The sequence below is a fragment of the Rhodococcus sp. P4_B6 genome (genome assembly GCF_056402215.1).
The window spans coordinates 1-57026 of the sequence record NZ_JBFUHV010000050.1 but is presented as its reverse complement, the minus strand read 5'-3'; the positions used below and the strand labels follow the sequence as shown (position 1 = coordinate 57026).

At 68.6% G+C, this 57026-nt stretch carries 54 protein-coding genes and 6 tRNA genes; 25 read left to right on the top strand and 35 right to left on the bottom strand.

What is annotated here, in order from left to right:
• Positions 1 to 60: 60 nt before the first annotated feature.
• Positions 61 to 1869 carry an aspartate--tRNA ligase gene (aspS, locus tag AC1DWT_RS23420; RefSeq protein WP_477922402.1) on the bottom strand — a complete coding sequence of 603 codons (1809 nt, stop codon included), beginning with the start codon at positions 1867 to 1869 and terminating at the stop codon, positions 61 to 63.
• 143 nt (positions 1870 to 2012) lie between these two features.
• Here aspS and ypfJ point away from each other — a divergent pair, with 143 nt between their 5' ends.
• From ypfJ to AC1DWT_RS23405, 3 genes are all read left to right on the top strand, one after another.
• Positions 2013 to 2936 (top strand): KPN_02809 family neutral zinc metallopeptidase, encoded by a 924-nt coding sequence (ypfJ, locus tag AC1DWT_RS23415; protein WP_072942179.1) that lies wholly within the window; start codon positions 2013 to 2015, stop codon positions 2934 to 2936.
• Positions 2937 to 3000: 64 nt separating this feature from the next.
• Complete coding sequence (locus tag AC1DWT_RS23410; protein ID WP_206015412.1) at positions 3001 to 3627, top strand: ArsR/SmtB family transcription factor; 627 nt, start codon at positions 3001 to 3003, stop codon at positions 3625 to 3627.
• Between the two features lie 2 nt (positions 3628 to 3629).
• Entirely contained in the window at positions 3630 to 4346 is a 717-nt protein-coding gene (locus AC1DWT_RS23405) for an SRPBCC family protein (protein ID WP_072942183.1), read from the top strand.
• Positions 4347 to 4365: 19 nt separating this feature from the next.
• On the opposite strand, the gene AC1DWT_RS23400 is transcribed toward AC1DWT_RS23405, so the two are convergent.
• Together AC1DWT_RS23400 and AC1DWT_RS23395 are read right to left on the bottom strand one after the other, a co-directional pair.
• Positions 4366 to 4821, bottom strand: a complete 456-nt coding sequence (locus AC1DWT_RS23400; RefSeq protein WP_206015411.1) for a hypothetical protein — start codon at positions 4819 to 4821, stop codon at positions 4366 to 4368.
• A gap of 157 nt (positions 4822 to 4978) precedes the next feature.
• Positions 4979 to 6013, bottom strand: a complete 1035-nt coding sequence (locus tag AC1DWT_RS23395; RefSeq protein WP_095860637.1) for an Rv2578c family radical SAM protein — start codon at positions 6011 to 6013, stop codon at positions 4979 to 4981.
• Positions 6014 to 6121: 108 nt separating this feature from the next.
• Between AC1DWT_RS23395 and AC1DWT_RS23390 the strand changes: the two genes are divergently transcribed.
• The 3 genes from AC1DWT_RS23390 (at position 6122) to AC1DWT_RS23380 (ending at position 10104) form a co-directional block, all read left to right on the top strand.
• Positions 6122 to 6520, top strand: a complete 399-nt coding sequence (locus tag AC1DWT_RS23390) for a RidA family protein (protein ID WP_072942187.1) — start codon at positions 6122 to 6124, stop codon at positions 6518 to 6520.
• A 110-nt stretch (positions 6521 to 6630) separates the two neighbouring features.
• Complete coding sequence (locus AC1DWT_RS23385; protein WP_206015410.1) at positions 6631 to 7614, top strand: potassium channel family protein; 984 nt, start codon at positions 6631 to 6633, stop codon at positions 7612 to 7614.
• A 426-nt stretch (positions 7615 to 8040) separates the two neighbouring features.
• Positions 8041 to 10104, top strand: coding sequence for a transglycosylase domain-containing protein (locus AC1DWT_RS23380; RefSeq protein ID WP_072942191.1), 2064 nt, complete (start codon positions 8041 to 8043; stop codon positions 10102 to 10104).
• Positions 10105 to 10189: 85 nt separating this feature from the next.
• On the opposite strand, the gene AC1DWT_RS23375 is transcribed toward AC1DWT_RS23380, so the two are convergent.
• Positions 10190 to 11482, bottom strand: coding sequence for an SAM-dependent methyltransferase (locus tag AC1DWT_RS23375; RefSeq protein WP_095860639.1), 1293 nt, complete (start codon positions 11480 to 11482; stop codon positions 10190 to 10192).
• Positions 11483 to 11847: 365 nt separating this feature from the next.
• Between AC1DWT_RS23375 and AC1DWT_RS23370 the strand changes: the two genes are divergently transcribed.
• Both AC1DWT_RS23370 and AC1DWT_RS23365 read left to right on the top strand, forming a co-directional pair.
• The gene (locus AC1DWT_RS23370) at positions 11848 to 12246 is read left to right on the top strand and encodes a WhiB family transcriptional regulator (protein WP_206016260.1); all 399 of its coding nucleotides are present in this window, start codon (positions 11848 to 11850) and stop codon (positions 12244 to 12246) included.
• Positions 12243 to 14021 carry an ABC transporter ATP-binding protein/permease gene (locus tag AC1DWT_RS23365; protein ID WP_241031564.1) on the top strand — a complete coding sequence of 593 codons (1779 nt, stop codon included), beginning with the start codon at positions 12243 to 12245 and terminating at the stop codon, positions 14019 to 14021. The genes AC1DWT_RS23370 and AC1DWT_RS23365 overlap by 4 nt, the downstream gene beginning before the upstream one ends.
• Positions 14022 to 14059: 38 nt before the next feature.
• Here the strand turns inward: AC1DWT_RS23365 and AC1DWT_RS23360 are convergent, their stop codons facing one another.
• On the bottom strand, positions 14060 to 15652 hold the full coding sequence (locus tag AC1DWT_RS23360; protein WP_206015408.1) for an HD domain-containing phosphohydrolase: 1593 nt from the start codon (positions 15650 to 15652) through the stop codon (positions 14060 to 14062).
• A 160-nt stretch (positions 15653 to 15812) separates the two neighbouring features.
• Between AC1DWT_RS23360 and AC1DWT_RS23355 the strand changes: the two genes are divergently transcribed.
• The 4 genes from AC1DWT_RS23355 to AC1DWT_RS23340 are packed head-to-tail and all read left to right on the top strand — an operon-like array spanning position 15813 to position 18424.
• Positions 15813 to 16898 (top strand): NAD(P)H-dependent amine dehydrogenase family protein, encoded by a 1086-nt coding sequence (locus AC1DWT_RS23355; protein ID WP_477922396.1) that lies wholly within the window; start codon positions 15813 to 15815, stop codon positions 16896 to 16898.
• A gap of 57 nt (positions 16899 to 16955) precedes the next feature.
• Positions 16956 to 17312, top strand: a complete 357-nt coding sequence (locus AC1DWT_RS23350; protein ID WP_095860643.1) for an ArsR/SmtB family transcription factor — start codon at positions 16956 to 16958, stop codon at positions 17310 to 17312.
• Positions 17309 to 17785: an SRPBCC family protein gene (locus tag AC1DWT_RS23345; protein ID WP_095860644.1), complete on the top strand. Its 477-nt coding sequence runs from the start codon at positions 17309 to 17311 to the stop codon at positions 17783 to 17785. The genes AC1DWT_RS23350 and AC1DWT_RS23345 overlap by 4 nt, the downstream gene beginning before the upstream one ends.
• Positions 17786 to 17800: 15 nt before the next feature.
• A complete protein-coding gene (locus AC1DWT_RS23340) occupies positions 17801 to 18424 on the top strand; it encodes a dihydrofolate reductase family protein (RefSeq protein WP_477922393.1) in 624 nt (207 codons plus the stop codon).
• A 7-nt stretch (positions 18425 to 18431) separates the two neighbouring features.
• On the opposite strand, the gene AC1DWT_RS23335 is transcribed toward AC1DWT_RS23340, so the two are convergent.
• The 4 genes from AC1DWT_RS23335 to AC1DWT_RS23320 are packed head-to-tail and all read right to left on the bottom strand — an operon-like array spanning position 18432 to position 23452.
• Entirely contained in the window at positions 18432 to 20417 is a 1986-nt protein-coding gene (locus tag AC1DWT_RS23335; protein WP_206015405.1) for a 5-oxoprolinase/urea amidolyase family protein, read from the bottom strand.
• A complete protein-coding gene (locus AC1DWT_RS23330; RefSeq protein ID WP_072942210.1) occupies positions 20414 to 21070 on the bottom strand; it encodes an urea amidolyase associated protein UAAP2 in 657 nt (218 codons plus the stop codon). The genes AC1DWT_RS23335 and AC1DWT_RS23330 overlap by 4 nt, the downstream gene beginning before the upstream one ends.
• Positions 21067 to 21912, bottom strand: a complete 846-nt coding sequence (locus tag AC1DWT_RS23325) for an urea amidolyase associated protein UAAP1 (RefSeq protein WP_072942213.1) — start codon at positions 21910 to 21912, stop codon at positions 21067 to 21069. The genes AC1DWT_RS23330 and AC1DWT_RS23325 overlap by 4 nt, the downstream gene beginning before the upstream one ends.
• A 1-nt stretch (position 21913) precedes the next feature.
• A complete protein-coding gene (locus AC1DWT_RS23320; protein ID WP_477922404.1) occupies positions 21914 to 23452 on the bottom strand; it encodes an amino acid permease in 1539 nt (512 codons plus the stop codon).
• Positions 23453 to 23674: 222 nt separating this feature from the next.
• On the opposite strand from AC1DWT_RS23320, the gene AC1DWT_RS23315 reads away from it, so the two are divergent.
• The 3 genes from AC1DWT_RS23315 to AC1DWT_RS23305 are packed head-to-tail and all read left to right on the top strand — an operon-like array spanning position 23675 to position 26165.
• Positions 23675 to 24382 carry a TetR/AcrR family transcriptional regulator gene (locus AC1DWT_RS23315; RefSeq protein WP_477922389.1) on the top strand — a complete coding sequence of 236 codons (708 nt, stop codon included), beginning with the start codon at positions 23675 to 23677 and terminating at the stop codon, positions 24380 to 24382.
• A gap of 59 nt (positions 24383 to 24441) precedes the next feature.
• Entirely contained in the window at positions 24442 to 24771 is a 330-nt protein-coding gene (locus AC1DWT_RS23310; protein WP_477922388.1) for a type VII secretion target, read from the top strand.
• A complete protein-coding gene (locus tag AC1DWT_RS23305; protein ID WP_477922386.1) occupies positions 24768 to 26165 on the top strand; it encodes a hypothetical protein in 1398 nt (465 codons plus the stop codon). Before AC1DWT_RS23310 ends, AC1DWT_RS23305 begins: the two co-directional genes overlap by 4 nt.
• Positions 26166 to 26169: 4 nt before the next feature.
• Here the strand turns inward: AC1DWT_RS23305 and AC1DWT_RS23300 are convergent, their stop codons facing one another.
• From AC1DWT_RS23300 to AC1DWT_RS23290, 3 genes are read right to left on the bottom strand one after another with little or no spacing between them, the layout of a single operon-like run.
• A complete protein-coding gene (locus AC1DWT_RS23300; RefSeq protein WP_206015403.1) occupies positions 26170 to 26829 on the bottom strand; it encodes a hypothetical protein in 660 nt (219 codons plus the stop codon).
• Complete coding sequence (gene hisS / locus AC1DWT_RS23295; RefSeq protein WP_206015402.1) at positions 26792 to 28063, bottom strand: histidine--tRNA ligase; 1272 nt, start codon at positions 28061 to 28063, stop codon at positions 26792 to 26794. The genes AC1DWT_RS23300 and hisS overlap by 38 nt, the downstream gene beginning before the upstream one ends.
• Positions 28064 to 28078: 15 nt before the next feature.
• Positions 28079 to 28759, bottom strand: a complete 681-nt coding sequence (locus AC1DWT_RS23290) for an MBL fold metallo-hydrolase (protein ID WP_174705493.1) — start codon at positions 28757 to 28759, stop codon at positions 28079 to 28081.
• 177 nt (positions 28760 to 28936) lie between these two features.
• Between AC1DWT_RS23290 and AC1DWT_RS23285 the strand changes: the two genes are divergently transcribed.
• Together AC1DWT_RS23285 and AC1DWT_RS23280 are read left to right on the top strand one after the other, a co-directional pair.
• Positions 28937 to 29815, top strand: a complete 879-nt coding sequence (locus AC1DWT_RS23285; RefSeq protein WP_387488771.1) for a peptidylprolyl isomerase — start codon at positions 28937 to 28939, stop codon at positions 29813 to 29815.
• 22 nt (positions 29816 to 29837) lie between these two features.
• A complete protein-coding gene (locus tag AC1DWT_RS23280) occupies positions 29838 to 30632 on the top strand; it encodes a peptidylprolyl isomerase (RefSeq protein ID WP_072942230.1) in 795 nt (264 codons plus the stop codon).
• Positions 30633 to 30710: 78 nt separating this feature from the next.
• On the opposite strand, the gene AC1DWT_RS23275 is transcribed toward AC1DWT_RS23280, so the two are convergent.
• The 10 genes from AC1DWT_RS23275 to AC1DWT_RS23230 form a co-directional block, all read right to left on the bottom strand.
• Positions 30711 to 33086, bottom strand: a complete 2376-nt coding sequence (locus AC1DWT_RS23275) for a RelA/SpoT family protein (RefSeq protein WP_072942231.1) — start codon at positions 33084 to 33086, stop codon at positions 30711 to 30713.
• A gap of 103 nt (positions 33087 to 33189) precedes the next feature.
• Positions 33190 to 33723: an adenine phosphoribosyltransferase gene (locus tag AC1DWT_RS23270; RefSeq protein ID WP_072942453.1), complete on the bottom strand. Its 534-nt coding sequence runs from the start codon at positions 33721 to 33723 to the stop codon at positions 33190 to 33192.
• Positions 33720 to 35486, bottom strand: a complete 1767-nt coding sequence (locus tag AC1DWT_RS23265) for an ABC transporter substrate-binding protein (protein ID WP_477922382.1) — start codon at positions 35484 to 35486, stop codon at positions 33720 to 33722. Before AC1DWT_RS23265 ends, AC1DWT_RS23270 begins: the two co-directional genes overlap by 4 nt.
• A gap of 1 nt (position 35487) precedes the next feature.
• Entirely contained in the window at positions 35488 to 36714 is a 1227-nt protein-coding gene (gene secF, locus AC1DWT_RS23260; RefSeq protein WP_072942236.1) for a protein translocase subunit SecF, read from the bottom strand.
• Positions 36711 to 38381, bottom strand: coding sequence for a protein translocase subunit SecD (gene secD, locus AC1DWT_RS23255; RefSeq protein WP_206015400.1), 1671 nt, complete (start codon positions 38379 to 38381; stop codon positions 36711 to 36713). The genes secF and secD overlap by 4 nt, the downstream gene beginning before the upstream one ends.
• 140 nt (positions 38382 to 38521) lie before the next feature.
• Complete coding sequence (gene yajC, locus AC1DWT_RS23250; RefSeq protein WP_095860657.1) at positions 38522 to 38899, bottom strand: preprotein translocase subunit YajC; 378 nt, start codon at positions 38897 to 38899, stop codon at positions 38522 to 38524.
• 136 nt (positions 38900 to 39035) lie between these two features.
• Positions 39036 to 40133 carry a Holliday junction branch migration DNA helicase RuvB gene (gene ruvB / locus AC1DWT_RS23245; RefSeq protein ID WP_072942242.1) on the bottom strand — a complete coding sequence of 366 codons (1098 nt, stop codon included), beginning with the start codon at positions 40131 to 40133 and terminating at the stop codon, positions 39036 to 39038.
• Positions 40130 to 40732, bottom strand: coding sequence for a Holliday junction branch migration protein RuvA (ruvA, locus tag AC1DWT_RS23240; RefSeq protein ID WP_072942244.1), 603 nt, complete (start codon positions 40730 to 40732; stop codon positions 40130 to 40132). The genes ruvB and ruvA overlap by 4 nt, the downstream gene beginning before the upstream one ends.
• Positions 40729 to 41298: a crossover junction endodeoxyribonuclease RuvC gene (gene ruvC, locus AC1DWT_RS23235; RefSeq protein WP_072942246.1), complete on the bottom strand. Its 570-nt coding sequence runs from the start codon at positions 41296 to 41298 to the stop codon at positions 40729 to 40731. The genes ruvA and ruvC overlap by 4 nt, the downstream gene beginning before the upstream one ends.
• Before the next feature lie 136 nt (positions 41299 to 41434).
• Complete coding sequence (locus AC1DWT_RS23230) at positions 41435 to 42187, bottom strand: YebC/PmpR family DNA-binding transcriptional regulator (protein ID WP_072942248.1); 753 nt, start codon at positions 42185 to 42187, stop codon at positions 41435 to 41437.
• Positions 42188 to 42331: 144 nt separating this feature from the next.
• Between AC1DWT_RS23230 and AC1DWT_RS23225 the strand changes: the two genes are divergently transcribed.
• Together AC1DWT_RS23225 and AC1DWT_RS23220 are read left to right on the top strand one after the other, a co-directional pair.
• On the top strand, positions 42332 to 42688 hold the full coding sequence (locus AC1DWT_RS23225) for a GntR family transcriptional regulator (RefSeq protein ID WP_206015399.1): 357 nt from the start codon (positions 42332 to 42334) through the stop codon (positions 42686 to 42688).
• Positions 42685 to 43605: a hypothetical protein gene (locus tag AC1DWT_RS23220; RefSeq protein ID WP_206015398.1), complete on the top strand. Its 921-nt coding sequence runs from the start codon at positions 42685 to 42687 to the stop codon at positions 43603 to 43605. Before AC1DWT_RS23225 ends, AC1DWT_RS23220 begins: the two co-directional genes overlap by 4 nt.
• Positions 43606 to 43660: 55 nt before the next feature.
• Here AC1DWT_RS23220 and pdxT read toward each other — a convergent pair whose 3' ends face one another.
• Positions 43661 to 44269 (bottom strand): pyridoxal 5'-phosphate synthase glutaminase subunit PdxT, encoded by a 609-nt coding sequence (pdxT, locus tag AC1DWT_RS23215; RefSeq protein WP_087555886.1) that lies wholly within the window; start codon positions 44267 to 44269, stop codon positions 43661 to 43663.
• Positions 44266 to 45120, bottom strand: coding sequence for an acyl-CoA thioesterase (locus AC1DWT_RS23210; protein ID WP_206015397.1), 855 nt, complete (start codon positions 45118 to 45120; stop codon positions 44266 to 44268). The genes pdxT and AC1DWT_RS23210 overlap by 4 nt, the downstream gene beginning before the upstream one ends.
• A gap of 56 nt (positions 45121 to 45176) precedes the next feature.
• Between AC1DWT_RS23210 and AC1DWT_RS23205 the strand changes: the two genes are divergently transcribed.
• The gene (locus tag AC1DWT_RS23205) at positions 45177 to 45800 is read left to right on the top strand and encodes a nucleoside/nucleotide kinase family protein (RefSeq protein ID WP_095860660.1); all 624 of its coding nucleotides are present in this window, start codon (positions 45177 to 45179) and stop codon (positions 45798 to 45800) included.
• 5 nt (positions 45801 to 45805) lie between these two features.
• Here AC1DWT_RS23205 and AC1DWT_RS23200 read toward each other — a convergent pair whose 3' ends face one another.
• The 11 genes from AC1DWT_RS23200 to AC1DWT_RS23150 all read right to left on the bottom strand — a co-directional run bounded on the left by AC1DWT_RS23200 (position 45806) and on the right by AC1DWT_RS23150 (position 56290).
• The gene (locus AC1DWT_RS23200) at positions 45806 to 46627 is read right to left on the bottom strand and encodes an acyl-CoA thioesterase (RefSeq protein ID WP_206015396.1); all 822 of its coding nucleotides are present in this window, start codon (positions 46625 to 46627) and stop codon (positions 45806 to 45808) included.
• 152 nt (positions 46628 to 46779) lie between these two features.
• Complete coding sequence (pdxS, locus tag AC1DWT_RS23195) at positions 46780 to 47682, bottom strand: pyridoxal 5'-phosphate synthase lyase subunit PdxS (RefSeq protein WP_015890540.1); 903 nt, start codon at positions 47680 to 47682, stop codon at positions 46780 to 46782.
• A 151-nt stretch (positions 47683 to 47833) separates the two neighbouring features.
• Complete coding sequence (locus AC1DWT_RS23190; protein ID WP_206015395.1) at positions 47834 to 48856, bottom strand: NUDIX hydrolase; 1023 nt, start codon at positions 48854 to 48856, stop codon at positions 47834 to 47836.
• Complete coding sequence (locus tag AC1DWT_RS23185) at positions 48853 to 49980, bottom strand: glycosyltransferase family 4 protein (protein ID WP_095860662.1); 1128 nt, start codon at positions 49978 to 49980, stop codon at positions 48853 to 48855. The genes AC1DWT_RS23190 and AC1DWT_RS23185 overlap by 4 nt, the downstream gene beginning before the upstream one ends.
• A complete protein-coding gene (locus AC1DWT_RS23180) occupies positions 49977 to 50882 on the bottom strand; it encodes a phosphatidylinositol mannoside acyltransferase (protein ID WP_072942266.1) in 906 nt (301 codons plus the stop codon). The genes AC1DWT_RS23185 and AC1DWT_RS23180 overlap by 4 nt, the downstream gene beginning before the upstream one ends.
• Positions 50879 to 51544: a phosphatidylinositol phosphate synthase gene (pgsA, locus tag AC1DWT_RS23175; protein WP_072942268.1), complete on the bottom strand. Its 666-nt coding sequence runs from the start codon at positions 51542 to 51544 to the stop codon at positions 50879 to 50881. The genes AC1DWT_RS23180 and pgsA overlap by 4 nt, the downstream gene beginning before the upstream one ends.
• Positions 51545 to 51623: 79 nt before the next feature.
• Positions 51624 to 52199, bottom strand: a complete 576-nt coding sequence (locus tag AC1DWT_RS23170) for an ATP adenylyltransferase (RefSeq protein WP_072942269.1) — start codon at positions 52197 to 52199, stop codon at positions 51624 to 51626.
• Between the two features lie 5 nt (positions 52200 to 52204).
• Positions 52205 to 54262 (bottom strand): threonine--tRNA ligase, encoded by a 2058-nt coding sequence (gene thrS / locus AC1DWT_RS23165; protein ID WP_072942271.1) that lies wholly within the window; start codon positions 54260 to 54262, stop codon positions 52205 to 52207.
• Between the two features lie 95 nt (positions 54263 to 54357).
• The gene (locus tag AC1DWT_RS23160) at positions 54358 to 54783 is read right to left on the bottom strand and encodes a TIGR02611 family protein (RefSeq protein WP_072942273.1); all 426 of its coding nucleotides are present in this window, start codon (positions 54781 to 54783) and stop codon (positions 54358 to 54360) included.
• Between the two features lie 77 nt (positions 54784 to 54860).
• A complete protein-coding gene (locus AC1DWT_RS23155; protein ID WP_072942275.1) occupies positions 54861 to 56063 on the bottom strand; it encodes an RtcB family protein in 1203 nt (400 codons plus the stop codon).
• A gap of 155 nt (positions 56064 to 56218) precedes the next feature.
• A tRNA-Val gene (locus AC1DWT_RS23150) sits at positions 56219 to 56290 on the bottom strand.
• Between the two features lie 252 nt (positions 56291 to 56542).
• Between AC1DWT_RS23150 and AC1DWT_RS23145 the strand changes: the two genes are divergently transcribed.
• The 5 genes from AC1DWT_RS23145 to AC1DWT_RS23125 all read left to right on the top strand — a co-directional run bounded on the left by AC1DWT_RS23145 (position 56543) and on the right by AC1DWT_RS23125 (position 57024).
• A tRNA-Gly gene (locus tag AC1DWT_RS23145) sits at positions 56543 to 56615 on the top strand.
• Positions 56616 to 56639: 24 nt separating this feature from the next.
• A tRNA-Cys gene (locus AC1DWT_RS23140) sits at positions 56640 to 56710 on the top strand.
• A 1-nt stretch (position 56711) separates the two neighbouring features.
• Positions 56712 to 56783, top strand: a tRNA-Val gene (locus AC1DWT_RS23135).
• 80 nt (positions 56784 to 56863) lie between these two features.
• Positions 56864 to 56936, top strand: a tRNA-Gly gene (locus AC1DWT_RS23130).
• Between the two features lie 16 nt (positions 56937 to 56952).
• A tRNA-Val gene (locus AC1DWT_RS23125) sits at positions 56953 to 57024 on the top strand.
• Positions 57025 to 57026 lie beyond the last annotated feature (2 nt).

Sequence of the window (57026 nt, the reverse complement as noted above, 5' to 3'; positions counted from 1 at the left end):
CGGCTGTTCCGCGTCGTCCGGTCATCGAGTCCCGCCGGCAGATCGTGCCGGAGGACCCGCCTACTTGTCGGCGTGTGCGTCGGGCTTGGCCGCCGCGGCGTCGCCCTTCGGCTCCGGCTTGGCGTCCACCCCGGACTCCTTGCGCTGCTGCGCGGTGATCGGAGCCGGAGCACTCGTCAGCGGATCGACGCCGCCACCCGACTTCGGGAACGCGATGACCTCACGGATCGAATCGACACCGGCGAGCAGGGCGGTGATGCGGTCCCAGCCGAACGCGATGCCGCCGTGCGGCGGGGCGCCGAACGCGAACGCGTCGAGCAGGAAGCCGAACTTCTCCTCGGCCTCCTCGTGGGAGATGCCCATCACCTTGAACACTCGCTCCTGAATGTCCTTGCGGTGGATACGAATACTGYCGCCGCCGATCTCGTTGCCGTTGCAGACGATGTCGTAGGCGTACGCGAGCGCGGACCCCGGGTCGGTGTCGAACGTGTCGATCGACTCCGGCTTGGGCGAGGTGAACGCGTGGTGCACCGCCGTCCAGGCGCTGTAGCCGAGTGCGACGTCGCCGCTCGCGGTGGCATCCGCCGTCGGCTCGAACAGCGGTGCGTCGACGACCCACACGAAAGCCCAGGCGTCCGGGTCGATGAGGTTCTGCTTGCGGGCGATCTCGCCGCGCGCGGCACCGAGCAGCGCCCGGGACGACTTGGTGGTGCCGGCGGCGAAGAAGATGCAGTCGCCCGGCTTCGCGCCGACGTGCGCGGCGAGGCCCTCACGTTCGGCGTCGGTGAGGTTCTTGGCCACCGGTCCACCGAGGGTGCCGTCCTCGCCGACGAGCACGTAGGCCAGGCCCTTCGCCCCGCGCTGCTTCGCCCACTCCTGCCAGGCGTCGAGCTGCTTCCGCGGCTGGCTCGCACCGCCGGGCATGACCACCGCCCCGACGTATTCCTGCTGGAAGACCCGGAACGTGGTGTCGGTGAAGAATTCGGCGCACTCGACCAGTTCGACACCGAAGCGCAGGTCCGGCTTGTCGGAACCGTAGCGGCGCATCGCCTCGGCGTACGTCATCCGCGCGATCGGCGTCTTGATCTCGTGCCCGACCAGCTTCCACAGCGAGGCCAGCACCTCCTCGGCGAGGAGGATGACGTCGTCCTGGTTGACGAAGCTCATCTCGATGTCGAGCTGAGTGAACTCGGGCTGGCGGTCCGCGCGGAAGTCCTCGTCGCGGTAGCAGCGCGCGATCTGGTAGTAGCGTTCGATGCCACCGACCATGAGCAGCTGCTTGAACAGCTGCGGGCTCTGCGGCAACGCGTAGAAGCTGCCCGGCTGCAGACGCGCGGGAACCAGGAAGTCGCGGGCGCCCTCCGGCGTCGACCGCGTCAACGTGGGCGTCTCGACCTCGACGAACTCGTGGTGTGCGAGCACGGCGCGGGCCGCGGCGTTGACCTTGGACCGCAACCGGATGGCATGGCCGGGGCCCTCACGGCGCAGGTCCAGGTAGCGGTACTTCAGGCGCGCTTCCTCACCGGCCTGGTCATCCAGCTGGAACGGCAGCGGCGCGCTCTCGTTGAGGACCTCGAGGTCGGTGACGTTGACCTCGATGGCCCCGGTCGGGATCTCGAAGTTCTGGTTGCCCTCGGGACGCACCTCGACCACACCGGTGACCTTGACGCAGTACTCCGCGCGCAGACGGTGAGCCTGCTCGGCGGCGGCACCCTCCCGGAACACCACCTGGGACACGCCCGACGCGTCACGTAGATCGATGAAGATCACCCCGCCGTGATCACGACGCCTGGCAACCCAACCGGTGAGGGTTACGGTCTGCTGGGCCTGCTCGGCTCGCAATGAACCGGCGAGATGTGTGCGCAGCACGGGATTCCTTTCGAAACATGGGGCAAGCTACTTCGTTGGCTGAGATCCTACGGAGACACCGTGCGTGAGCGGAAACGCATACCCGCTTCACGTGCGAGGCTCGATCGGCACGCACCGGAAAACTGACGAGAAAGCGAAGACACATGACCTTCAACGAGGGCGCCCGAATGGACTCCGGCCGGGTGTCGACCGGAGGTGGGGGCGGCGGTGGCCTCGGCGGCAAGTTCGCGTTGGGCGGCGGCGCCGGCGGGCTGATCGTGCTGGTTCTGGCGCTGCTCCTCGGTGGCGATCCCGGTTCGCTGCTCGGCGGTCTCAGCGGTGCCACCGAGTCCGGCCAGAATTCCGGCGCGGGCCTCGAAGGGTGCGAGACCGGCGCGGACGCCAACCGCGACGTGAACTGCCGGGTGGTGTTCACCGCGGGCAGTCTCGACTCGGTGTGGGGACAGGAACTCGCGCAACAGACCGGCACCGCGTACGTGCCGCCGGAAGTCGTGCTGTTCTCCGGTTCCGTCAGCACCGGCTGTGGCAACGCCACCAGCGAGGTCGGGCCGTTCTACTGCCCGGCGGACTCGACGGCGTACTTCGACACCAGCTTCTTCCAGCTCCTCGTCGACCGCTTCGGGTCCAGCGGCGGCCCGCTCGCGCAGGAGTACGTCGTGGCCCACGAGTTCGGCCACCACATCCAGAACCAGCTCGGCGACATCGGACGGGCACAGGCCGACCCGCGGGGCGCCGACTCGGCCGCGGTGCGAACCGAACTGCAGGCCGACTGCTACGCGGGCGTGTGGGCCCACTATGCCGACACCCTCCCCGGCCCCGACGGCGGACCACCGTTCCTGAACACCCTCACCGACACCGACATCGACGACGCCCTCTCCGCCGCATCCTCGGTCGGCGACGACCGGATCCAGCAGTCCGCGGGCGCCCGGGTGAATCCGGAGGGCTGGACACACGGCTCCTCGCAGCAGCGCCAGAAATGGTTCGCCACCGGATACCGGACCGGCCAGGTACAGGCCTGCGACACCTACTCGGCACGCGATCTGAACAACCCGCCCGCGCTCCGCTGACCGGAATCCGCCCGACAAATTTTTTTGTCTTGACAGAATTTACTGTCGGTGCGACAGTGGACGCATGTTGGACCTAGCAGTGATCGATCAAGCGGCCGCCGCCGAGATCTCCCTGGACCCGGTCCGGGCGCGGTTGCTGGCGGCGCTCGCCGAACCCGGTTCGGCGAGTTCCGTCGCCGTGCAGGTGGGATTGACACGGCAGAAGGCCAACTACCACCTCCGGGCGCTCGAGGAGCACGGCCTCGTCGAACTCGTCGAGGAACGCAAGAAGGGCAACGTCACCGAGCGGCTGTTCCAGGCCACCGCGGCGTCGTACGTCATCTCCCCCGCCGCGTTCGCCGCCCTCGCGCCCGATCCCGACCGGGCACCGGACCAACTGTCGGCCCGCTGGCTGGTGGCACTGGCCGCGCGACTGGTGCGTGAGGTCGGCGAGTTGATCGCCGGCGCCACCGCGGCGCGTCAGCCGCTGGCCACCTTTGCGATCGACAGCGAGATCCGGTTCTCGTCGGCGGCCGACCGGTCCGCGTTCGCCGACGAACTCGGCGAGTCCGTGAAGAACCTGGTGTCCCGTTACCACGACGAGAACGCCCCGAACGGGCGCAGGCACCGCCTCGTCGTCGCACTGCATCCGAGCCTGAAAACACCGCCCGCGCAAGCGAAGTCATCCGACAACCGCCACGAGGAGAGCTAGCCATGTCGAAGAATTTCGAGATCCGTCGCGAAGTCGTCCTGAACGCCACCCCCGAGGACGTGTTCGCCGCCGTCACCACCGGCACCGGCGGCTGGATGTTCCCCACCGAACTCGATCCCGGGGTCGGCAGCGAGGGGCCGGACGACCCCGCCGTCATCGCCTGGGAGCCGCCGCAGAAGTTCGCGGTCCGCCAGGAGGGCCCTGACGGCTGGTTCAACGCTCTCGAGTACCTCATCGAGGCGCGGGACGGCGGCACCGCGGTGCTGCGCTACGTGCACAGCGGCATCTTCACCGACGACTGGGACGCCCAGTACGACGGCGCCGACAAGCACACCACGTTCTACCTGCACAGCCTCGGCCAGTACGTCCGGTACTTCGCGGGCCGCGCAGCCACCTACATCGCGACCGGCGGCCCGGCGGCCTCCGCCGATCCCGGCGCGATGATCACGCTCCGCGGCGCGCTCGGCTTGTCCGACACGTCGACCGCCGGCGACACCGTCACCGTCGACGTCCCCGGATTCGGCACAGTGGACGGCGTCGTCGACTACCTGACGCCGCACTTCATCGGCATCCGGACCGCCGACGCGCTGTACCGGTTCTACGGTCGCAACGCATTCGGCGGAACGGTCGACGCGGCGCACCACCTGTTCGCCGCGGGCGCCGACCAGGAGAAGTCGCAGGACGCGTGGACGTCGTGGCTGGACGACGTCTTCGCGTGACTCTCCGTGGTGCCCGAGTTCAGGAGGCCGTGAACTCGCCTGTCCCCGGAATGTTCGGCGTGCTCGGGGTGATCTCGACACGGACGCGACCCGCCCCCGGATCGAAGTAGACGGCTGTCGGAGCCTCCGGACCGTCCCATCCGCTCAACGCCCATTGCTTCGTTCCGGAGGCGCCGGTGTCGAGGTTGCGCCAACGCAACGTTCCGTCGACCATGCAGACCCGGGAACTGCCCACGAAATGCGTCCTCAGCATGACGTAGTTCGGCCCGTACGGCCCCGGGTAGCCGGACGACGCCTGGGCGTCGATTCGGCCACCGCACACGCTGATGTCGCCGGGGTTCAGACCGTGCCCGATCGTGAACGTGGGTGTCAGCGTCGCCGTATCCGCAACGGCAGCAGTGGGTGCGCCGATCAGCGCGGCAGCGGCGAGCGACGCCACCACCGCCGAACGGCCTACCAGATTTCCCACAGTCATGGCGCTCCTCGGTCGTGTGCGGCGGGCGAACCCCTCCCCCGTGTGTCTCCCGGGAATGCGGGGCGCGTTACGCGTCCGCACCGCCGGGGTCGACGTATCGTTCGTCGCGCGATCCATCCGGGCCTACGGCGCGGCCGATCAGCCGGTGGAACGGGCCTCAGAAGAGGGTGAGCGCCGGTCCGGGACGACCCGCCCCGACCAGTTCACGGCGATCCGGTTCGGGTTGTCCGGCCTCCCGGTGTTTCGCACCGCCGCCGAGACCGTATCGGTCGACGAGTGGGTCGACTCGCTGCCTCAGCCACGACTTGTATTCGGGCGGAACGTAGGCCGCCCGCCCGTACAACTGCCGGTACTGACGGACCAGCGCGGGATGCTCCGTCGACAGCCAGTTCATGAACCAGCCCTTCGTGCTGCCGCGTAGATGCATCGGAAAGACGGTCACGCCCGAGGCGCCGGCATCGGCGATCGATTCGAGCAGGCCGTCCAGGTGCCGCACCGAATCGGTGAGGAACGGAATGACGGGGGCCACCATCACATTGCACGGCAGCCCGGCGTCGGTGATCGCCCGGATCAGATCGAGGCGCGCCTTCGGGGTGGGTGTTCCCGGCTCGATCGACTTCTGGAGGTCGGGATCGTGGATCGCCAGCGAGACGCCGATGCTCACCGGGACCTGCCGGGCGGCGAGAGTCAGTAGCGGGAGGTCGCGCCGCAGCAGCGTCCCCTTGGTCAGAATCGAGAACGGGGTCGCGGATTCGGCAAGCGCGCGAATGATGCCGGGCATCAGACGGTACCGGCCCTCGGCGCGCTGATACGGATCGGTGTTGGTGCCGAGCGCCACGTGTTCACGCTTCCACGACCTGCGCCCCAACTCCTTGCGCAGCACCGCCGCGACGTTGGTCTTCACGACGATCTGGCTGTCGAAGTCGCGGCCCGCGTCGAGGTCGAGGTATTCGTGGGTGGGCCGGGCGAAACAGTAGCGGCACGAGTGCGAGCACCCGCGAAAGGCATTGACGGTGAACCGGAATGGTAGTTGCGACTCCTCGGGCATCTTGTTCAGCGCGCTCTTGCAGAGCACTTCGTGAAAGGTGATGCCGTCGAACTCGGGTGTCTGCACGCTCCGCACGAGTCCGGCGCGTTCCAGCCCCGGCAATGCACCGTCGTCGGCGTCGACCGCTTGCCCATCCCACCTCATGAGTACATGCGAACATTTGTTCTAACCGGTGTCAAGACTTCGCACCGGGTGGACACGAGATCGTCACCGTCGACCGCGCTGGTGAGCGCCGGATCGGGGCTTGCGACAATGTCGCTCATGTCGAACAGAAACAACGTCTCGTCCGGTTCCGAGTGGGAAGGCAAGATCGGCTATTCCCGTGCCGTGCGTATCGGGCAGCTCGTGTCCGTGTCGGGCACCACCGCGTCGGGTCCCGACGGCCCCGTCGGCGGAGATGATCTCGCAGAGCAGACCCGCGAGGCGCTGCGCCGAATCGAGGCGGCGCTCGCGGAGGCCGGCGCGAGCACGACCGACGTGATCCGCACCCGCATGTATCTCACCGACATGAGCCGGTGGGAAGAAGCGGGCATCGCACACGGCGAGGTCTTCGGCGAGATCCGTCCCGCCACGACAATCCTCGAGGTCAGCGCGCTGATCGCCCCCGGCCTGCTCATCGAGATCGAGGCCGACGCCGTCATCGGCGACTGACCGTCCGGGGAGGCGGCACCACGCCGACGAGCCCACGTCCGCCTCCCCGCCTACCAGTGGTCCACCGGAAGTACCCACTCTTCGACGACATTGGGTGAACAATTGTCGCGGTGAGCCCCCTGGGACGAATCGGTCGAGCGCTCCTCGCGTTCGCGCTGGTCGTTGTCATCGGCACGGTCGGATACATCGTCCTCGGCTTCGGGCTCCTGGACGCGCTCTACCAGACCGTCACCACGATCACGACCGTCGGATTCCGCGAAGTACATCCGCTCAGCCGCGTCGGAGAAATATTCACGATCATACTCATCCTTGCGGGGGTGGGCACCGCGCTGTACATGTTCGGCGTCCTCCTCGAGGCGCTCATCGAGGGCCACCTACGCCACCACATGGAGAGACGGCGAATGGATCGACGCATCAGCCGGATGACCGGCCACATCATCATCTGCGGATGGGGCCGGGTGGGTACTGCGAGCGCGCAATACCTCACCTCACTCGGCCGCGAGATCGTCGTCATCGACCGCGTACCGGACAGACTCCGAGATATCGAGCATCCCACCGTCATCGGCGACGTCACCGACGACCGGACCCTCGAAGCAGCCGGGATCGCGCATGCACACGCCTTGATCTCCGCGCTCGACACCGACGCCGACAACGTGTACGTCACGCTGTCGAGCCGGGCATTGCGCCCGGATCTCATCATCATCGCCCGCGCCCGGAACGAGGGGTCGATGTCCAAACTGGTACGCGCCGGCGCCAACCGGGTTGTAAACCCGCAACTGATCGGCGGCCGCCGAATGGGTTCCTTTGCACTGCAACCCCACGTGGCCGAATTCTTCGATGTGGTGATGCACGACGAAACCCTCGACTACCGAATGGAAGAGATCACCGTCGGTTCCGCTTCACCCTGGGTGGGATACACGCTCGCGCAGATGGGACTTCACGTAAGCGGCGCACTGCTGCTTGCGATTCGCACCGTCTCCGGTCAGTTCGTCGCCAATCCGGCGCCCACTATCCAACTCGAACCCGAAACGATCCTCATCGCTCTCGGAACCCCCGACGAACTCGATGCGGCACGCCACCACGTCAACCCGTAACTCCCTGCGCGGGTTGATCACCGGCCTACCCGAGGGCTCACACCGAACCGATGTGGGCGGCTCTCGAGGGGTCACCTCCCTGTGTTCTCTGCCGAAACAACCTCGGCTTCATCAGGTTTCCCAACGATCCGGACTCGACGAACTCGGTCGCGGCCGCGGAGTGACAGATTCCGATCGAGGTCGACGGCCTCCGCCCCGCCCTTCCCCGGCGTCACCGTCCTGACCATCCGGGTTGGCCGGAGGAGGACACACATGCGATGAATGCGCGGGGTGAGGCATCGCCCATGAGAGGCCGCGCGGCCGGTTGGTCACCCGTCACGTTGTGGCGGATGCGTGTCATTCGCGCCCCAACCGCGCCGAGTGGCCCGATAATCGGGCGAGCACCGGTTGCGTCGTTGCCGGTGCATCGTCGCAGGAGGTGCCGAATTGCAATCCAGGACCGTTCTCAAACTCACCGGCGCCACGGTGGCCGCGGGAGTGCTGCTGGCCGGGGTGATGTTCCCGATCGCCGCCGGGCTGGGGTACGCATCCAACCGCGCCGCCGACAGCGTCGGTAACTCCTCGGCCGAACTGGCCGACGGGGTGGTGCCTGCGGTGACGACCATGACCGACGTCACCGGCAACCCGATCGCCTGGCTGTACGACCAGCGCCGATTCGAGGTCCCGAGCGACCAGATCTCCAACGACATGAAACTGGCGATTCTCTCCATCGAGGACAGACGGTTCGGCGAACACCAGGGGGTGGACTGGCAGGGCACGATGCGGGCGTTCTTCACCAACACCACCAGCGGTCAGATCGAACAGGGTGCCTCGACGATCAATCAGCAGTACGTGAAGAACTACCTGCTCCACGTGGTCGCCAAGACCGACGGCGAACGCCGGGCCGCGATCGAGACCACGCCGGTCCGCAAGATCCGCGAGATCCGGATGGCGATGACCCTCGACCAGGAACTCTCCAAAGAGGAAATTCTCACCCGGTATCTGAATCTGGTGCCGTTCGGCAACGGTTCCTTCGGTGTGCAGGACGCCGCCCGCACGTACTTCGGCATCGACGCCAAGGACCTGAACCTGGAGCAGTCGGCGATGCTCGCGGGCATGGTGCAGTCCAGCTCCGCACTCAACCCCTACACCAACCCGGAGGGGGTGTTCGAGCGCCGCAACGTCGTCCTGGACACCCTGGTCGTGAATGTTCCGGACCGGGCCGCCGAGATCCGCGCCCTGAAGGAGACGCCGCTCGGGGTGCTCCCGAAACCGAACAACCTGCCCCGCGGATGCATCGCCGCCGGCGACCGCGGGTTCTTCTGCGACTACGCGTTGCAGTACCTCCAGAACGCCGGACTGTCGCGGGAGCAACTCGAAAGGGGCGGCTACCTGATCCGCACCACCCTCGATCCGGCCGTACAGGGATCGGTGAAGTCGGCGGTGTCCACCTACGCCGACCCGAAACTCCCGGACATCGCGAGCGTGATGAACGTCGTGCAGCCCGGGCAGGACCAACACCGAGTCCTGGCGATGGCGGGCAGCCGCAACTACGGCCTGGACGCAGCCGCCGCCGAGACGGTGCAGGAGCTGCCCTATTCCCTCTCCGGGCACGGCGCCGGATCGGTGTTCAAGATCTTCACCACGGCAGCGGCCATGGAGAAGGGGCTGCGTCTGAACGCGATCCTCGACGTACCGGGCCGGTTCGATGCCTACGGGATGGGCGACGGCGGCGCGCCCGGGTGTCCCGGCGGCGCCTACTGCGTGCAGAACGCCGCCCCGTATCCGCGGGCACTGTCGCTCACCGACGCCCTCGCCCAGTCACCGAACACCGCGTTCGTGAAACTTCTCCAGGCCACCGGGGTCGATGCGACGGTGGACATGGCGGTACGCCTCGGCATGCGGTCCTACAACGAACCGGGCACGTCCGGGTTCGGGGACCAGAGCCTGGCCGACATGCAGAAAGACCAGAATCTGGGGTCGTTCACCCTCGGCCCGGTGTGGATCAATCCGCTGGAGCTGTCGAATGTCGCCGCGACCCTGGCCTCACACGGCAAGTGGTGCCCGCCGAGCCCGATCGACTCCATCGTCGACCGGCAGGGCCGGCCGGTCCCGCTCACCCAGCAGGCGTGTGAGCAGGTCATCGATCCCGGCCTGGCCGACACCCTGTCCAACGCGCTCAGCAAGGACGACCTGCCCGGTGGCACGGCGTCGGCCGCGGCCGGCGCCGCCGGGTGGAAACTGCCGATGTCCGGCAAGACCGGGACCACCGAATCGCACATGTCGTCGGCTTTCGTCGGGTACACGAACAACCTGGCCGGCAGCGTCTACGTGTTCGGGGACACTCCGACCCCCGGCCAGATCTGTACCAGCCCGCTGCGCGCGTGCGGGGACGGAAACCTGTTCGGCGGCACCGAGCCGGCCCGCACCTGGTTCACGGCGATGATGCCGATCGCGAACAACTTCGGCCCCACCGCCCTGCCTCCGATCGACCCGCGCTACGCCCGCTGACCGGGTGGTGTGGAGGCCCGCGACGACCTGAGCGGGCCTCCACCCCTGTGCGGTTCAGCGCCACCCGGGTTCGGCACGCCGCCCCTCAGGTGTGCGCCCGCAAGAGTTCGTCGCGGGTGCCGGGCATGCCGCTGCTGCCCCGATCGGTGCTTTTGACTGCCAGAATCTGGTTGATCCCGAGCCGGTTCGCCGAGAAGGCCAAGGCCGCTCCGGCCATGTACAGCCGCCACACCCGTGCCCGCCCGGCGCTGCTGGAGGCCACCGCCTCGTCCCAGTTCGCCTCCAGGTTCGCCACCCAGGCCCGCAGGGTCAGCGCGTAGTGCTCGCGCAGCGACTCGACGTCGCGCACCTCGAAGCCGGCACCTTCGAGCGCGTCGATCATCGGTGCCATCGGTTCGATTTCACCGTCGGGGAACACATAGCGATCGATGAACGACGTCGTGGAGAAACTGTCCGCGGTCTTGCGTGGTCGCCGCGAGATCGCGTGGTTGAGCAACCGGCCCTCCGGGCGTAACAGTGCGAACAGGTCCGCAGCGTAGGTCGCCAGCATCGTTTCGCCGACGTGTTCGGCCATGCCGATGCTCGAGATCGCGTCGTAGGGGCCGTCCGCGACGTCGCGGTAGTCCTGGACCCTGATCTGCACCAACTCCCCCACCCCGGCGTCGACCATCCGTTTGGCGGCGTAGTCCGCCTGCTCGTGGGACAGGGTGACACCGACGACGTGCACACCGTAATGACGTGCCGCGTGCAGCGCGAAAGTCCCCCACCCGCAGCCGACGTCGAGTACCCGCATCCCCGCGGTCAGTCCGAGCTTGCGGGCCACCAGATCGCATTTGGCGTACTGGGCCGCGTCCAGATCCCCGCCCGGCTCCGCCCAGTACGCACACGAGTAGGTCATCGACTCACCGAGCACGAGTCGATAGAAATCGTTGCCGACGTCGTAGTGGTGGCTGATCGCGGCGGCGTCCCGGGCCTTGTCGTGCCGGCGCCCGCGCGCCAATTTCATCTCCTCCGCCGGCGGCTTCGGTGGCAGCCCGACGATCCCCAGGCGCAGCGCCGCCGTCACCAGTGCCTTCTTCGTCTGCCCGTCGATCCGCACACCGGGGCCCCGGCTCGGGTCCGCCACCTCCTCCAGCGCGTCCAGTCCGGCGAGCAGGTCACCCTCGATGTCGATGTCGCCGGACACGTAGGCCCGGGCGAAACCGAGATCGTTCGGCGCCCACAGCAACCGCCGCAGACCCCGCCGATTGACGAGGTGCACCTGCCACGGCGCGTCCGGAGGCCCACTGCGACTACCGTCCCAGCACCTGATCCCCACCGGGACCTGTGTACCGAGCACCGCGCGAACCAGCGGAGCCACCGTGTCAGCGACCGTCATACCCACCTCCGTCGAAGTGTGGGTCCGGCGTGCGCACTTCATGCCGCTCGCCGTGACCCACAGGCCTGTCAACCCACAAACGTCCCACAATCCACCTCGTCGACCATATCGATGGAACGTCCGTCGCCGCAGACCATCACACCAACTACTGCTACCGATTCGGGCGCCGCGATTCTCGAATCTCGCCGCCCGCACGCCTGGGAACGACTAGGTGAATGTCGGTGTTCTCTGCTCGTCTCGCCGACGACCCTGAAGTGGTCGCCCAGGTCGCCTGGACCGCCGACACAGCGAAAGGACTCTCCGTGCCACCTGACACCTCCGCTGCAGCCGGACGGAACCCTCCGGAGGAAGCACGTGCACAGCTACTGTCCACCGCGGACCCCTTCACGCCCAGCGGCAACGTCACACACGATTCCGGTGACTGGCAGGCGCGTGCCGCGTGCCGCGGTAACGATCTGGCAGTGTTCTTCGCCCCCGATGCCGAACGCGGAAACGCCCGTGCCCGGCGCGAAGCGCAGGCCCGGCAGATTTGCCTGCCCTGCCCCGTGCTCGAACAGTGCCGCGATCACGCGCTCACGGTGGGTGAACCCTACGGCGTGTGGGGTGGTATGACGGAAACGGACCGGCGAAGGCACACCAAGCGACTCCGCGGCGGTGAGCGCCGTCCACTCGGTTCCCAGCACCCGCGCCCCGGACGGACCTCGCGATTTGAGGCAAACGCCTCATGCGACGACGGAACCGGCGGACCGATGATCAGGGCATGACAAAGCGAGTTCAGGAATCACGGAAATCACCGGTCACGACCGAATCGGCGTTCGAACCACCGACCGTCGGGCGGGTCGGTATTTGCCTGTCGGATCACGCACCTGAAGTGGCGGACGGCGGGCGGGTCGATGCGGTCGACGTGAGCAGGAGTGTCGGGGGGCGGCAGATCCTCCAGGAGCTGTCGCTATCGGTCGAACCGGGCGAGTTGGTCGCCATTGCCGGCGGCAGTGGAGCAGGAAAGAGCACGTTGCTGGAAATCCTCGCCGGACTGCAACCACCGTCGGCCGGGGAGGTTCGGCACGACGGCGTCGTTCGCGGGGCCCGGGTCGTCGCCGATTCGCGTATCGGCTACGTACCCCAGGACGACATCATCCACCTCGAGATGCCCCTACGCCGCACGCTGCGGTACGCGGCGCGGCTCCGGCTGCCCGCGGGCACGTCGGCGGCCGAAGCGGACCGGATCGTCGACGAGACCATGCAGGACCTCGACCTGGCCGATCGGGCCGAGGTGCCGGTCCGTGCGCTGTCCGGCGGCCAACGCAAGCGGGCCAGTATCGCCGTGGAGCTACTCACCCGGCCACGCCTCTTCTTCCTCGACGAACCCACCTCCGGGCTCGATCCGTCGACCGCAGCCGACGTGATGCGCCTGCTGCACCGACTCAGCCGGCGCGGGGTCACAGTCGTCCTCACGACACATGAGCCGGCCGGCATCGACCGGTGCGACCGGGTGGTGTTCCTGGCTCGCGACGGCCACCTGGCCTTCACCGGCAGCCCGACCGAGGCTCGACGCTACTTCGGTGTGGAGGATCTGGCCGAGGTGTACGACCGGCTGGCACGCGAGCACACCCCTCAGATCTGGGCGGAGCGATTCGCGGACAGCGGTGAGAATTCGGACGCCCGGCCCGGCTCGGCACCACCGCCCCTCCCGGCCACCCGTTCGGACGTAAAACGCACGGGCATGGTGCAGCAATGGTGGCTCCTCACACGACGCAATGTCGACGTTCTCCTTCGCAACCGGCTGACCCTGGCGGTCTTGCTCGGCTCACCGGTGCTGGTCACGGCGATGATGGCGACGCTGTTCCAGCGCGGCGCGTTCGATCCGCGCAGTGCGGCCGACCTCGGCCCCGCCCAGATCGTGTTCTGGATCGCCTTCGCGGGCTTCTTCTTCGGCCTCACGTACGGACTGCTCCAGATCGTCGGGGAGATGGCCGTCTTCCGGCAGGAGCGCCTGGCCGGGCTCAGCGTGAGCGCCTACGTGGCATCCAAGGTGACAGCGCTGCTTCCGGTGCTGGCGGGAGTGAGCGGGCTGCTGCTCGGTGTTCTGCGGGCGCTCGGTCGGCTCCCCGCGGTCGGATGGCACGTGTACGCCTTCCTGTTCGTGACGATTGTGATCGAAGCGACGTCCGCGCTGGTCCTCGGTTTGCTCGCCTCGGCCGCGGTCTCGAACGCCGCGCAGGCCGCCCTCGCCCTGCCGATGCTCTGCTTCCCTCAGGTTCTGTTCGGTGGCGCCATAGTTCCCGTTGACGAGATGGCCGTCCCGGGACGCCTGATGAGCCTCGGCCTGTCCAACCGCCACGCATTCGAAGCATTGGGTCGCGACCTGGATCTCGACCGGTACAGCGCCACGGTGCCGGCCATGTCCGCCTACGGCGACACCTTCCGGGGTGGCACCGGCGGCAGTCTCCTCGCGCTCGCCTCGTTTGCCGTGGGCCTCACACTCGCCACGGTGTGGGTACTGGACCGGCGGTCCCGGCCCGGCGCATCCCGGCGATGACGGCCCGGCACGGTCGGTCCCGCCGGACGGCGGACGCGTCACTTCCCCACGACTGCATTGACCGGGAATCCCACCAGACCCCGGTCGATCGCGGCGAGACTGGCCTGCGTGCGGTTGTTGACACCGAGCTTGGCGTAGACACGTTCGACGTGGTTGCGTGCCGTCTTCTCTGCAATGAACAGTTCGGCGGCGATTTCCCGGTTGGACCGGCCCTGCGCGACGAGTCGCAGGATCTCGACTTCGCGGTCGGTCAGCCCGGCCGGCCAGGGCGTGCGCCTCGACAGCCGTTGCCCGGCCGCCGCCAGCACGGCCGCCACCGACTCGGCGTCGAGGCGTCCGGCACGCGCCTCCTCGCGCAGCCGATCCGCAGCGCCGCGAGGATCGAGCGCCGGCCGGTGTGGACGCGGTTCGAGCAGTCGCTGATATGCGTCCGCCGTGGCAAGCAGCCGGTCCTGCGCGGTCAACTCCGCGCCGGCGATCCCCCGGGGAAAGCCGGACCCGTCGATCCGTTCCCGGTGCTTCATCGCGACGGACACCACCGATTCCAAGCCATTGACGCGGCTCAGTATCCGGCCGGTCAGATCCGGATACATCCGTACCCGTTCCCATTCGGCCGTGGTGAGAGGCTTCTTCTTCTCCCAGATCTGGTTGGACACCCCCATTTTGCCGAGACTGTGCACGAGACCGGCACGGTAGAGATTCGTGACGTCCGGTGGTGACATGCCCAGGTGTCGGGCCGCCCCGGCGACCAGATTCGCGACGCCACGCGAATGCCCCAGGGTGAACGGCGATTTGAGATCGACGAAATCAGCCATGGCCCTGAGCAACTCGTCGCTCTCGTCGGCCGTCAGGGTTCGGTCACGATCCGGCGCTTGGGCCAACGCCGCGATCCACACGTCTGTTTCCAGCACCCCGTCGACGATCGCCGCCGCGTCACGTTCGAACACCTCCGCCACGGCCGGGCTGAACTGGCTGCCGCGCCGGGAACGCAGAACGTCCTTCGCGTGCGCGAGCCCACCCGTCCGCAGGTGCACCTCGACGACGTCTGCTACGTGAGCGATGTGGATCTCGACCGGGATACCCTCCCCGCGACAACCGTTCGGCAATCCGCGGCCGTCCCAGCGTTCGAAGGCGTAGGCCAGCGCCTTTCCGACCTGCCCGTCCAAACCCATCCGATCGGAAAGAACCCCGGCGGAACTGCAATGCGAATGGATCAGCGTGGCGACCTGACCGCGCGCGGCGACCAGGAATGCTGCCGCACGGATACCGCGCTCCCAGCCCGGCAATCCGCGTCCCACATGACTCATCGTCAGCCGCAGAAACGGCAGGCCTGTCATGTCCACCGCGTAGGTGTCGGCGCGGAAGGCGATGTCGTCGCCGAAGAGCGCCGAGAGTTCGTGGGAGTCGGCGTGACAACCGATCCACCCGATCAGATTGGCGTAATAGACGGTCTCTCGCTGCCGGGGGTCGAGCCCCATCCGCTCGGCGATCCGTGTCGCGATCAACGACGATCGAAGCATGTGTTCCATCGGTTGACCCAGACCGAGGTCGATCGCCAGCGATACCGAGGCCAGCAGTTCGGCTCTGCTCAGTCCCTTTTCCGAGCCGGGCAGCGTCCCGTGCGGGTGCATCTACCCATTGTCCACCTGAACACGGTCCACCTGAACACGGTCCACCTGAACACGGTCCACCTGGACACGGTCTAGCGCTGCCGGGAACAGTCGACGAATGGGACCGGTGTTGCCCGATTCGGGCTATGACCGGCCCGCAAACTGGGTAGGGTCCGATTCCATGGCTGACCAGGGGAAGATCCGGACCGTGGTATGGGGAACCGGGAATGTGGGGCGGGCCGCGATCCGCGCCGTCGACGCCCACCCCGGACTCGAGCTGTCCGCGGTGCTCGTGGCGAACCCGGAGAAGGTCGGACGCGACGCCGGCGACCTCGCGCGCCTCGGCCGCTCGCTCGGGGTGGCGGCAACCGACGATGCCGACGCAGTGCTCGCGAACTCTCCCGGCGCCGTCGTCTACGCCGCGTCGGGTGACATCCGCCCGGACGAGGCCGCGGCCGACATCACCCGCGCGTTGAATGCCGGGGCGGTCGTCGTGACCCCGTCGATCTATGCGCTCTACGACCACCGTAATGCGCCGGCCGAATTGCGCGACCCGATCGAGGCGGCCGCGAAGTCCGGTGGCGGCGCGCTGTTCGTGTCGGGTGTCGATCCGGGATGGGGCAACGACATCCTGCCGATCCTGATGACGGGCCTGGCGGGCACGATCGACCGGATCCGGTGCCAGGAGATCTTCGACTACACCACGTACGACCAACACGATTCGGTGCGGTACCTCGTCGGCATGGGCCAGCCGATGGACTACGAACCGCCGATGGTCGCGGCGACGGTGCCGACGATGGTGTGGGGCGGCCAGATCCGGCTCATCGCCCGCGCTCTCGGGGTGGAACTCGACGAGATCCGGGAGACGCTGCTACGCCGGCCGCTCGAGGAGACGATCGCCACCGAACTCATGGGCGAGTTCGAGGCGGGAACCCAGGGGGCACTGCGTTTCGAAGTTCAGGGCATCGTGGGCGGCGAACCCCGCATCGTCATCGAGCACGTCACGCGGATCCACCCGTCGTGCGCCCCGGACTGGCCCGTGCCACCGGACGGCGGGGACGGCGCCCACAAGGTGATCATCGAGGGCCGTCCGCGGATCGAGGTCAATGTGGAGGCCACCGACGAGGGCGGCAATCGAGCGGCCGGTGGCAATGCCACCGCGGTGGGGCGCCTGGTCAACGCGATTCCGTGGCTGCGGACGGCCGCGCCGGGGCTCTACGACGCCCTGGATGTCCCGCTCRTCCCCGGTCACGGCAAGCTCGGCTGACACCAGCCAAACAGTTAGCCCTTGCGCTAACCATCGTTGCGGTAAATACTTTGCCTTGTGGCTCAGTATCCGGAGCAGCTCAACGGTATCTTCCAAGCGCTCGCCGACCCCACCCGGCGGGCCGTGCTGGGCCGCCTGAGCCGCGGCCCGGCGACGGTCAGCGAACTGGCGAAACCGTTCGACATGGCCCTGCCCTCCTTCATGAAGCACATCCACTTCCTGGAGGACAGCGGGTGGATCCGGACACGCAAGGAAGGCCGGGTACGGACGTGCGCGATCGAGAAGGCGCCGTTCACGGCGGTCGGAGTTTGGCTCGCGGAGCAACAGGAACTCTGGGAGGGCCGCACCGACAGGCTCGAACAATTCGTCACCGAACACACAGTCACCACTCACGCGAAGGACACACCGCAATGACCGACACTGCGAGACCCGATCTCGACCTCACGATTTCGCGCATCATCCGGGCGCCCCGGGCCGTCGTGTGGCGCGCCTGGACCGACCCTGCCAGCTTCGAACAATGGTGGGTTCCCGCGCCTTCCCGGTGCCGGGTCGTCGACATGGAATTACGCCCGGGCGGCGCGCTCACCACCCAGATCAGCGAAGACGGCGGCGAATTCGTGCCCCATATGAATGGCTGCTTCCTCGCCGTCGACGAACTCGAACGCATCGTGTTCACCAACTCCCTCGTCGGTGGCTGGCGACCCGCCGAACAGCCGTTCATGACCGCGATCATCACGTTGACCGACCATCCGACGGGCACCGAATACGTCGCCCACGTGATGCACAAGAACAACGCCGACCGGAATACCCACGAAGAAATGGGCTTCTACGACGGCTGGGGCACCGTCACGGAGCAACTCGCCGAACTCGCCGAGCGACAGGCGTAACCGAGGAGGCCGGACATGCGCAAGATCGTCCTGCAGATGATGACGACCCTCAACGGCCGCCTCGACGACCCCACAGCGTGGGTCCACGACGTCGTCGACGACCAGTACCGCGAGATCGATCGAATCTACTCGACCTACGACACTGTGCTGGTCGGGCGCACCACCTACGAGGAGATGGCCGCGTACTGGCCCCGCGCACTGGCCGAACACGAAGGGACCGAGACCAATCAGGTCATGGCCGAGCGAATGAACACCTACYGGAAACTGGTGTTCTCGCGTTCCGGCAACACTCCGCTGACCGAATGGGCCAACACCGAACAGGTCGTCGTGGCCGCGGACAGCGACCTGGTGACCTACCTCGAGAAGCTGAAGGCGGAGCCGGGCAAAGACATTCATCTGTCCGGCGGATCTTCCCTGGCACGCTCGGTCGTGGCGGCGGGTCTCGTCGACGAGTTCTATTTCTTCGTCTACCCGGTGGTCTCGCCCGGCGCGCCCTGGTTCTCGGAGATCCCCGATCAGCGGCGCCTGCAGTTGGTCGGTTCCGAGTCGTTCGGCAACGGGGTGGTCGAAGTCCACTACGTGCCCCGCGAGCACGACGACGCACCGCGGCCGGAGAGCTTCACCGACCTGCTCGCGTGACGAGCGATCAGCCCACCGTCGCGAATTCCCCTGCTGCGGACCATCGTTGCCGCTCAGCGGCGAACGCGACGGCCTGTTCGGCTCGGAATCCGCCGATCGATTCGGCATTGGCCGCGAGGAACTGCTGGTGCTCGGCGAGCGAGAACGTGCCCTCCGTGATCTCGATTCCGCCGCCGCGGCCGGCGGCGACGTCGGATCGCAGGTCCACCAGCTCGTCCGGTTCCACGGGGTACCAGGAGATCCGGTCGAAGAAGCGCAGCAGCCAGGGGGTGCCGTCCTCGAACGGTCCGGACTTCTCGGGGTGCCGATGGTTCCACACCTGGGTGGTGCGGCCGACGAACTGGTAGCCGCCGGGGCCCTCCATCCCGTAGATGCAGAGGTATGCCCCACCGATCCCGACCGCGTTCTCCGGCGTCCACGTGCGGGCGGGGTTGTACTTCGTTGTGACCAGCCGATGCCGTGGGTCGAGGGGTGTCGCGACGGGCGCGCCGAGGTAGACGTCGCCGAGTCCGAGCACCATGTACTCCGCCCCGAAGACGGTGTCGAAGACGTCGTCGACACTGCCGAGGCCGTTCATGCGACGAATGAACTCGATGTTCCAGGGGCACCACGGCGCATCGGCGCGGACACCGTGCATGTACCGCTGGATCGCCTCACGCGTCGAGGGGTCGTCCCACGACAGCGGCATCCGCACGGACCGGCTCGGCACCACGAGTTCGTTCGCCGCGGGCAGCGCGTCCTCCGCCTCGGCGAGCAGCCCCATCAGCTTCGGGATCGGCAGCACGTCGGGGTCGACCCGCACCTGCAGTGACCGGATGCCCGGTGTCAGGTCGAGGAGCCCGGCCGGCTTCTCGACCTCGAGCCGCTGGTGCAGCGCATGTGCGCGGGCCCGCAGTGCGAGGTCGAGGCTCATGTCGCCGTATTCGACCAGGACGTTGTCGTCGCCGGATCGCCGGTACGTCACGGCGGTCTCTCCGTCGCGCCGGGCGATCACGCCGTCGTCCCGGTCACCGGCGGTGGAGAAGACCGTCGAGAACGCCGCCCGCCGGGCAGGCCCCAGCGCACGCGTGGACGCGGCCCGGTCGGCCCGGATCGGCACGAAGCGCACCGTGTCGCCGGGGGCCAGTTGTCCGAGCTTCCAGCGTTCCGCGGAGACGACCGTGACGGGGCACACGAACCCGCCGAGGCTCGGCCCGTCCGGGCCCAGGAGGATCGGGGTGTCTCCCGTGAAGTCCAGGGCGCCGACCGAATACGCGTTGTCGTGGATGTTGGACGGATGCAGGCCTGCCTCGCCGCCGTCCGTGCGAGCCCAGTCGGGTTTGGGCCCGATCAGCCGCACCCCGGTGCGGTCCGAGTTGAAATGCACCTCGTAGTCGGTCCGGTACAGCGTGTCGATGTCGGCGCGGGTGAAGAATTCGGGTGCGCCGTGCGGGCCCTCGGTGACCGCGATCTCCCAGCGACGGCACAGGGCCGGGACGTGTTCGGCGGGAACGGCGGCCGCGCGGGCGCCGGTGTGCTCACCGACCGCGAGAACATCGCCCTGCCGCAGCGTGCGGCCCTGATGACCGCCGAACTTGCCCAGTGTGAAAGTCGAGGCGCTGCCGAGGAAGTCGTCGACGTCGAGCCCGCCCTGGACGAGGAGGTAGATGCGCAGCCCTGGTCCGGCGACCGCGCCGACATCCAGGGTCCCGCCCGCCGGAACCCGTACCGGTCGCCACTGCGCGTGCAGCACGCCGTCGACGGTGACCGGGGCGGGCGCACCGGTCACGCAGACCACCGTCTCCTCGTCGAACTGCAACGCGGGGCCGGACATGGCGCATTCGATTCCGGCGGCGCCCTCGTCGTTGCCGAGCGCGGTGTTCCCGAGCCGGAACGACAGGTCGTCCATCGGACCTGACGGCGGCACCCCGACGTGCCAGTACCCGGTCCGGCCCGGGAAGTCCTGGACCGTGGTGAGCATGCCGGGCCGCTGAACCGTGATCTTGGCGCTCATGCGGGTGCTCCCGCCGGCCGGGTCACGATCATCCGCACCGGCGTCGGGTCGAACCCGTTGCAGGGGTTGTTGATCTGCGGGCAATTGGACACCAGTACCAGAACGTCGCGGTCCGCGCGGAGTGCGAGCCGGCGGCCGGGTGCGGAAAGGCCGTCGACGATGCCGAGTGTGCCGTCGGCGTCGACGGGGACGTTCATGAAGAAGTTGATGTTCGACACCAGATCCCGCTTGCCGATTCCCCACCGCGACCCTTCCGCGAGAAAGTTCTCGACGCAGGCGTGCTGATGCTTGGTGTGGTGGCCGTACCGCAGGGTGTTCGACTCCTGGGAGCAGGCGCCGCCCACCGTGTCGTGGGAGCCGACCTCGTCGGCGACGAGTGTCATCAGCGCGTCGTGATCGTCGGTGCGGAGCACACTTCCCGTGGTCAGGAACAGATTTCGCTGCGCCGACACCGTCGCGGCGGCCGAGTAGCGCTGCCGGTGGTCGCCGGCCGCGTAGATCAGGGTGTCGACGGCCTGGTTGCCGTACAGATCCACGATGGTCAGGACGTCGCCGGCCGCGACGACGGCGGACCAGGGTCCGCGGGCGCCGACCTCCTCGTCCAGGATCACCGTTCCCGGTACCAGCGGCGCGGTCTCGATGGTGGTGGTCATGCCTGCTCCCGTCCCTGGCGCTGCGCTGCAGCCCAGACGTCTTCGGTGTTGAGGAAGGCGCGCCGGTACTCCGGGTCGGCGTCGACGGGCTCGGCCACGTCGGCGCCGGTCCAGGCGAGCACCTCGAGCGCGGTCGTGTCGTACGTCGGCGACGGATCCAGGGGGTGCGCCGTGTTGGCGATCAGGACGATCACCGGGAGGTGGATCACGAGTTCGACGGCGGTGTCCGCGCCGGCGGATCCGATGCTGCTCAGCGATCCGTCCGCGCCCACCCGCACCCCGTGGAAGAACGACAGCGAGGGCGGGAGGTCGCGACGCTCGAGCCCGTGCTTCGCGGCCGCCACGGTGAAGAGCTCACGGCCGGCCGGAGACCCCGAATGCAGGCTGCCGTCACCGTATTTCGCAGTGTTCGTGGCGAGCGAGGTGGTGCCGCAGAGGGCGTCGTGCCGGCCGGACCCGTCCGACACCACGGTCGCGAGGACGCGCCCCTGATCGGAGAGCAGCGGATGCCCGGTCCCCGTGTACGCCTGCCACGGCACCTTCACCGTGTCGGCGACGTTGAGCCGCTCCCACGGCGCGTCCGCCCGGTACAGCAGCAGGTGGGCGCAGGCCCGGCCGTCGAGGTCCCGCAGTCGCAGTCGGGTGCCGCGGCCCAGCACTTTCGTGGTGTACCGGCCGCCGGGAACGGTCTCCGCCCACGTGAGCAGCGCCGGATCGACACCGGACGGAGGGGTGGGCCAGGACGACGCGGGGACCACCGGCATCGAGTCGGTGACCACGCCCGACTGGGCACGCGCGTGTTCCTTCGCGGCACTGGTGGTCGAGGTGTCCACTGAGGTCATGTCAGGCTCCGATCGTGACGGGGTTGGGGGTCGTGCGGCCGCGCGGAAAGCACGCGATCCCGAGCGCGACCACGGCGGCGACGGTGACCGGGGCGGCCCACCGCAGGAGGGKGTAGTCGCCGCTGGGGTCGAAGATCTCGGCGCGCGGCCAGGACAGGTTGACAACCATCAGCGCGCCGTAGCCGACGGCCAGGATGTTCACGGGCAGTCCGAACCGTCCGAGCGAGAACAGCGTCCGACCGTCCGCGTCGACCTGCGGTCCCCCGTGCGGCCAGCCCTTCAGCCTGCGCAGCAGGAGCGGCACCGTGACCATCAGGTAGGCGAGGTAGATCAGGATGATGCAGACGCTCGAGAGGGTCGCGAAGATCGCGGAGTTCCCGACGTTGACGGCGAGGATGCCGATGCACACGAGGCCGATCAGCACGGACGGCGCGATGGGTGTTCCGGTGCGGGGGTTCACCGTCGACAGAATCCGCGAGGCCGGCAGCCGGCCGTCCCTGGCCATCGAGAACACCAGCCGCGATGCCGCCGTCTGGATGGCGAGCGTGCAGACGAAGACGGCGATCGCGACGTCGACGAGGAGCAGGGTTCCCCACGGGGAGCTGAGGATCGACGAGAGCACGTACGGCAGTCCCTCGGCGGCGAGACGGCCGTCCGTCAGGCTCGGCGCGGCCATCAGGGCGCCGATGATCATCAGCCCGCCGCCGAGCGCCGACACGGACAGCGCGAGGCGGATCGTGCGCGGTGCGACCCGGCGCGGGTTCCTGGTCTCCTCGGCGAGTTCGCCCGCCGAACCGAACCCGACCATCACGTATGCCGCCATCAGCCCCGACACGATCCACGCCCATCCGTAGCCGGGCGATGCGCCCGCCGTGCCGGTGTCGAACACGACGTCCGGTCCGCGCCGGGCGTGAGTGAGGAACATCCCGACCACCGCGATGACCCCGACGATCTCGCAGGTCACACCGATGTTGTTGATCCGGGACATCCAGTTGACGCCGATGCAGTTGATGAACGTGGTCAGCACGAGCAGGACGGAGCCGAGGAGCACCGCGTTGGCGGCACCGCTCGCGGACGTCAGTGTGCTGTCCTCCCCGATGATCTGGAATCCGCTCCACACGTTGGGGAGAACCACCTGCAGGGCGATGGCCGCGGCGGACGCCGTCACCATCTGCGCGAGGATCATGAACCAGCCGGCGAACCAGCCGACCACCTCGCCGCCCATCCGGCGGGACCACTGGTAGATCGCCCCCGAGATGGGGTACCGGGCGGCGAGTTCGGCGAAGTTGAGCGCCACCATGAACTGGCCGGCGAACACCACCGGCCACGTCCAGAAGAAGGCGGGCCCGGCAAACCCGAATCCGAGCCCGAAGAGCTGGAAGATCGTGGTGAGGATGGAGACGAACGAGAAGCCGGCGGCGAACGACGCGAACTTGCCCAGGGAGCGGTGGAGTTGCTGCTCGTAGCCGAATTCGCCGAGGTCGCCCGTGTCGTCGACGCCGGACGGGCGGAGAGGTGCGGGAGCCGGCGCGGTCGGCACCTGCGCAGTCCTTGTGGGTGTACTCAAGGGCGTACTCCTTCGGCGAGGGGCAATATCTGTCGCTCGATAGTTTTCTCGCGGAGAGGCCTCGATGGGTGACGCCCGCGTATCCAGATCGCGGTCGGCCGTAACAGCATCGTTGCCTACGTTTCGGTCGCGTGACGAAACCCTCACGGAGGGTGGTCGGGGTCGGCTCCGGACGCGACCTGACATCATGGAGCGGTGACCACAGGGCCGGGACGACCCCGACTGACCAGTCAGCGCAGACCAGGGCAGACCACTCCCGAGGAGATCCTCGACGCGGCCGGAGAGTTGTTCACCACCAAGGGTTTCGCCGCCACCTCGACCCGGCGGATCGCGGAGATGGTCGGCATCCGGCAGGCGTCGCTCTACCACCACTTTCCCAACAAGGAGGAGATCCTGGCGGCGCTGCTCKAGGAAACGGTCTCCCCCGCGCTCGCCGCCGCCGAGCGGCTCACCGGCGCCGACGCCCCCGCCACGGTGCGCCTGCACGCGCTGGCCACCTACGACGTCACACAACTCACGGCCACCAGATGGAATCTCGGTGCGCTGTACCTTCTCCCGGAACTGCTGACCGATCGATTCGAGCCGTTCCGCACCCAGCGCACCCTGCTCCGCGGGCACTATCGGCAGCTGGCGGACCGGGCGCTCACGGAAATCACCGGCGAATCCGGCAGCACCTCCCCAGCCCTGGCCGACCTGCCGTTCCGAATCGTCGAGAGCGCCATCGCAACCCGCGCCGACATCGAACGCGGACTGCTGCCCGGGCCCGAGAACGAGGGCGCTGCCGGACTCCTCGCCGACGCCTGCCTCCGCGCACTCGGATGGACGGACCCGCTGGACGAAATCCGGGCGAAGTCGCGCGCACTGCTCGCCGAGACCGAGGGCGGAACACCCCTTCACCTCTAGCCGGGCATGTCGTTCCCGTGCGATAAAGTCTGGCGAACGCTTAACACTGGGGGGTTATCTTGAGCGAAGTCTTCGTCGTCACGGACGGCATCAGGAAATACGGCGCCACCGCTGCGCAGGCCGCCGAACAGATCAGCAGCGCCGCCGCACTCGATCTCGGCGCGAATCTCGCGGCGCTCGCGCCCGTGTTCGGCCCGATCGGAGCCGACTTTCTCGCGTCCTTCGCTGCCGCGCAGGCACGTCACGCCACATCGGTCGCCGAACTCGCAACGCACTACGCGCAGACCGCGATCGCGGCCGACGCCACCGTCCGGTCCTACGACTCCGTCGACGGCGCCAACGGCGCAGCGCTCGGCGCCGTCGGCGACGGGCTCGGGGGCCTCGCATGACCTCCCCCGAAGCCGCCGGTCGTCCCGCCGAGCCCGGATCTGTTCTCGACCTGATCCAGGGCTCGCCCGTCGGCGACGCCCTCGCCACACCACTGCCGAGCACCCCGCTCGAGGCCCTGCAGAATTCCCCGCTCGGCCCGTTGCTGGATGCGCCGCTCGGTGAGCTGCCACCGTTGCCGGCCCTGCCGTCGTTGCCGCCCCTGCCACCGAACCCGGTCGAGGCACTGCTGCAGGGGCACGCTCTGCCCGCACTGCCGGGTGTGGACGAATTGTTCAAGCCGCTCACCGATCTCGCCGGGAGCTTCGGCACCGGCACGTTCGGCTCGTTCGACCCGACGTCCGTCCTCGACATGTCCTCGGGCCTGATCGACCAGGCCATGTCGATGAGCCTGTCGGGTCTGAAGGTCCTCGACCAGATCTGGCAGAGCCAGGCGGCGCAGGCGGCGCAGTCCCAGGGTGTGCAGGCCCAGGCGAGCGGCACCGAACTGAGCGAACGTGGCACGGAGATCGCGACCACCACCCAGACCGCCGCCGCGTCCGTGGCGCGGGGCAACGCGAATCTGATGACGATCACGGAGTCGTTCGCGGCCACCGCGGTCGCCGCCGCGCCGATGGTGATGACTCCGCCCGGGCAGGCGATGCTTCTCGCGTCCGCGGCCGAGCACATCAAGGCGGCCATCGGAGTGGTGACGCAGACCCGCACCGAACTGAACGAGCAGACCCTCACGATGAACGGTCTCGCCGCGCCGGTCCCGGTACCGCCGCCCCCGGCACCCGGAGCCGTGGCGGGAGCGGCACCGACGTCACCGTTCGCTTTCGCGTCCACCGTCATCGAGGGCGTGGGCAAGCCGATGATCTCCACCGTCACCGACGGCGTCGGAGACCTCGTGTCGGCGAGTACCCAGGCTGCCAGTGTCTCCTCGTCCGATCTGCCCGCCGACACCGTCGCGGCGAAATCCGCCGTCACCCCGGCACACGGTGCCGTCGGCGGAGTGCCCGGCGCGGTGGGCACGGCCGGCGGCGCGGGCATCGGCATGTACGGCGGCGGCGCGGGCGGAAACATTTCGGCGGGAAGCAGTTCGGTACCCCGCGGAGCGGTTTCCGGGGCGGTCGTGCCCCCGGCGACTGCGACCCCGACGACACCGGGCACCGCTCCGGCACCCGGCGCCACTCCGGCCGCCTCGTCCCCTCTCGCACCGGGCGGGGCAATGGGCGGCGCCGGCATGGCGGGCGCGGGGCGCGGCGGCGACGAACAGCTGAGCGGCCGGTCCACACCGAGCTACCTCGTCAACGCCGGCGAGAACAACGCGTTCGTCGGCGACCTGCCGATGGTCGCGCCCGCCGTGATCGGCGGCGAGGATCTCGACGACGCCGCGTTCGGCGATCGGGGCTGATCGCTCAGTCGAGCAGTGCCGCCACCTCGTGATCGGTGAGCGTGGTGGTGGGCACGCGGCCCTCCGAACGCACCAGTTCCACGGCCCGGAACAATGCGCGTTCGGGGAGGGCCGCGCCGCGCGCTTCCGCACGGAGTTGCTCGATGAGGACCGACGCGATCGCCGCAGCCGGTACCAGCTCACTGGTCGTCAGGGCGTCCGCCAGCCTGCGGAGCCCGAGGATCTCGAGTTCCCGGCCGCCGTCCGTCGTGTAGAGGGCGAGCGGAATCGCGAGGCTCCCGTCGGGATCCGTGATCCGGACACTCACCTCGCTGACCCGGGCCGAACGGACCACCAGTTCCGCGGCCACCGCGTGGGTGACGTCGACGTGCCGGCTGCGCAATCCCCCCGTCGACCGGATCCGCCCGGCCTGCAGCGTGATGCGACGCCGCAACGTGAGGAGCGCGGACGCGGCGGTCGGGACGGCGATCACGGCCCCGACCGTCACGCCGACCCACACCGGGCCGAAGAACCCGACGACGACGCCGACCACGACACCGATCAGCACGGCGATCGCCGCGACCTTCTTGAGCCGCGGCGCGATCAACGCGATCGGGACGAGGTCGAGCGACACCGGCGCGGTGTCGTCAGGCGCCAAGGATGGCTCCGACGCGCGCGAGAACATCCGCCGACGACACCGATTCCTGATCGCCGGTGGCGAGATTCTTGATTCCCACCGTGTCCTCGGCGATGTCGCGGTCGCCGAGCACCAGCGCCAGCGCGGCGCCGGACCGGTCTGCGGCCTTCATCGCGCTCTTCACGCCGCGGTTGCCGTACGCGAGATCGACTCGAATTCCCTGGGCGCGCAACTGCTGCGCGATCACCACCAGCTTCGCCTTCGCCTCCTCGCCCAGCGGGACGCCGAAGACCTCGCAGCGGGCCGTCGAGCCCGCGGTCTTGCCCTCGGCGGCGAGCGCCAGGACGGTGCGGTCGACGCCGAGCCCGAAACCGATGCCGGACAACGGCTGACCACCCAGCTGGGCCATCAGACCGTCGTAACGTCCGCCGCCGCCGATTCCCGACTGCGCGCCGAGACCGTCGTGGACGAACTCGAACGTCGTCTTCGTGTAGTAATCGAGGCCGCGGACCATCCGCGGGTTGACCACGTACGGCACCCCCAGCGCGTCGAGGTGCGCGAGCACCTCGTCGAAGTGCGCCTTCGCCGTATCCGAGAGGTGATCGAGCATGAGCGGGGCGTCCGCCGTCATCTCGCGCACCTCCTTGCGCTTGTCGTCGAGCACCCGCAGCGGGTTGATCTCCGCCCGCCGACGGGTCTCCTCGTCGAGGGGAAGCGCGAACAGGAACTCCTGCAACCGTTCCCGGTACTGCGGACGGCACGTGTCGTCGCCGAGGGACGTGACCTCCAACCGGAAACCCTCGAGACCGAGGCCGCGGAAACCCGCGTCGGCGACGGCGATGACCTCGGCGTCGAGTGCCGGGTCGTCGACGCCGATGGCCTCGACCCCGACCTGCTGCAACTGGCGGTACCGGCCGGCCTGCGGTCGCTCGTAACGGAAGAACGGGCCGGCGTAGCTCAGCTTGACCGGCAACTGGCCGCGGTCCAGGCCGTGCTCGATCACGGCCCGCATGACACCCGCGGTGCCCTCGGGCCGCAGTGTCACCGAACGGTCACCGCGGTCGGCGAACGTGTACATCTCCTTGCTGACGACGTCGGTGGACTCGCCGACACCGCGGGCGAACAGCCCGGTGTCCTCGAAGATGGGAAGTTCGATGTGGCCGTATCCGGCCAGACGCGCAGCGCGCGTGAGTCCGTCACGGACCGCGACGAACTCGGACGACTGCGGCGGGACGTAATCGGGGACGCCCTTGGGGGCGGAGAAGGTGCTGGCTTTGCTCACTGTCGTTACTTTTCCTTATTTCGATCCCGGGAGTCCAACGAGAAACGGGTTCGACCCACGTTCGGCGCCGACGGTGCTCGAACCGCCGTGCCCGGGGAGGACCGCCGTGTCGTCGGCCAGGACCAGAAGCTTGTCGGCGATGGACTGCAGCAACTGTTCGTGGTTGCCGCCGGGCAGGTCGCTCCGGCCGATCGATCCCTGGAACAGCGTGTCACCGGTGAGGGCGATCTCGACGGGGCCGTTCTCGGTGACGACCCGGGTGCGGAACACCACGGACCCCTGCGTGTGCCCGGGGGTGTGGTCGACGGCGAACGACATCCCGGCCTGCTCGATCACGTCGCCGTCGGCCAGTTCGATCACCTCACCGGGCTCGACGAACGTCATGCCCTCGATGAACGGCTTCATCGTCGGGCCGATGCCGCGGCCGGGGTCCGACAGCATGTAGCGGTCCTCGGGGTGGATGTACGCGGGGATCCCGAACTTCTCGCAGACGTCGTAGGCGTTCCAGACGTGGTCGAGGTGTCCGTGGGTCAGCAGCACCGCCGTCGGGGTCAGATTCGACTGGTCCAGGAACTCGAACAACGGTTCGGCGGCATCCTGCCCTGGGTCGACGACGACGCACTCCGGGGCATCGTCCTGCGCGAGGATGTAGCAGTTGGTCTGAAACATCCCGGCCGGGAATCCTGTGACGAGCACGCGCGACGCTCCTGTTCGAGTGGTCATTGCAGTCGCTACAGCCTAAGCCGCCGCCCCGCCAGGATGTTCTCAGGTTCGGATGGCAGACTCTGGAGGTCGTGTGCCGGGGGCAGTTCGCACCGGCCAACGGCCCTATCGACCGACTTCCAGCCAGACCGACACGGGAGGACCACCGCAGTGCCGAGCAACGAGCAGCGCCGGGAAGCAGCGAAACGAAAGCTCGAGCGTCAGCTCGAACGCCGCGCCGACAGAGCACGCAAGCGTAAGCAGCTGACCATCGCCGGTTCGGTGCTCGGTGTCGTGCTCGTGGTGGCCGCCGGCGCCGTCGTCTTCTCCCTCACCCGCGGCGACGACGAGGCGACGGAGGCATCGGCGGCGGAGTCGGTGTCGGCGTCACCGCAGTCGCCCGGTGTGATGCCCGCAGGCCGGTCCGAACCGCTGCCCGAGAAGGTGTCCTGCACGTACACCCCCGACAGTCAGCCGCCGGCGAAGCAGGTTAACCCGCCGCGCGCCGACGAGATCGACACCACGCTCCGGGAAGTCAGCGTCAGCATGCAGACGACGCAGGGAAACATCGGTCTGGTCCTGGACAACGCCGACTCCCCGTGCACGGTCAACAACTTCCTGAGCCTGGCGAGCCAGAACTACTTCGACAACACCCCTTGCCACCGGCTCGTCACGTCCGAGGGACTGAAGGTCCTGCAGTGCGGCGATCCCACCGGCGCGGGCACCGGCGGTCCGGGCTACGGGTTCGCCAACGAATTCCCCACCGACCAGTACGAGGCGTCGGATCCGGCGCTGCAGGTTCCGGTGACCTACCCGCGCGGCACGATCGCGATGGCCAACAGCGGTCAGCCCGACAGCAACGGCAGCCAGTTCTTCCTCGTCTACGCGGATTCGCAGCTCCCCCCGCAGTACACCGCGTTCGGGAAGGTCGACGAGACCGGTCTCGCGACCATCGAGAAGGTGGCGGCGGCCGGTGACGACGGATCGATGCAGGCCGGCGGCGGCAAGCCGAACCTGCCCATCGACATCACGTCCGTCCGGATGGACTGACGTCACGTGTGAGGATGGACCGATGAAACGCACCTCGATTCTCGTCGCAGGCGTGAGCCTCGCGGTCCTCCTCGCCGGCTGTTCGGATTCGTCCGACTCCGGCGGCTCGTCGACCAGCACCTCGTCGAAGGCGGCCGCCACGAGCGCGGCGGAGCAGTCGCTCGACCTGTCCAAGTTCGGCACGCTCCCCGCGGTCCCGGCTCCCGCCGGGGCCACCGTGGACTGCACGTACCCGGCGGGGCGGCCCGCCGTCAAGGACGTCACCCCGCCGCCCACGTCCGGTGTGTCCACCGTGGGCACGGTTCCCGTCGATCTCCAGACCAGCGCCGGACCGATCGGCCTGGTCCTGGACCGCGCCGAGGCCCCGTGCACGGTGAACAGCTTCACGAGCCTGGCCCAGCAGGGGTACTTCGACGACACCCCCTGCCACCGGCTGACGACCGAAGTGGGTCTGCAGGTGCTGCAGTGCGGCGACCCGAGCGGGGCGGGCACCGGCGGCCCGGGCTACGGATTCGACACGGAGTACCCCGAGACCGCGTTCGCGCCGAACGATCCGGCACTCGCGAATCCGGTGGTCTACCCCCGCGGCACCGTCGCGATGGCCAACAGCGGGCAGCCCGGCAGCAACGGCAGCCAGTTCTTCCTCGTCTACGCCGACTCGGTGCTCCCGCCCAACTACACCGTCTTCGGTTCGATCTCCGAGGAGGGCCTCGCGACCGTCGAGAAGATAGCGGCCGACGGCGACGACGGATCCATGTCCGCAGGCGGCGGCAAGCCCAACACCCCGGTACAGATCGAGACCGCGAAGGTCGGCTGACCCCGCACCCGACCGCACGAACGGGACGGTCGTTCGATCTGCTCGAACGACCGTCCCGTTCGTCGCCGGGAACAAGCGCTAGGCGGCGGACGTCACCCGGTACACGTCGTACACGCCCTCGACGTTGCGGACCACGTTCAGCACGTGCCCGAGGTGCTTCGGGTCGCCCATCTCGAACGTGAACTTACTGATCGCCACCCGGTCGCCGGACGTCGTCACCGACGCCGACAGGATGTTGACCTTCTCGTCCGCGAGCGCCTTCGTCACGTCCGACAGCAACCGGTGCCGATCGAGCGCCTCGATCTGAATGGCCACCAGGAACACCGACGACGGGGACGGCGCCCACTTGACCTCGATGATCCGCTCCGACTGCTCCTGCAGGGAGCCGGCGTTGGTGCAGTCGGTCCGGTGGACGCTGACCGCGCCGCCCCGGGTCACGAAGCCCATGATCTCGTCGCCGGGAACGGGTGTGCAGCACTTGGCGAGTTTGGCGACCGTGCCCTCCGCGCCGGGAACCAGCACACCCGCGTCGCCGGTGCTCCGCGGACGCATCGGCATGGTCGACGGGGTGGACCGCTCGGCCAGCTCCTCCTCGACGTCGCCGACCCCGCCCAGATGGGCCACCAGACGCTGGACGACGTGCTGCGCCGACACGTGACTCTCGCCGACCGCCGTATACAGCATCGACACGTCGGTGTAGTGCAGTTCGTGTGCGATGGACGCCATCGACTCGGCGTTCATCAGGCGCTGCAGCGGCAGGCCGACCCGCCGCACCTCCTTCGCGATAGCGTCCTTGCCCGCCTCGAGCGCCTCTTCGCGGCGTTCCTTGGCGAACCACTGCCGGATCTTCGTCTTGGCGCGCGGCGACACGGCGAACGTCTGCCAGTCGCGGCTCGGACCGGCGTTGACGGCCTTGGAGGTGAAGACCTCCACCACCTCGCCGTTCTCGAGCTTGCGTTCGAGCGCCACCAGCCTGCCGTTGACCCGGGCGCCGATACAGCGGTGCCCGACCTCCGTGTGCACCGCATACGCGAAGTCGACGGGCGTCGACCCGGCGGGCAGGGTCACCACGTCGCCCTTGGGGGTGAAGACGAAGATCTCCTTGACCGCGAGGTCGTAGCGCAGCGACTCCAGGAACTCACCCGGGTCGGCGGCCTCACGCTGCCAGTCGAGGAGCTGACGCATCCACGCCATGTCGTCGACCTCGGCGACGTCACCGGAGTGCCTGCCCTTGGTCTCCTTGTACCGCCAGTGCGCAGCGATGCCGAACTCCGCGGTCCGGTGCATGTCGTGGGTGCGGATCTGCACCTCGAGGGGTTTGCCCTCGGGTCCGACGACGGTGGTGTGCAGCGACTGGTAGACGCCGTAGCGCGGCTGCGCGATGTAGTCCTTGAACCGGCCGGCCATCGGCTGCCACAGCGAGTGGACGACACCGACGGCCGCGTAACAGTCGCGGACCTCGTCGCACAGGATCCGCACCCCGACCAGGTCGTGGATGTCGTCGAAGTCGCGGCCTTTGACGATCATCTTCTGGTAGATCGACCAGTAGTGCTTGGGCCTGCCCTCGACGACCGCGTTGATCCGCGACGCGGTCAGGGTCGCGTTGATCTCCGCGCGCACCTTCGCCAAGTAGGTGTCGCGGGACGGCGCCCGGTCGGCGACGAGCCGCACGATCTCGTCGTACTTCTTGGGATGGAGGATCGCGAAGGACAGGTCCTCGAGTTCCCATTTCACGGTGGCCATGCCGAGCCGGTGGGCCAGCGGCGCGATCACCTCGAGCGTTTCGCGGGCCTTGCGGGCCTGCTTCTCGGGTGGCAGGAACCGCATGGTCCGCATGTTGTGGAGCCGGTCGGCCACCTTGATCACCAGCACGCGCGGATCGCGGGCCATCGCGATGATCATCTTGCGGATGGTCTCGCCCTCGGCGGCGTTGCCGAGCACCACCTTGTCGAGTTTGGTGACGCCGTCGACGAGGTGCGCGACTTCTTCGCCGAACTCGTCGGTCAGCTGGTCGAGGGAGTAGCCGGTGTCTTCGACGGTGTCGTGGAGCAGGGCCGCGACCAGGGTGGTCGTGTCCATCCCCAGTTCGGCGAGGATGCTGGCGACGGCGAGCGGATGCGTGATGTACGGGTCGCCCGACTTGCGGCGCTGGCTGGCGTGCCGTTCCTCGGCAACGTCGTAGGCGCGCTGCAGGAGCGCCAGGTCCGCCTTGGGGTAGAGCTCGCGATGCAGACTGACGAGGGGTTCGAGAACCGGCCGGATGGTCGTGTTCCGCTGACCTGTGATGCGCCTGGCGAGTCGCGCTCGTACCCGGCGCGATGCGGACGCCGGAACGGCGAATCCCTGTGCTCCACGGTTGTTACCGGAAGCCGGGTTCGCTGCAGGTGACTCGGCATCGGATTGCGCAGACGCGGGTGTTCCCGTGTTCTGCGACCGATCAAGATTCGAAGTCATGCCGTCACCTCCTACCACTGAAATGGCTCGGGCTCTGGGGCCCTGGCTGGTCTCGGGCATGCGCCCCGGTGGCCGTGACGACCACCAGGCCCAACTTTAGTACTCAGACCGTGACGAGGGACGTGAGCGGGTACTTTCCGAGGCGCTCGCGGCCGCCCAGCGCGGCGATCTCCAGGACCACGGCGATGCCGATCACGCGGGCACCTGCGGATTCCACCAGCCGCGCCGTCGCGTCGAGGGTGCCGCCGGTGGCGAGGACGTCGTCGACGACGAGAACCGAACGCCCCTCCAGGCCGATCGATCCGTCCGGGATCTCCAGCGTGGCCGTTCCGTACTCGAGGGTGTACGACTGCGACAGCACGGGCGGCGGCAGTTTGCCCGACTTCCGCACGGCCACCACACCGGATCCCAGCTCCCGGGCCACGCCGCCGCCGAGGAGGAACCCCCGCGCGTCGACGGCGGCGATCACCTCCGCCGCCGGCGCGCACGCGGCCAGGGCGTCGACGACGACACGGAAACCGTCGGCGTCGGAGAAGACGGGCGTCAGATCGGCGAACCGCACGCCGGGTTGTGGGAAGTCGTCGGCCCACCGGGTGAGCCGGGTGACGGCGTCACGGGCCGCGGAATGATCGATCACCGGCGCAGAACCCACCTGTCCATGTTCCACCCGGCGCCCGAAACAGTCGGATTGACCGTTCCCGCCTGCAGACCCGACGCGAACGCGACGGTTCGCGGCTGGTCGAACAGCGGCACCGTCGGCACGTCCGACCACAGGATGTTCTCGACCTCCGTCGACAGCGACAGCTGGGTGGCGGTCGAGTCGTCGACGGCGAGCTGATCGACGATCCGGTCGACGCGACTGTTGCTGTAGTCGCCGAAGTTCGATCCGTTTCCACTGCGGAGGGCGTACATCGCGGTGGTGGCCGCGGCGGTGCCTGCCGCACCGGGGGCGGACGCCGTCCCCGCGAGCACCACGTCCACCTGCCCGCCGCGCAGCATCGACGGTGTGAACTCCGGCGAGGCGACGTCCTGCACGGTGATCCCGGCCGGGGCGCATGCMGCCGCGACCGCGGACACGATGTCGGCGCGCCGCGGGTTCGGGCCCAGGTATCCGATCCGGACGGTCGCCGACGTGTTGTCGGTGTCGGCGAGCGCGGCGGTGGCCGCCGCCGTGTCCGCCGTCTCGTACCGGCCGCCGACAGCGCCGGCCACCGACTGGTGGACGAGACTGTCGGGTGCGGTGACCCGCGTGCCGACCGGACCGCCGGAGCCGGCGCCGTCCGCGTCCGGTTCCGCGGCGAGCCCGAATTTCGCCGCCAGCTCGTCGCGGGGCAGGCAAGCCGCGAACGCCCGCCGTCCCGCCGCGTTCTCGAACAGCCCCGAGGTGGACAAGACGAACTGCTCGACGCTGCGGGAGGCCACCTCGGTCACCTCGAACCCGCCGAGGTCCAGATCCGGCGCCGATCCCGCGGCGACGTCGACGACCTCGACCGCACCGTCACCGATCCGCGCGCTGATGTCGGAAGACTTGGGCCACACCACGATCCGAGACGTGGCGGGACGGTTCCCCCACCAGCGGTCGTTGGCCACCAGCACCAGACCCTCGTCCGCGGAGAACGATTCGACCTTGTAGGGGCCGGATGCCGGGAACAGCGTGAGGTCGAGGTCGCCCGGTGTCATCGTCCATCCGGAGTTCCAGAAGTCCGCGACGCGCGTGAGGGCCGCGGTGTCCGAATTCTGCACGGCGGACACGATGTCGGGGACGCCGGTGGCAGTGGCGACGACGTGCGCCGGCATCATCGACGTCGCACCGAACAGCGACTTCCAGTCGGTGACGTTCCGTCCCGCCTTGAACGTGACGACGGCATCCTTCGCACCGGTCTGGCAGTCGATCCGGTCGATGTCCGTGTAGCCGGCGGTGCTCGCCGCATCGAACATCGGGACGGTCGCGCCCTGGTCGTTCCGGCGGGTGAAGCGGCCGCTGTTCGCCGCCCAGGTGAGCACCAGGTCGTCGCAGGACATCGGGACGCCGTCGGAGTAGACGGAGTTGGGGTTCAGCTTGTACTGGATGGTGAGGGCGTCCCCGGGCATCGCGTTGGCGGTGCCGATGTCCGTGTCGGCCACCGGTCCGCCTTCGGGCCCGGTGTAGTTGAACCCGGGCAGGACCCGCGCGAACGCCTGACGCGCCCCCGACACCGCACCCGCGACGCTGTTCGCGTTGTAGGTGGTGACGGTGTTGTCGATGGCGTAGCCGATCGACGGGATCTGCTCGCCCTCCTCGGCGCATCCGACGAGGGTGCCTGTGAGGAGCACGGCCGCGAGGAGACCGGCACCCGACACGGCCGCCGTCCGGCCGCGTCGGGTGGGCGCACCGCGCCGGGTGCTGTGCGATGCGGGCATGTCAGTGCCTCTTCTTGTTGCGCTTCCCGGTGGGACGTGAGCCCGGAGCAGGTGCGGTCGACGCGGTTCGGGAACGCGGCACGGCCGCCTCCGGGGTGGATGCGGTCGCCGGCGCGCCGGCCTTCTGCGCTCCGCCTTCGGCCAGGGTCGCCCGTCGGGCGAGGACCTTCCGCGTGTGCGCGGCCACCGGACCCCACCGCTCCTTCAGGGTGACCAGCAACGGTGTCGCGAAGAAGATCGACGAGTACGCACCGACGATGATGCCGACGAGCTGCACCAACGCCAGGTCCTTCAGCGTTCCGACACCGAGCATCCACACCGCGACCACCATCAGCGCGAGCACCGGCAGCACGCTGATCAGTGTGGTGTTGATGGAGCGCATCAACGTCTGGTTGACCGCGAGGTTCGCCTGCTCGGCGTACGTGCGTCGGGTCAGATGCAGAATTCCCCGGGTGTTCTCCTCGACCTTGTCGAACACCACCACCGAGTCGTAGAGCGAGAATCCGAGAATCGTCAACAGGCCGATGACGGTCGCCGGGGTCACCTCGAAGCCGACGAGCGAATACACACCGGCGGTGACGGCGATGTCGAAGAACAATGCGACGATCGCGGCGATCGCCATGTCGCGCTCGAACCGGACGGCGATGTACACGCTGACGATCACGAGGAACACAAGCAGCGCGATCAGCGCCTTCTGGGTGATCTGCCCGCCCCACGTCTCGCTGACGTCGGCGACGCTGATCACGTTCTCGTTGACGGTGCCGTCACTGTCCTTCGGCTGGAACTCGTCGTACAGCGCGTTCTGCAGCTTCACCACCTGGGCCGCGTCGAGCGCCTCCGAGCGGATCTGCACGGTCGCACTCGAACCCGAGCCGACGGTCTGCACCGAGACGGGGTCCATTCCCAGCGCGTCGGAGTAGACGTTCTCCACCTGTGTGGTGTCGACCCCGTCGCCCGCGGGGAACTGGATCCGCGATCCACCCTCGAAGTCGATACCGAGGGTGAATCCACGGACGAGGATGCTCAGCAGCGAGATCAGCACGATCGTGCCGGTCAGGATGTAGTAGAAGCGGCGGCGGCCGACCACCTCGAAGGCGCCGGTTCCGGTGTACAGCCGGGACAGCCAGCTGTGCCGGGGCATCGATGTCTGGTTGACGCCCGAATCGGACAGCGAAGACTCGGGGTCCGTCTGCGACGCAGACTTGGACGACGTGGTCGATTCGCTCATACTCGTGACTCCTTCGCCGACGCTGCGGCAGCCTTGCGTTCCTTGGCGATCTGCTGCACGGCACCCAGTCCGTTGACGCCCGGCCTCGACCAGAACGGCGACTTCGAGGCCAGGTGGACCAGCGGCCACGTCACCAGGAACACGACGACGACGTCGAGAATGGTGGTCAGGCCGAGGGTGAACGCGAACCCGCGCACCTGGCCGATCGCGAGGATGTACAGCACCGCGGCGGCGATGAAGCTGACCGCGTTACCGGACAGGATGGTCCGGCGCGCACGCGCCCAGCCGCGCGGAACCGCGGACCGGAAACTGCGTCCCTCTCTCATCTCGTCCTTGATTCTCTCGAAGAACACCACGAACGAGTCGGCCGTCATGCCGATGCCGATGATCAGACCGGCGATGCCGGCGAGGTCGAGGGTGAAGTTGATGTACCGGCCGAGCAGCACCATGATCGCGTAGACCATCACACCGGACAGGACCAGGGACAGCGCCGTGAGCACTCCGAGCATGCGGTAGTAGAGCAGGCAGTAGAGCAGCACCAGGACCAGACCCACCAGACCGGCGATGAGACCGGCCTGCAGCGAGGCGAGACCCAGGGTCGCGGACACCGTCTCGGCCTCCGACGCCGCGAACGACAGCGGCAGCGAACCGTACTTCAGGGTGTTCGCGAGTTCCTTCGCGCTGTCCGCGGTGAACGAACCGGTGATCGACGTCGAACTGCCTGCGGGTGTCGCGCCCTGGACGACCGGCGCGCTCACCACCTTGGAGTCGAGTGTGAACGCGGCCTGCTTGCCGATGTTCTGCGACGTGAACGTGGCCCAGGTGTTGCTGCCCTCGGACTTGAACGTCAGGCTCACCTCGTGCCGCGACTGCTGGGAGTTGTACCCGGACGTCGCGTCGGCGATCTCCTGGCCGTCGATGATCGCCGGTTCGAGCAGATACACGGCCTGACCGTCGGTGGAGCACGCAACCAGCGGCAGAGCCGGGTCGTCGTTGCCGCGCAACGGGTCGGGCACGCTGCAGTCGAGGGTCGCCATGGCCTGCTGCTGTACGGCGGGGTCGGTGCTCTGGCGCGTGGCCCGGGCGGCCGCGATCTCGTCAGCCGCCTCGGCGGTTTCGGTCCCGGACTCGTCGGTGGGCGCCGGTTCCACCGTGGGGGCGGGCGCGGGTGACGTGGACGGGTCCTGTGCCGGGAACGGCCGGTTCTGCGGCGCGGGAGTCTCGGTTCCGGCGGGCGCCTGGGCCGGCGTCTCACCGGCGGCGGGCGCCTGCGTGCCTGGAGCGGCCGCGGCCTGCGACGTCTGGACGGGGCGGACGTACAACCGCGCCGTCTGGCCGAGCGACCGGGCCTGGGCGCTGTCGTCGCCGGGGACGGTGATGACCAGGTTGTCGCCGTCGATGACCACCTCGGAGCCGGACACGCCGAGTCCGTTCACACGGGTCTCGATGATCTCCTGCGCCTGCCGCAGGCTGTCCGGCGTCGGCTTGCTGCCGTCCGGGGTGCGTGCGGTGAGGGTGACTCGGGTCCCACCTTGCAGGTCGATGCCCAGCTTGGGTGTCGCGGACTTGTCGCCGGTGAAGAACACCAGGGCATACAGAACCGCCACGAGCACCGCGAAAACGGTGAGGTAGCGGACGGGATGCACCGATCCTGTGGAAGGTGCCACGATCTCTATGTCTCCTCAGTACGTGCAGTTCGGGTGGGAACGCTCACAGCGCACGGGACCGGCGGACGCAGGGCTGTGCCCCGGTCACCGCGCCCGGGGCGCGACGCGACGGTTGCGTGGGTGCACCGCGGAAGCGCCGGTCAATCCTTGTTCAGCCGCGGCGTGGTGTCGCCGCCGTTCTCACGATCCTCGCGCACGATGTCGGTGGCGGGGGCCTCGGTGCTGATCGACTCGTGGTCGATGGCACCGTCACCCTGCAGCGGGGCGTCGACGATCTGCTCGCGGACGACGAGACGCGACCACGTGGTGACCACGCCGGGAGCGATCTCGAGGTCGATCGTGTCGTCGCCGAGCGCGACGACGGTGCCGTGCAGACCGGCGGTCGTGAGGATGCGGTCGCCCACCGAGAGCGAGTCCTGCAGAACAGTCACCTTGGCCGCCTCCTTCTTCTGCCGGCGGATCCCCAGGAACATCGGGACGAGCAGCGCCAGAATCAGGAGCGGGAAGAGAAAATCCATCTGTAAGTCAACCTCGAGGTATGTCGCACGGTCCGAAGCACTGGTCCCGGTTGGACCGATGCAATACACCAGTGTGCCATCACCGGCCCGGACACCGGTTCGGTCGGCACGAGGCGGGCGTTTCTCCGGGAGTCGATCAGGGGTCTTCCGGATCGAACAGGGAGGCCTGCGGTTCGTTGACGCGGACCTCGATTCCGCCGGTCACGGCGTCCGGCGGCGGGGTCAGGCCCAGTTGTATCCACGCGGCCGCGGTGGCGACACGGCCGCGGGGTGTGCGCGCGATCATTCCGGCGCGGACGAGGAACGGCTCACACACCTCCTCGACGGTGGCGGGCTCCTCACCCACCGCGACCGCCAGGGTGGACACCCCGACCGGGCCGCCGCCGAAGCTGCGCACCAGGGCGCTGAGGACGGAACGGTCGAGGCGGTCGAGTCCCAGCTGGTCGACGTCGTACACGGCGAGGGCGGCGTGCGCGATCTCGCGGGTGACGACGCCGTCCGCGCGGACCTCGGCGTAGTCGCGGACGCGGCGGAGCAGGCGGTTCGCGATGCGGGGTGTGCCCCGGGACCGGCTCGCGATCTCGGCGCCGGCCTCCTCGCCGAGTTGCACCCCGAGGATGCCCGCCGATCGCATGAGGATCTGCTGCAGCTCCGCCGGTTCGTAGAAGTCCATGTGGGCGGTGAACCCGAACCGGTCGCGCAGCGGCCCGGTGAGCGCCCCCGAGCGGGTGGTGGCCCCGACCAGGGTGAACGGCGCGACCTCCAGGGGTATGGAGGTGGCGCCGGGACCCTTGCCGACCACGACGTCGACCCGGAAGTCCTCCATCGCGAGGTAGAGCATCTCCTCCGCCGGACGGGCGATGCGGTGGATCTCGTCGATGAACAGCACGTCGCCCTCGACGAGATTGCTCAGCATGGCGGCCAGGTCGCCGGCGCGCTCGAGCGCCGGACCCGACGTCAGTCTCAGCGAGGAACCCAGTTCGGCGGCGATGATCATCGCCATGCTGGTCTTTCCCAGCCCGGGAGGTCCGGAGAGCAGGATGTGGTCGGGGGTGCCGCCGCGCATCTTGGCGCCGGTCAGGACGAGTTGCAACTGCTCCCGGACCCGCGGCTGCCCGATGAAATCGTGCAGGTTCTTCGGCCGCAGGCTGGCCTCGATGTCGCCGTCGCCGGCGACGAGATCGGCCGAAACCGGGGACTCGTCGTCGTAGTCGCCGCCGGGTTCCGGATTCATCTGGTCTTCCCGAGCAGGGACAGGGCGGAGCGCAGCGCGGACGAGGTGGTCGACTCGGGGGCCTCGGCGAGGACGGAGTCGGTGGCCTGTTCGGCCTGCTTGGCCGGGAAGCCGAGCCCGACGAGCGCCTCGACGATCTGATCGCGGATCGATCCGCCGCCGCCCGCGCCGAGCGGCACCGCCCCGGACGTGGACGCGACCGCGTCGACCTTGTCGCGCAGTTCGACGACCATCCGCTCGGCCCCGCGCTTGCCGATGCCGGGCACCCGGGTGAGTGCCGTGACGTTGCCCTCGGCGAGCGCGGCCCGCAACGCCTCGGGTTCGAGGACGGCGAGTGTCGCCATCGCCAGGCGTGGACCGACACCCGACACCGTCTGGAGCAGCCCGAACAACTCCTTGGACTCAGAGTCGGGGAACCCGTACAGCGTCATCGAGTCCTCGCGGACGATCATCGCCGTGACCAACCGGGCCTCGGTTCCCCGCTGCAGCCCGCCGAGGGTGGCCGGGGTCGCGTTCACGCGATATCCCACTCCCGCGGATTCGATCACCGCATGGTCGAGGGCGATCTCGAGCACCTCGCCGCGGACGGACGCGATCATCGTGTACCTGCCTTCTTCACTTCGGCCAGCCGGGCCTGGTAGCGACGTTTCTGTTCGGCGGCCGCGGCCTCGGCGCGGGCCATGCGTTCGATCATCGGCGCCCGCCAGCAATGGCAGATCGCCAGGGCCAGCGCGTCCGCGGCGTCGGCCGGTTTGGGCGCGGCCGCCAGCTTGAGGATGCGTGTCACCATCGCCGTCACCTGAGCTTTGTCGGCCGATCCGCTTCCGGTGACGGCCGCCTTGACCTCACTGGGGGTATGGAAACACACGCCGATGCCGCGGCGCGCGGCGGCGAGGGCGACGACGCCGCCCGCCTGCGCGGTACCCATCGCGGTGCGCACGTTGTGCTGGGAGAACACCCGCTCGATCGCCACGACCTCCGGCCGGTGCAGATCGATCCACGATTCGGCGGCCTCCGAGATCCGCAGCAGTCGTGACGACAATTCGAGGTCTGCCGGGGTTCGGACCACGCCGACGGCCACCGGGGTGACGGTGCGGCCGTTGCCGCCGTCCACCACTCCGAATCCGCACCGGGTCAGACCGGGATCCACACCCAGCACACGCACGCAAAGCCACCTCTCCCACGCCGAACAGCTGTTCGATAGCTTAGCCGTGGCGTCGGACGTGTCGGCGCACCAACACGCAGGAAGGCGCGGGGCGGGCGAGCACCGCTCCCCCGCCCCGCGCCGTGCGCCCGTGCGATCAGTCGTCGAGTTCGGCGAGCACCTCGTCGGAGAGGTCGACGTTGGTGTAGACGTTCTGCACGTCGTCGGACTCCTCGAGTGCGTCGACGAGCTTGAACACCTTGCGGGCCCCGTCCGCGTCGACCGGGACCTCGACGGATGCGCGGAAGTCGGCCTCGGCGGAGTCGTAGTCGATGCCCGCCTCCTGCAGAGCGCTGCGCACGGCCACGAGGTCGGTGGGCTCGCTCACGATCTCGAACGTCTCGCCCAGGTCGGTGACCTCTTCGGCGCCCGCGTCGAGGACCGCCATGAGCACGTCGTCCTCGGTCTGGTCGCCCTTCTCCAGGGTGACGACGCCCTTGCGGGCGAACAGGTAGGACACCGAACCCGGGTCGGCCATGTTTCCGCCGTTGCGGGTCATCGCGGTCCGCACCTCGCCGGCCGCACGGTTGCGGTTGTCGGTCAGACACTCGATGAGGACGGCGACGCCGTTGGGTCCGTAGCCCTCGTACATGATGGTCTGCCAGTCGGCGCCGCCCGCTTCTTCACCGGCGCCGCGCTTGCGGGCGCGCTCGATGTTGTCGTTGGGGACCGACGTCTTCTTGGCCTTCTGGATAGCGTCGTACAGGGTGGGGTTTCCCGCAGGGTCGCCACCGCCGGTACGGGCCGCCACCTCGATGTTCTTGATCAGCTTCGCGAAGGCTTTGCCACGCTTGGCATCGATCACAGCCTTCTTGTGCTTGGTGGTGGCCCATTTGGAGTGGCCGCTCATGCGATTCAAGCCCCTTTCCTGCTGCTTTTGGCACGCCGACTGCGCGGTTTCAGCTTTGACGATGTTACCCGCAGCCCGGCCACCCCTGCGCTATCCCGGGGTAACAACTCGCAAAAGTCACCATTGTTTGCATAGAATGCAAACATGTTGATGCGAGTCGACCACAGCTCCGGCACCCCACTGGGCGAACAGATCGCCGCCAATGTGCGCGGCGCGTTCCTGCGCGGCGAGATCGACGCGGGCGACCGGCTGCCCTCCGCCCGGGCACTGGCCGAGTCCATCGACGTCAACCTCCACACGGTGCTGCGCGCCTACGCCACCCTCCGCGACGAGGGGCTGATCGACCTCCGCCGGGGCCGGGGCGCGGTCGTCCGCGCCGACACAGACCCGATTCGTACCGGATTGACCGAAGCCGCACGCACTTTCGTCGCCGAGGCACGGCGCCTCGGACTCGACACCGAACAGATGCTCGACGTGATCAAGGAGACCACCGAACAATGACGACCTCCCGCACGCGCCTCCTCACCGCGACCTCGGCGGTACCCCTCCTCGCCCTCGTGATCGCGAGACTCGCGTGGGGCGGCGATCTGCCGCCGGTGGTGGCCAGCCACTGGTCCGGCACCCGACCCGACGGTTTCAGCGACACGACCACCTACTTCTGGATCGCCCTCGCCGTCTGCGCGATCGCCGCGGGCACCGCCGGCGTCGCCGCGGCCCGGATCCGCACCGACGCCGCGCTCTGGCTCCCCGCCACCGTGTTCACCGGGTGGACGGTGGCCACGACGTGGATCGTCAGCGTCGCCGCCACCGTCCGTGCGGGCTCGCCCGACGCGGCGACGCTGGGCTGGTGGATCGTGATCCCCCTGCTGGGAATCCTGTGGGCGGTCGCCACGTTCGTCCTGCTCCCCCGGCCGTCGCACGCCACGGAGAACGGCCCCGCGCCGACACTGCCCGTCCCCCTGGCGCCCGGCGAACGCGCGTCCTGGACCGGATACGCGCGCGGGCGCTGGGCGGGCGTGCTCGCTCTCGCCATGGCCGTCGCCGCGCTCGTGTCCGCGCTGGTGGGCGCACTCTGGCTCGCGGCGCTGTTCCTCGTCCTGGTGGTCGCCGGCGGCGCCTTCGCTTCCGTGACCGTGCAGGTCGACCGCACCGGGCTGAGCCTCGCGTCGTGGAACGTGCGCTGGCGGCACATCCCACTCGACGCGGTCGACGAGGCGCAGGTGACCGAGATCCGCCCCGCGGACTGGGGCGGCTGGGGATACCGCTTCTCACCGCGCGGAACCGCGGTGGTGATCCGCGGCGGCGAGGGCATCGTAGTGACCCGCGCCGGCGGCCGCCCGTTCGCCGTCACCGTCGACGGCGCCGCTCAGGGTGCGGCGCTCCTCAACTCGCTCGCCGCACCCCGTCCGGCGGGTTAGGGCGTGTCTCCCGATCCCTCTCGGGAGCGCCGAAACGGGGATCGGGGAAGATGCCCTAGACCCCGCGGACGATGTCGACGAACAACTCGTGCACTCGCCGATCCCCCGTGACCTCCGGGTGGAACGACGTCGCCACCACGGAACCCTGCCGCACGGCCACGATGCGTCCGGCGGCCGCGCCACCCGACTCGGGCACCCGGGCGAGGACCTGGACGTCGTCGCCGACGCGCTCCACCCACGGGGCCCGGATGAACACGGCCCGCATCGGGTCGCCGACGATGCCCTCGAATTCGAGGTCGGACTCGAAGGAATCGACCTGACGGCCGAATGCGTTGCGGCGCACGGTCATGTCGATGGCGCCGAGGTGCTGGGCGTCGGGTCGGGTGTCGAGGATCTCGCTCGCGAGGAGGATCATCCCGGCGCACGACCCGTAGGCGGGCAACCCGTCGCGCAGGCGGGCCTTCAGCGGCTCGAGCAGTTCGAAGATCTGCAGCAGCTTGCTCATCGTCGTCGACTCACCGCCCGGGATCACCAGGCCGTCGATCTTCTCGAGCTCCTCCGGGCGACGGATGCCCACGGCGTCGGCGCCCGAATCATTCAGTGCAGCAAGGTGTTCACGGACGTCGCCCTGCAGGGCGAGCACTCCGACGAGGGGACGGGTCATGCCATGTTTCCTGTCTCGATGTCGCGCTGGTCCTGATCGCGCTGGATGCGGGTCAACCCCTCCTGCACCACGGCGGCGACCATGGTGCCGTTCCGGTCGAACATGCGGCCCTGGGTGAGGGCGCGGCCGAAGCCGGCGGAGGGTGAGGTCTGGTCGTAGAGCAGCCACTCGTCGGCGCGGAACGGGCGCAGGAACCACATGGCGTGGTCGAGCGACGCGGTCTGGGTGACCACTCCGGGGTGCGGGACCTTCGACGCGCCGAGGAGCGTCATGTCACTGAGGTAGGCGAGGGTGCAGATGTGGAAGACCCGATCGTCGGGCAGTGTGTTGCGGTAACGCATCCACACGCGTTGCTGCGCGGCGATTCCGGGAGTCTTCCTGGTGCAGTCGGCCGGAACGATACGGACGTCCCATTCCTTCCACTCCCGGTAGAGATCGGTGGCGGCCATCTCCTCGACGGTCTGTGCGTCGACGAGCTCTTCGGGCTCGGGGACCGACGGCATCGTGTCCTGGTGCTCGATGCCCTCGTCCTGCGAGTGGAACGAGGCCGACATGGTGAAGATCGCCTTGCCGTCCTGGATGCCCGTGACGCGCCGGGTGCAGAAGGACCGGCCGTCCCGGATCCGGTCGACCAGGTACACGGTGGGTTCCGCCGGATTTCCGGGGCGCAGAAAGTACCCGTGCAGGGAGTGCACCTCGAATATCTCGTCGACGGTGCGGACGGCGGAGACGAGCGACTGACCGGCGACCTGCCCGCCGAACGTCCTCTTCAGCACGGACGGATGAACCGACCCGCGGAAGATGTCCTTCTCCAGCGCTTCGAGTTCGAGAATGTCCTCGATGCTCGCCATCCGCCCTCCTTCTGTGCCTGGTCAAGGTTATCCGCCCGGTTCGGGCTCGAGGCACCATGGGTGCCATGACGATGTTCACACCGACGAGCCCGGACGGTCTCGTCGCACTCGTCACCGAGCGTTGTCTCGCGGTGGACGGCACCGCCGTCGTCGCGATCGATGCCCCCGACGCCGCGCAGCCGCTCCCCCTCTCGGACGCGATCTGCGCGTCGCTGCGCGAACAGGGCCGGCCCTGCGACGTCGTGTCCGTCCACGACTACGTCCGGCCCGCCTCCCTGCGGTTCGAGCACGGACGCGACGACGAACTCAGCTACCGCACGCTCTGGTTCGACTACGACGCACTGAACCGGGAGGTGGTGCGGTCGGTCCGCGCCGACCGCCGGTGGTTGCCGCGGCTGTGGGACGAGGCCGAGGATCGCTCCGCCCGCTGCGCCCGCGTGCCCGCCGCCGACGGGCAGGTGCTTCTCGTGACAGGCCCGATGCTGCTCGGCCGGGACCTCGACTTCGACGTCACCGTGCAACTCCACCTGAGTGAAGGGGCCCTGCGGCGCCGTACTCCGGACGATCAACGATGGACCGTGCCCGCACTGCTGCGCCGCGCCGCCGACGTCACCGACGAACCCGACCTGCTGGTGCGGTACGACCATCCGCCGAAACCCGCGGTCCGAGCAGGCCGCTGAGCCGCTCACGTCGTGCGCAGGAACCGGGTCAGCCCTTCCTGCACCACGGCGGCGACCAGGTTCCCCTTCCGGTCGAAGATCCGTCCCTGCGCGAGAGCCCGGCCGAAGCCGGCGGCGGGCGACGTCTGGTCGTACAGCAGCCATTCGTCGGCCCGGAACGGGCGCAGGAACCACAGCGCGTGATCGAGTGAGGCACTGTCGATCTCGACACCGGGATGCGGGGTCATCGCGGAACCGATGAGCGTCATGTCGCTCATGTACGCCAGCGCGCAGACATGGAAGACGGGGTCGTCGGGCAGCGTCCTGCGGGACCGGAACCACGCCTGCTGCTGCGCGGCCGCACCGCGGATGCGGTCGACCTCGCCGTGTCCGACGATCCGGATGTCCCAGTCGGACCACTCCCGGGCCAGCCAGGCGATCTCCGGGTCGTCGGATTCGCCGGCGAACGGCAGATTGTCGGGCGGCTGGACCACGGGCATCTCGTCCTGGTGCTCGATGCCCACGTCGTCGACCTGGAAGGACGCCGACATCGTGAAGATGGCCTGGCCGTCCTGAACGGCGCTGACCCGCCGGGTGACGAACGAGCGGCCGTCCCGGATGCGGTCCACGAGGTACACGATCGGCATCGTGGGATTGCCGGGGCGGAGGAAGTAGCCGTGCAGCGAATGCACCGCGAAGCGGGGGTCGACGGTGCGGACCGCCGCCACCAGCGCCTGACCGGCCACCTGCCCGCCGAAGGTGCGGGGAAGCATGGTCTCGGTCGCTATGCCCCGGAAGATGTTCTCCTCGAGGCGTTCCACTTCCAGGATCTCTTCGATCGTCGCCATCCACGGCCCCTTCCGATGCTCGTCCGCTGACACTCTCCCACGGTCCCGGGCACCGGGCCGCACCGCACGGGCCCCGGTGGGGGCCTCGTGCGGTGCGAGCGGAGGAACAGCGCCGGGAGCGCCGACGCTCGATCAGTGATCGAGCGGGGGGATCACCAGCCGCGCTCGGCGAGCCGGTGCGGGACGGGGATGTCGTCGACGTTGATGCCGACCATCGCCTCGCCCAGCCCGCGGGACACCTTCGCGAGGACGTCCGGGTCGTCGAAGAACGTGGTCGCCTTGACGATCGCCGCGGCGCGCTCGGCCGGGTTGCCSGACTTGAAGATGCCGGAACCGACGAACACACCCTCCGCGCCGAGCTGCATCATCATCGCCGCGTCCGCCGGGGTGGCGATGCCGCCGGCGGTGAACATGGTGACCGGCAGCTTACCGGCCTTGGCGACCTCGACGACCAGGTCGTACGGGGCCTGCAGCTCCTTGGCCGCCACGTACAGCTCGTCCTCGCTCAGCGACGTCAGCCTGCGGATCTCCCCGCCGATGGTGCGCATGTGGGTGGTCGCGTTGGACACGTCCCCGGTGCCGGCCTCACCCTTCGAGCGGATCATCGCCGCACCCTCGGTGATCCGGCGCAGCGCCTCACCAAGGTTCGTGGCACCACAGACGAACGGAACGGTGAACTTCCACTTGTCGATGTGGTTGGCGTAATCGGCGGGCGTCAGGACCTCGGACTCGTCGATGTAGTCGACACCGAGCGACTGCAGGATCTGCGCCTCGACGAAGTGCCCGATCCGGGCCTTGGCCATCACCGGGATCGACACGGCGGAGATGATGCCATCGATCATGTCCGGGTCGCTCATCCGGGACACGCCGCCCTGGGCGCGGATGTCCGCGGGCACCCGCTCGAGTGCCATCACCGCAACGGCACCGGCGTCCTCGGCGATCTTCGCCTGGTCGGGGGTGACGACGTCCATGATGACCCCGCCCTTCAACATCTCGGCCATGCCACGCTTGACGCGCGCCGTACCGGTGGTGGGGGTGGTGTCGGGGGTGCTCACAGCGAACTCCTGAGGTGTGGCGTGGATTGATTGCGATAGCGGCATGCGTGAGCGACGACGTTCACGCTGCAGTACTTGATTCTAGGACGAACGCCAGTCCACTTCCGTAGCCAGTCCGCGATTGCTGGCTTTCTCCGGATCTGCGGGCGGCTCAGGTGATCGCGCGCACCTCGGGGTCGTCGGCGGCAACAGCGACCGCTTCGGCCTCGTCGAGGAGATCCGCGAGGTCGTGCGGGTACACGGCTTCGCCCGCCGCCGCCAGTTCCCGTACCGTGTCCGCGGTGCACCACCGGTGACCGGTGATGGTGCGGCTCTCGAGTTCGGTGAAGCCGCCGTGATGCGGCTCGAACCCGTCGGTGCGCAACGCGAAGAACAGCTCCTCGGACCGGATGAGCTGCCCGTTCCAGGAGAAGATCGCCACCCGACGCCACATCGGTCCGCGCAGCGACTCGGGCGACGCGGTGTGCCCGGTCTCCTCGGCGATCTCCCGGACGGCGGCCGCCCGCAGGTTCTCGCCCTTCTCGACGGCGCCGCCGATCGTGAACCAGTAGTAGATGTCGGGGACGGTGGGGTCGTGTCCACGCAGCAGCAGCACCCGGCCCTCACCGTCGAGCAGCACCACCCGGGCGGAGGTGCGGACCGAGTCGAGGGACAGTCCCTCGGTGACCGCGGCGGCGGACGAACGTTCGGTGATCTCGAAGTACGTCGGCAGCGGGGCCGTGCCCCCGAGGTGCAGCCATCGGACGGGCCGCCGGGTGCGTAGGGCGAGCGTGTCGCGGACGGCGTCGTTGTGGAATCGGCGGGCGATCAGCACCCGCGCCTCGGCGTCGGCGAGTTCCGCCACCAACTGGGGGCGCAGGGTGTCCGGGTCGAGCGACGAGAGTGCGCTGGACAACGCGTTCTCGGCGATCTCCCGGTCGGCCCGGTCCGCTCGTTCGGCCCTGGCCGCCAGCGCGGCCAGCGACCTGCCCTCGGGTGGGTCCATCGCCGCGGCCGCCGCACGGACGACCACCGCCCGGCGGGCGAGGGCAGCGTCGAGGGCCTGCCAGGACAGGTCGGAGCGGACGTGCAGGCGGTCGAGGCGGTTGGCCGTGCCGTACGCCCACAGGCCGATCGCGAGGACGACGGCCGCGACCAGCGCGAGAACCAGGATCGTGAGGGCGGAGAGCGTCACGAGCCGACCTCCCGCACGCCGTCGCGGCCGACGGTGACCGTCTCGTAGACACGCAGGATCTGCTCGGCCACCACCGGCCAGTCGTATTCGGTGACCACCGTGCGGCCGACGTCGGTGAGCGCGGCGCTGCGCTCGGGGTCGCCGAGCACCGAGTCGATCCCGGCGGCGAGCGCCGCCGCATCCCCCACCGGCACCAGCACGCCCGCCTGCCCGTCCCGCAGGACCCGGCGGAATGCGTCCAGTTCGCTCGCCACGACGGCGGCCCCGGCGGCCATCGCCTCCACCAGCACGATGCCGAAGCTCTCACCGCCGAGGTTGGGGGCGCAGTACACGTCGGCGCTCCGCAGCGCCGACGCCTTCTCGGCGTCGTCGACCTGGCCGAGCAGACGTAGATGCCCGAACACCGGGCCCGCCTCGCGGCGCAACTTGTCCTCGTCGCCGCGGCCGACCACCAGCACCTCGAGATCGGGATACTTCTCCACCAGCGCGGGCAGCGCCTTCAGGAGCACGGCCATGCCCTTGCGGGGCTCGTCGTAGCGGCCGAGGAAGAGGATGGTCTTGCCGGGGCGCGGATAGCCGGGCAGCGGTTCGGCGTGCGCGAACGCCGGGACGTCGACGCCGTTGGGGATTTCGACGGCGTCGGAGCCGAGCGATTCCACCTGCCAGCGCCGCGCGAGTTCCGATACCGCGATGCGCCCGCTGATCTTCTCCAGGTACGGCTGGAGCACACCCTGAAACGTGCTCAGCACCAACGACTTCGTGGTCGAGGTGTGGAACGTCGCCACGATGGGCCCCTCCGCCACCCGCATGGCGAGCATCGACAGGCTCGGCGCGTTGGGCTCGTGGATGTGCAGGACGTCGAAGTCGTTGTCCGAGATCCAGCGCCGGACCCGGGCACTCGCGGCGGGGCCGAAACTCAGCCGGGCCACCGAACCGTTGTAGGGAATCGCGAGGGCGCGTCCCGCCGACACGACGAAACCGGGCAGGTCGACGTCGTCGGACGCCGGCGCCAGGACGCTCACCTTGTGCCCGCGCTCGATCAGGACCTCCGCGAGGTCGACGACGTGGGCCTGCACTCCGCCCGGGACGTCGAACGAGTACGGGCAGACCATGCCGATCTTCACGAGTTCTCCATACGGGAGAGCCTCGCCTGCGACAGGTCGGACAGCCACAGCGGCTGAAGCATGTGCCAGTCCTCGGGATGTGCGGCGATGTTGGCCTCGAACCGGTCCGCCAGGACCTGGGTCGCCGCGGCCACGCCCGCGGTCGTGTCGATCGGCGGGTCGATGCGGAAACCCCACCCGCTGTCGGTGAACCAGCAGTGCACCGGCAGCAGCGGCGCACCGGTGTCGATCGCCAGCTTGGCGGGACCGGCGGGCATGCGGGTCGGTTCCCCGAAGAACGTCACCGGGACCCCCTTCTTCGCCAGGTCGCGTTCACCGAGGAGACACACGATGCCGTTGTCCCGCAGCCGCTCCGACAGTTCCACGAACGGGGGGTGCTCACCGCCGCTGAGCGGGAAGATCTCGAAGCCGAGGCCTTCGCGGTAGTCGACGAACCGCTGGTACAGCGATTCGGGTTTCAGCCGTTCGGCGACCGTGGACAGGCCACCCCAGTGCTGGGCGCACCACACACCGGCCATGTCCCAGTTGCCGCTGTGCGGAAGTGCGAGAATCGCGCCCCGGCCGGCTTCCTTCGCGGCGTCGAGGTGCTTCTGTCCCTCGATCAGCTCGTCGAGGGCGGCGCCGGTCTTCACCAGGTCCATCGACGGCAGCCGGAACGCCTCCCGCCAGTACCGTGCGTAGGACCGCATCGACGCCCGCATCAGCGCATCGGGCACCTCGGCGGGGGTCACCCCCAGCACCCGGGCGAGGTTGCGGCGCAACTGGTCCGGGCCGCCGTTCCGGACGGCGAAGTCGGCTCCCCTGTCGAACAGGGTGACCGCGGCCTTCTCGGGCAGGGCACGCACCAGCCGCCAGCCTGCCGCGTACCCCAGGTCGCTGAGGCGTTCGGACACGCCGCTCACTGCGCGGTCGCCTGTCCGTCTTCCGGCGTCGGATCTGCGGGCGGCAGGGGCAGCACGTCCCGCGCCCCCGGCGACCGGCGGACCGCCAGAACCCGCTGGAACACGGTGATCACGCTGCCCGCCGACAGCAACCACATCGCGACGTGCACGGCCCACGGCACTCCGAGCCCGGTGACGCCGGCGCCGACGAGCACGATGATCAGCCGATCGGGCCGTTCGATGAGGCCGCCGTCGGCGGACAGTCCGCTCGCCTCGGCGCGCGCCTTGGCGTACGAGATCACCTGCGACGTGACGAGGCACAGCAGCGTCGCGATCAGCAGCGGCTTGCTGTTCTCGTGGTAGACGGCCCACCAGGCGAGGCCGGCGAAGATCGCGCCGTCGGCTACCCGGTCGCAGGTGGCGTCGAGCACGGCGCCGTACCTGGTCCCGCCGCCCCGCGCGCGTGCCATCGCGCCGTCCAGCATGTCGAACATCACGAACAGCCAGATGAACATCGCTCCCCAGAACAGATGTCCGCTGGGAAACAGTGTGACCGCACCCGCCACGGTCGCGACGGTGCCGATGACGGTGACGGAATCGGGGGTGAGCCCGGTCTTGACCAGGGCCTTCCCCAGCGGCGCCGTCACCTTGGACACCGATGCCCGCCCGAAGAAGCTCAGCACCTCTCCACCCCGTTCTTCACTTCCCGACAGGAACCCCGAACGCGTGAGTCAGCGACTCGCGCGTCATTCATCTATCGCGTCATTCATTCCAGGCCTTCGCCAGCAGCCCCCGGGTCTCGCGCAGCAATTGCGGCATGACCTTGACCCCGGCGAGGACCGTGATGAAGTTCGCGTCTCCGCCCCAGCGCGGAACGATGTGCTGATGCAGGTGCTCGGCGAGCGAACCACCCGCCGCCGCACCGAGATTGAGGCCGACGTTGAAACCGTCCGGCCGCGACACCCGCTTGATCACGCGCAGCGCCTGCTGTGTGAACGACATCAGCTCGGCGCTTTCCTCTTCCGTCAGGTCCTCGAGCGCCGCGACCTTGCGGTAGGGCACCACCATCAGGTGCCCCGGGTTGTACGGGTACAGGTTGAGCACCGCGTACACGTGCTCCCCGCGGGCGACGATCAGCCCGTCCTCGTCGTCCATCTTCGGGATGTCGATGAACGGCTCGTTCGGGGTGTCCCGCGACTTCGGCGTCTCGGCGATGTACGACATGCGGTGCGGCGACCAGATCCGCTGAAGGTGATCGGGCTCGCCGGGGCCGCGGTCGACCAGGCGGCCGGGGCCGCCGAGCATCTCGTCGGCCGTCAGGTCGTCACCTCCGGTCATGTGCGTCACCCTTCCTGACCGGATTGCAGCAGTTCCGCGGTCGGCGAGGCGTTCTCGCGGCGGCCGATCCACTCGGTGACGATGCGCACGGCGTCGTCCACGGACACCCCGTTGACCTGGGTGCCGTCGCGGAATCGGAAGCTTACGGCGCCGGCTTCGACGTCGCGCGCACCCGCCAGCAGCATGAACGGCACCTTCTGCGCCGTGTGGTTGAAGATCTTCTTCTGCATGCGGTCGTCGCTCGCGTCGACCTCGGCGCGGACACCGGCGGCCTTCAGCCGCTTCACCACGTCGAAGAGGTGATCGGCGAACGTCTCGGCCACCGGGATGCCGACCACCTGGACGGGCGCCAGCCAGGCGGGGAACGCACCCGCGTAGTGCTCGGTGAGCACACCGAAGAACCGTTCGATGGAGCCGAACAGGGCCCGGTGGATCATCACCGGCCGCTGCTTGGTGCCGTCGTTGGCGGTGTATTCGAGGTCGAACCGCTCGGGCAGGTTGAAGTCGAGCTGAATGGTCGACATCTGCCAGGTGCGCCCCAGGGCGTCCTGCACCTGCACCGAGATCTTCGGGCCGTAGAACGCGGCGCCACCCGGATCGGGAACGAGGTTCAGCCCCGACGACTCCGCGACCTCGGCCAGCGTCGCTGTCGCTTCCTCCCACACGGCGTCGTCGCCGACGAACTTGTCCGGGTTCTTGGTGGACAGCTCGAGGTAGAAGTCGTCCAGTCCGTAGTCCTTCAGCAGGCCGAGGACGAACTGCAGGGTGGTCGCCAGTTCGTCGCGCATCTGCTCGCGGGTGCAGTAGATGTGCGCGTCGTCCTGCGTCATGCCCCGCACGCGGGTCAGTCCGTGGACGACACCCGACTTCTCGTACCGGTACACCGAACCGAACTCGAAGAGCCGCAACGGCAGTTCGCGGTACGACCGTCCGCGGGACCGGAAGATGAGGTTGTGCATCGGGCAGTTCATCGGCTTGAGGTAGTAGTCCTGGCCCGGCTTGCGCACGGTGCCGTCCTCGTTCAGTTCCTCGTCGATGTGCATCGCGGGGAACATGCCGTCGCGGTACCAGTCCAGGTGACCCGACACCTCGTAGAGGTGGCCCTTGGTGATGTGGGGGGTGTTGACGAACTCGTACCCCTCCTCGACGTGGCGCTTGCGGGAGTAGTCCTCCATCTCGGTGCGGATGATCCCGCCCCGGGGATGGAACACGGGCAGTCCCGAGCCGAGCTCGTCGGGGAAGCTGAACAGGTCGAGTTCCGACCCCAGTTTGCGGTGGTCGCGGCGCTCGGCCTCGGCGAGCAGTTCCAGGTGCTGCTCCTGCGCCTCCGCCGACTCCCACGCGGTGCCGTAGATGCGCTGGAGGTCGGCGTTGTCCTGGTTGCCGCGCCAGTACGCCGCCGAGCTGCGGGTGAGCTTGAACGCGGGGATGTGCTTGGTGGTGGGAATGTGCGGGCCGCGGCACAGGTCACCCCACACCTTCTCGCCGGTCCGCGGGTCCAGGTTGTCGTAGATGGTGAGCTCGTTGCCGCCCACCTCCATGATCTCCGGATCGTCGATTCCCGACTTGTCGTCGATGAGTTCGAGCTTGAAGGGCTCGTTCGCCAGTTCGGCGCGGGCCTCCTCCAGCGAATCGACGACGCGGCGCGAGAACCGCTGTGATCCCTTGACGATCTTCTTCATCCGCTTCTCGAGGTTCGCGAGGTCCTCGGGAGTGAAGGGGCGTTCGACGGCGAAGTCGTAGTAGAAGCCGTCCTTGATCGGCGGGCCGATGCCGAGTTTGGCCTCGGGGAATTCCTGCTGGACAGCCTGCGCGAGCACGTGCGCCGCCGAGTGGCGGATGACGCTGCGGCCGTCGTCGGTGTTCGCCGCGACCGGTTCGACCTCGACGTCGGCGTCGGGCACCCAGGACAGGTCCTTGAGCTGGCCCTCGGCGTCACGGACCACGACGACGACGTCCGGGCCCTTGCTCGGGTAGCCGGCCTCCCGAACCGCTGTACCGGCCGTCGTCCCCGCGGGCACCCGGACGAGGGTGGCTGGGGCGGCGGATGCGGGGGTGCTCACGGCGATGTTCTCCTAGGTGAGGTGTGCGGTGCAGACATGGTGAATGTGCCAGCCCATGTTATCGGCCCAGCACTGACACCCAATCATGCGTCCGGCTAGAGCGGGCTCTCCAGCCACGGGTAGTCGAGGCCGATCCACGTCCCGACGAGCCCGAACGTCCCGAGCAACCACAGCGTGGCGAGGACGACGGCACACGTCAGCAACGCGCCCGCCCCCTTGACCACCAGCGACTGCCGCGAGAACCAGTCCATGAACTTGTCGTAGCGCTGCCGCGCGTAGTGCAGCAACCGGTGCGCCCACGCGAACTCGGACGCGAGGATGCCGAGCCCCGCGAATACGATCAGCCAGCCGGGGCCGGGGTACGGGATCGCGACGATCCCGGCGGCGAGCACGAGAACGCCGATCACCCCCACCACGATGCGGTACGCCAGGTTGAGGCTCGGGCGCGCGGCGACGTGTGCCCGCCACCGGCGCCAGCGGCTCTCCGCTTCCTGGAACGGGGACAGATCCGAGTCGTCCACATCCCCGTTCTCGGGCGCGGGTCCCGGTCGAGCTTCTCTGCTGGTCACCAGTCCACCCTACCGACCGCGACCTGCGGTCACCCCTTCACACAGACGACCTGCCGCAGGTGTGCCACGACCTCGACGAGATCGGCCTGCGCTTCGATCACCTGCTCGATGTCCTTGTAGGCGCCGGGGATCTCGTCGATCACGCCGGCGTCCTTGCGCGACTCGACGCCGGACGTCTGCCGCACCAGGTCGTCGACGGTGAACCTCTTCTTCGCCTTGGTGCGGCTCATCGTCCGTCCCGCCCCGTGCGACGCCGAATTGAACGACAACTCGGAGCCCAGGCCCCGCACCACGTAGGAACCGGTGCCCATCGACCCGGGGATGAGTCCGAGATCACCCCGGCCCGCCCGGATCGCGCCCTTACGCGTGACGAGCATCGGCTCGCCGTCGACGATCTCCTCCGACACATAGTTGTGGTGACAGGAGATCGGCTCGTCGAAGCGCACCGTCCTGCCGGGCAGGGACTGCCGGAAGGCCTGCATCACCAACGTGAGCATGACGGCACGGTTCCGGGCCGCGTATTCCTGCGCCCACGTCAGGTCGTGGCGGTACGCGTCCATCTCCTTGCTGCCTGCGAGGAACACCGCGAGATCGCGATCGACCAGCCGCTGGTTGTGCGGCAGGGCCCGCGCCACCGCGATGTGCCGCTCCGCCAGCTCCTTACCGATGTTGCGTGACCCGGAGTGCAGCATCAGCCAGACCTCGTCGGCGTCCGACAGGCACACCTCGATGAAGTGGTTGCCGCCGCCGAGGGTGCCGATCTGCTTCATCGCCCGCGACTCCCGGGACTGCACGCCGGAATGCAGGTCGCCGAACTCCTGCCAGAAGCGGTGCCACCCCTTCTTCACTCCCCCGGCATCCGTACCCAGCGCGCCGACGTTCACCGAGTGCTCGTGCATGGCGAAACCGACGGGCACCGCCCGCTCGATGTGCGACCTCATCGACCGCAGGCTGTCGGGCAGGTCGCCCGCGGTCACATCGGTCCGGACCGCCGTCATTCCGCAGCCGATGTCGACGCCGACCGCCGCGGGGGCGACCGCCGCCCGCATCGCGATGACGGAACCGACCGTCGCGCCCTTGCCCACGTGGACGTCGGGCATGACGCGGACCCCGTGCACCCACGGCAGGTCCGCCATGTTCCGCAGCTGCTGCAACGCCGCCTGCTCGATGGTCTGCTCCTCCGCCCACATCAATGTCGGCGCGGTGGTGCCTTCCAGCCTCACGGGGAACATGGGACTTCAATCCTTCGGTAGCGGATCACCCGGGAAATTTCGGCCGGCTCAGTTCATTGTCCGTCGCGCCGGAGAGTGGCAACAACCGATTTTCCGAGTGCGCACACGAAAAAGAAGAGGCCGTTTCCGATTTCGGAAACGACCTCTTCTCTCGGTGGTCCCGGCTGGGATCGAACCAGCGACCTTCCCGGTGTGAACGGGACGCTCTTCCACTGAGCCACGGGACCGAGGCGCGCCAGACACTCGCGCTCGAACGAGTTGGAACATTAACAGACCCGGCGGCCGAACGAAAATCACCCCGATGGGATTCGTGTGGGATTCGTGCCGGACCCCGCATACGGCGCGCCCGCGACCCGGTCCCGTTCACACGCAGTTCACCGTCTGATGCCTTGACCTGCAGATTTGTAACTATCGCGGATGGTCGGCTAATGTTCTCAACCGCACCACGGAGAACATTCTCCGCGAGTTACACGGTGCATGCGGACGTGGCGCAGCTGGTAGCGCACAACCTTGCCAAGGTTGGGGTCGCGGGTTCGAATCCCGTCGTCCGCTCGAGAGGTTGGACTCAACCTTTACGGTGGAGTGGCCGAGTGGTGAGGCAACGGCCTGCAAAGCCGTGCACACGGGTTCGATTCCCGTCTCCACCTCGCGCGATTAGCTCAGCGGGAGAGCGCTTCCCTGACACGGAAGAGGTCACTGGTTCAATCCCAGTATCGCGCACCGAGATAGATGCTAGATGCTCGACTGTTAGATGTTTGACTTGCTCGACAGTGACGGCCCCGCAAGGGGCCTTCACGAATGCGGACGTGGCGCAGCTGGTAGCGCACAACCTTGCCAAGGTTGGGGTCGCGGGTTCGAATCCCGTCGTCCGCTCTCTTTTTTCCGTCCCGCGCGATTAGCTCAGCGGGAGAGCGCTTCCCTGACACGGAAGAGGTCACTGGTTCAATCCCAGTATCGCGCACC

Coding starts and splice junctions, on each gene's coding strand:
- ypfJ (WP_072942179.1), top strand. CDS start 2,013: ATGACCTTCAACGAGGGCGCCCGAATGGACTCCGGCCGGGTGTCGACC.
- AC1DWT_RS23410 (WP_206015412.1), top strand. CDS start 3,001: ATGTTGGACCTAGCAGTGATCGATCAAGCGGCCGCCGCCGAGATCTCC.
- AC1DWT_RS23405 (WP_072942183.1), top strand. CDS start 3,630: ATGTCGAAGAATTTCGAGATCCGTCGCGAAGTCGTCCTGAACGCCACC.
- AC1DWT_RS23400 (WP_206015411.1), bottom strand. CDS start 4,821: ATGACTGTGGGAAATCTGGTAGGCCGTTCGGCGGTGGTGGCGTCGCTC.
- AC1DWT_RS23395 (WP_095860637.1), bottom strand. CDS start 6,013: ATGAGGTGGGATGGGCAAGCGGTCGACGCCGACGACGGTGCATTGCCG.
- AC1DWT_RS23390 (WP_072942187.1), top strand. CDS start 6,122: ATGTCGCTCATGTCGAACAGAAACAACGTCTCGTCCGGTTCCGAGTGG.
- AC1DWT_RS23375 (WP_095860639.1), bottom strand. CDS start 11,482: ATGACGGTCGCTGACACGGTGGCTCCGCTGGTTCGCGCGGTGCTCGGT.
- AC1DWT_RS23365 (WP_241031564.1), top strand. CDS start 12,243: ATGACAAAGCGAGTTCAGGAATCACGGAAATCACCGGTCACGACCGAA.
- AC1DWT_RS23360 (WP_206015408.1), bottom strand. CDS start 15,652: ATGCACCCGCACGGGACGCTGCCCGGCTCGGAAAAGGGACTGAGCAGA.
- AC1DWT_RS23345 (WP_095860644.1), top strand. CDS start 17,309: ATGACCGACACTGCGAGACCCGATCTCGACCTCACGATTTCGCGCATC.
- AC1DWT_RS23335 (WP_206015405.1), bottom strand. CDS start 20,417: ATGAGCGCCAAGATCACGGTTCAGCGGCCCGGCATGCTCACCACGGTC.
- AC1DWT_RS23330 (WP_072942210.1), bottom strand. CDS start 21,070: ATGACCACCACCATCGAGACCGCGCCGCTGGTACCGGGAACGGTGATC.
- AC1DWT_RS23325 (WP_072942213.1), bottom strand. CDS start 21,912: ATGACCTCAGTGGACACCTCGACCACCAGTGCCGCGAAGGAACACGCG.
- AC1DWT_RS23305 (WP_477922386.1), top strand. CDS start 24,768: ATGACCTCCCCCGAAGCCGCCGGTCGTCCCGCCGAGCCCGGATCTGTT.
- AC1DWT_RS23300 (WP_206015403.1), bottom strand. CDS start 26,829: ATGTTCTCGCGCGCGTCGGAGCCATCCTTGGCGCCTGACGACACCGCG.
- AC1DWT_RS23280 (WP_072942230.1), top strand. CDS start 29,838: ATGAAACGCACCTCGATTCTCGTCGCAGGCGTGAGCCTCGCGGTCCTC.
- AC1DWT_RS23275 (WP_072942231.1), bottom strand. CDS start 33,086: ATGACTTCGAATCTTGATCGGTCGCAGAACACGGGAACACCCGCGTCT.
- secF (WP_072942236.1), bottom strand. CDS start 36,714: ATGAGCGAATCGACCACGTCGTCCAAGTCTGCGTCGCAGACGGACCCC.
- yajC (WP_095860657.1), bottom strand. CDS start 38,899: ATGGATTTTCTCTTCCCGCTCCTGATTCTGGCGCTGCTCGTCCCGATG.
- ruvB (WP_072942242.1), bottom strand. CDS start 40,133: ATGAATCCGGAACCCGGCGGCGACTACGACGACGAGTCCCCGGTTTCG.
- ruvA (WP_072942244.1), bottom strand. CDS start 40,732: ATGATCGCGTCCGTCCGCGGCGAGGTGCTCGAGATCGCCCTCGACCAT.
- AC1DWT_RS23230 (WP_072942248.1), bottom strand. CDS start 42,187: ATGAGCGGCCACTCCAAATGGGCCACCACCAAGCACAAGAAGGCTGTG.
- AC1DWT_RS23225 (WP_206015399.1), top strand. CDS start 42,332: ATGTTGATGCGAGTCGACCACAGCTCCGGCACCCCACTGGGCGAACAG.
- AC1DWT_RS23220 (WP_206015398.1), top strand. CDS start 42,685: ATGACGACCTCCCGCACGCGCCTCCTCACCGCGACCTCGGCGGTACCC.
- pdxT (WP_087555886.1), bottom strand. CDS start 44,269: ATGACCCGTCCCCTCGTCGGAGTGCTCGCCCTGCAGGGCGACGTCCGT.
- AC1DWT_RS23210 (WP_206015397.1), bottom strand. CDS start 45,120: ATGGCGAGCATCGAGGACATTCTCGAACTCGAAGCGCTGGAGAAGGAC.
- AC1DWT_RS23205 (WP_095860660.1), top strand. CDS start 45,177: ATGGGTGCCATGACGATGTTCACACCGACGAGCCCGGACGGTCTCGTC.
- AC1DWT_RS23200 (WP_206015396.1), bottom strand. CDS start 46,627: ATGGCGACGATCGAAGAGATCCTGGAAGTGGAACGCCTCGAGGAGAAC.
- AC1DWT_RS23170 (WP_072942269.1), bottom strand. CDS start 52,199: ATGACCGGAGGTGACGACCTGACGGCCGACGAGATGCTCGGCGGCCCC.
- AC1DWT_RS23155 (WP_072942275.1), bottom strand. CDS start 56,063: ATGTTCCCCGTGAGGCTGGAAGGCACCACCGCGCCGACATTGATGTGG.